Annotated in this window: 49 protein-coding genes and 4 pseudogenes (1 of these 53 only partly in view); 22 read left to right on the plus strand and 31 right to left on the minus strand. The window is 65.9% G+C overall.

The window, feature by feature from the left end; translation table 11 throughout:
• Both EAH89_RS25240 and mgtA read right to left on the minus strand, forming a co-directional pair.
• The coding region (locus EAH89_RS25240) for a transposase (protein ID WP_140886475.1) at positions 1-181 on the minus strand (181 nt) is incomplete at its 3' end.
• A gap of 227 nt (positions 182-408) precedes the next feature.
• Positions 409-2,943, minus strand: a complete 2,535-nt coding sequence (gene mgtA, locus EAH89_RS25245; protein ID WP_140886476.1) for a magnesium-translocating P-type ATPase — start codon at positions 2,941-2,943, stop codon at positions 409-411.
• Between the two features lie 428 nt (positions 2,944-3,371).
• Here mgtA and EAH89_RS25250 point away from each other — a divergent pair, with 428 nt between their 5' ends.
• Complete coding sequence (locus tag EAH89_RS25250) at positions 3,372-3,815, plus strand: CBS domain-containing protein (RefSeq protein WP_140886477.1); 444 nt, start codon at positions 3,372-3,374, stop codon at positions 3,813-3,815.
• Positions 3,816-3,929: 114 nt separating this feature from the next.
• Positions 3,930-4,874: a LysR family transcriptional regulator gene (locus EAH89_RS25255; protein ID WP_206667673.1), complete on the plus strand. Its 945-nt coding sequence runs from the start codon at positions 3,930-3,932 to the stop codon at positions 4,872-4,874.
• 79 nt (positions 4,875-4,953) lie between these two features.
• On the opposite strand, the gene EAH89_RS25260 is transcribed toward EAH89_RS25255, so the two are convergent.
• Positions 4,954-5,403, minus strand: coding sequence for an Ohr family peroxiredoxin (locus EAH89_RS25260; RefSeq protein ID WP_241667206.1), 450 nt, complete (start codon positions 5,401-5,403; stop codon positions 4,954-4,956).
• A complete protein-coding gene (locus EAH89_RS25265; RefSeq protein WP_140886478.1) occupies positions 5,400-5,870 on the minus strand; it encodes a carboxymuconolactone decarboxylase family protein in 471 nt (156 codons plus the stop codon). Before EAH89_RS25265 ends, EAH89_RS25260 begins: the two co-directional genes overlap by 4 nt.
• A 362-nt stretch (positions 5,871-6,232) precedes the next feature.
• Between EAH89_RS25265 and EAH89_RS25270 the strand changes: the two genes are divergently transcribed.
• Both EAH89_RS25270 and EAH89_RS25275 read left to right on the plus strand, forming a co-directional pair.
• Positions 6,233-7,177 (plus strand): HlyD family secretion protein, encoded by a 945-nt coding sequence (locus tag EAH89_RS25270; protein ID WP_206667674.1) that lies wholly within the window; start codon positions 6,233-6,235, stop codon positions 7,175-7,177.
• Positions 7,164-8,735, plus strand: a complete 1,572-nt coding sequence (locus EAH89_RS25275; RefSeq protein WP_206667675.1) for an MFS transporter — start codon at positions 7,164-7,166, stop codon at positions 8,733-8,735. The genes EAH89_RS25270 and EAH89_RS25275 overlap by 14 nt, the downstream gene beginning before the upstream one ends.
• Positions 8,736-9,432: 697 nt before the next feature.
• Here EAH89_RS25275 and EAH89_RS25280 read toward each other — a convergent pair.
• Positions 9,433-9,843 (minus strand): cupin domain-containing protein, encoded by a 411-nt coding sequence (locus EAH89_RS25280; protein ID WP_206667676.1) that lies wholly within the window; start codon positions 9,841-9,843, stop codon positions 9,433-9,435.
• A gap of 4 nt (positions 9,844-9,847) precedes the next feature.
• Positions 9,848-10,843 carry a catalase family peroxidase gene (locus EAH89_RS25285; RefSeq protein WP_206667677.1) on the minus strand — a complete coding sequence of 332 codons (996 nt, stop codon included), beginning with the start codon at positions 10,841-10,843 and terminating at the stop codon, positions 9,848-9,850.
• A 148-nt stretch (positions 10,844-10,991) separates the two neighbouring features.
• Here EAH89_RS25285 and EAH89_RS25290 point away from each other — a divergent pair, with 148 nt between their 5' ends.
• A complete protein-coding gene (locus EAH89_RS25290; RefSeq protein WP_140886482.1) occupies positions 10,992-11,885 on the plus strand; it encodes a helix-turn-helix domain-containing protein in 894 nt (297 codons plus the stop codon).
• 243 nt (positions 11,886-12,128) lie between these two features.
• Here the strand turns inward: EAH89_RS25290 and EAH89_RS25295 are convergent, their stop codons facing one another.
• The 4 genes and pseudogenes from EAH89_RS25295 to EAH89_RS25310 all read right to left on the minus strand — a co-directional run bounded on the left by EAH89_RS25295 (position 12,129) and on the right by EAH89_RS25310 (position 15,749).
• Positions 12,129-12,698 carry an NADPH-dependent FMN reductase gene (locus tag EAH89_RS25295; RefSeq protein WP_140886483.1) on the minus strand — a complete coding sequence of 190 codons (570 nt, stop codon included), beginning with the start codon at positions 12,696-12,698 and terminating at the stop codon, positions 12,129-12,131.
• A gap of 121 nt (positions 12,699-12,819) precedes the next feature.
• A complete protein-coding gene (locus EAH89_RS25300) occupies positions 12,820-13,104 on the minus strand; it encodes a YciI family protein (RefSeq protein WP_140886484.1) in 285 nt (94 codons plus the stop codon).
• A 263-nt stretch (positions 13,105-13,367) separates the two neighbouring features.
• Positions 13,368-13,994, minus strand: a complete 627-nt coding sequence (locus EAH89_RS25305; protein WP_140886485.1) for a hypothetical protein — start codon at positions 13,992-13,994, stop codon at positions 13,368-13,370.
• Positions 13,995-14,399: 405 nt separating this feature from the next.
• Positions 14,400-15,749 (minus strand): annotated as a pseudogene (locus tag EAH89_RS25310) (IS1380 family transposase).
• Between the two features lie 380 nt (positions 15,750-16,129).
• On the opposite strand from EAH89_RS25310, the gene EAH89_RS25315 reads away from it, so the two are divergent.
• A complete protein-coding gene (locus tag EAH89_RS25315; RefSeq protein ID WP_140886486.1) occupies positions 16,130-17,140 on the plus strand; it encodes a phospholipase D family protein in 1,011 nt (336 codons plus the stop codon).
• 12 nt (positions 17,141-17,152) lie between these two features.
• Here the strand turns inward: EAH89_RS25315 and EAH89_RS31530 are convergent, their stop codons facing one another.
• The 7 genes and pseudogenes from EAH89_RS31530 to EAH89_RS25350 form a co-directional block, all read right to left on the minus strand.
• A complete protein-coding gene (locus EAH89_RS31530; protein WP_161993751.1) occupies positions 17,153-17,752 on the minus strand; it encodes a transcriptional regulator in 600 nt (199 codons plus the stop codon).
• Positions 17,753-17,876: 124 nt separating this feature from the next.
• Positions 17,877-18,290: pseudogene (locus EAH89_RS25325) on the minus strand (sigma-70 family RNA polymerase sigma factor); the annotation flags it as partial.
• Positions 18,291-18,306: 16 nt separating this feature from the next.
• Positions 18,307-19,998: pseudogene (gene rpoD / locus EAH89_RS25330) on the minus strand (RNA polymerase sigma factor RpoD); the annotation flags it as partial.
• Positions 19,962-20,363 carry an RNA polymerase sigma factor region1.1 domain-containing protein gene (locus EAH89_RS25335; RefSeq protein ID WP_140886532.1) on the minus strand — a complete coding sequence of 134 codons (402 nt, stop codon included), beginning with the start codon at positions 20,361-20,363 and terminating at the stop codon, positions 19,962-19,964. The gene EAH89_RS25335 and the pseudogene rpoD, both read right to left, overlap by 37 nt.
• Before the next feature lie 154 nt (positions 20,364-20,517).
• A complete protein-coding gene (locus tag EAH89_RS25340; RefSeq protein WP_140886489.1) occupies positions 20,518-20,964 on the minus strand; it encodes a hypothetical protein in 447 nt (148 codons plus the stop codon).
• Positions 20,961-21,698 (minus strand): DUF7168 domain-containing protein, encoded by a 738-nt coding sequence (locus EAH89_RS25345; protein WP_241667207.1) that lies wholly within the window; start codon positions 21,696-21,698, stop codon positions 20,961-20,963. Before EAH89_RS25345 ends, EAH89_RS25340 begins: the two co-directional genes overlap by 4 nt.
• Positions 21,699-21,933: 235 nt before the next feature.
• Entirely contained in the window at positions 21,934-23,280 is a 1,347-nt protein-coding gene (locus EAH89_RS25350; RefSeq protein ID WP_161993752.1) for a PAS domain-containing protein, read from the minus strand.
• 567 nt (positions 23,281-23,847) lie between these two features.
• On the opposite strand from EAH89_RS25350, the gene EAH89_RS25355 reads away from it, so the two are divergent.
• On the plus strand, positions 23,848-24,516 hold the full coding sequence (locus EAH89_RS25355; RefSeq protein WP_140886491.1) for a hypothetical protein: 669 nt from the start codon (positions 23,848-23,850) through the stop codon (positions 24,514-24,516).
• On the opposite strand, the gene EAH89_RS25360 is transcribed toward EAH89_RS25355, so the two are convergent.
• Together EAH89_RS25360 and EAH89_RS25365 are read right to left on the minus strand one after the other, a co-directional pair.
• Positions 24,517-27,918 (minus strand): error-prone DNA polymerase, encoded by a 3,402-nt coding sequence (locus EAH89_RS25360; protein ID WP_277753893.1) that lies wholly within the window; start codon positions 27,916-27,918, stop codon positions 24,517-24,519. It lies immediately after the preceding gene.
• Positions 27,918-28,145 carry a hypothetical protein gene (locus tag EAH89_RS25365; protein WP_140886493.1) on the minus strand — a complete coding sequence of 76 codons (228 nt, stop codon included), beginning with the start codon at positions 28,143-28,145 and terminating at the stop codon, positions 27,918-27,920. The genes EAH89_RS25360 and EAH89_RS25365 overlap by 1 nt, the downstream gene beginning before the upstream one ends.
• 218 nt (positions 28,146-28,363) lie before the next feature.
• On the opposite strand from EAH89_RS25365, the gene EAH89_RS25370 reads away from it, so the two are divergent.
• Positions 28,364-28,633 carry a hypothetical protein gene (locus EAH89_RS25370; protein ID WP_140886494.1) on the plus strand — a complete coding sequence of 90 codons (270 nt, stop codon included), beginning with the start codon at positions 28,364-28,366 and terminating at the stop codon, positions 28,631-28,633.
• Positions 28,634-28,806: 173 nt separating this feature from the next.
• Here EAH89_RS25370 and EAH89_RS25375 read toward each other — a convergent pair whose 3' ends face one another.
• Positions 28,807-29,157 (minus strand): hypothetical protein, encoded by a 351-nt coding sequence (locus tag EAH89_RS25375; protein ID WP_140886495.1) that lies wholly within the window; start codon positions 29,155-29,157, stop codon positions 28,807-28,809.
• 289 nt (positions 29,158-29,446) lie between these two features.
• On the opposite strand from EAH89_RS25375, the gene EAH89_RS25380 reads away from it, so the two are divergent.
• Positions 29,447-29,710 carry a hypothetical protein gene (locus tag EAH89_RS25380; protein ID WP_140886496.1) on the plus strand — a complete coding sequence of 88 codons (264 nt, stop codon included), beginning with the start codon at positions 29,447-29,449 and terminating at the stop codon, positions 29,708-29,710.
• Positions 29,711-29,750: 40 nt separating this feature from the next.
• On the opposite strand, the gene EAH89_RS25385 is transcribed toward EAH89_RS25380, so the two are convergent.
• On the minus strand, positions 29,751-30,008 hold the full coding sequence (locus tag EAH89_RS25385; protein ID WP_140886497.1) for a hypothetical protein: 258 nt from the start codon (positions 30,006-30,008) through the stop codon (positions 29,751-29,753).
• 582 nt (positions 30,009-30,590) lie between these two features.
• Positions 30,591-30,707, minus strand: a pseudogene (locus EAH89_RS25390) (IS5/IS1182 family transposase); the annotation flags it as partial.
• Positions 30,708-30,760: 53 nt separating this feature from the next.
• Here EAH89_RS25390 and EAH89_RS25395 point away from each other — a divergent pair.
• The 5 genes from EAH89_RS25395 to EAH89_RS25415 all read left to right on the plus strand — a co-directional run bounded on the left by EAH89_RS25395 (position 30,761) and on the right by EAH89_RS25415 (position 35,691).
• A complete protein-coding gene (locus EAH89_RS25395) occupies positions 30,761-31,477 on the plus strand; it encodes an IS6 family transposase (protein ID WP_140886498.1) in 717 nt (238 codons plus the stop codon).
• 191 nt (positions 31,478-31,668) lie between these two features.
• Positions 31,669-32,616 (plus strand): IS1595 family transposase, encoded by a 948-nt coding sequence (locus EAH89_RS25400; RefSeq protein WP_140886499.1) that lies wholly within the window; start codon positions 31,669-31,671, stop codon positions 32,614-32,616.
• 69 nt (positions 32,617-32,685) lie between these two features.
• On the plus strand, positions 32,686-33,432 hold the full coding sequence (locus EAH89_RS25405; protein WP_140886500.1) for a glucosamine-6-phosphate deaminase: 747 nt from the start codon (positions 32,686-32,688) through the stop codon (positions 33,430-33,432).
• A complete protein-coding gene (locus EAH89_RS25410) occupies positions 33,429-34,499 on the plus strand; it encodes an N-acetylglucosamine-6-phosphate deacetylase (protein WP_241667208.1) in 1,071 nt (356 codons plus the stop codon). Before EAH89_RS25405 ends, EAH89_RS25410 begins: the two co-directional genes overlap by 4 nt.
• Positions 34,492-35,691, plus strand: a complete 1,200-nt coding sequence (locus tag EAH89_RS25415) for an extracellular solute-binding protein (RefSeq protein WP_140886501.1) — start codon at positions 34,492-34,494, stop codon at positions 35,689-35,691. The genes EAH89_RS25410 and EAH89_RS25415 overlap by 8 nt, the downstream gene beginning before the upstream one ends.
• A gap of 57 nt (positions 35,692-35,748) precedes the next feature.
• Here EAH89_RS25415 and EAH89_RS25420 read toward each other — a convergent pair whose 3' ends face one another.
• From EAH89_RS25420 to ligD, 5 genes are all read right to left on the minus strand, one after another.
• Entirely contained in the window at positions 35,749-36,714 is a 966-nt protein-coding gene (locus tag EAH89_RS25420) for an IS5 family transposase (RefSeq protein WP_140886502.1), read from the minus strand.
• Between the two features lie 406 nt (positions 36,715-37,120).
• Positions 37,121-37,705, minus strand: coding sequence for a DUF1989 domain-containing protein (locus EAH89_RS25425; protein ID WP_140886503.1), 585 nt, complete (start codon positions 37,703-37,705; stop codon positions 37,121-37,123).
• Positions 37,706-37,783: 78 nt separating this feature from the next.
• Positions 37,784-38,641 (minus strand): alpha/beta fold hydrolase, encoded by an 858-nt coding sequence (locus tag EAH89_RS25430; protein WP_140886504.1) that lies wholly within the window; start codon positions 38,639-38,641, stop codon positions 37,784-37,786.
• Positions 38,642-38,733: 92 nt separating this feature from the next.
• The gene (ku, locus tag EAH89_RS25435; protein WP_140886505.1) at positions 38,734-39,654 is read right to left on the minus strand and encodes a non-homologous end joining protein Ku; all 921 of its coding nucleotides are present in this window, start codon (positions 39,652-39,654) and stop codon (positions 38,734-38,736) included.
• Complete coding sequence (gene ligD / locus EAH89_RS25440) at positions 39,654-42,251, minus strand: DNA ligase D (protein ID WP_140886506.1); 2,598 nt, start codon at positions 42,249-42,251, stop codon at positions 39,654-39,656. The genes ku and ligD overlap by 1 nt, the downstream gene beginning before the upstream one ends.
• A gap of 194 nt (positions 42,252-42,445) precedes the next feature.
• Here ligD and EAH89_RS25445 point away from each other — a divergent pair, with 194 nt between their 5' ends.
• Positions 42,446-43,660: an FAD-dependent oxidoreductase gene (locus EAH89_RS25445; RefSeq protein WP_140886507.1), complete on the plus strand. Its 1,215-nt coding sequence runs from the start codon at positions 42,446-42,448 to the stop codon at positions 43,658-43,660.
• Between the two features lie 135 nt (positions 43,661-43,795).
• Here the strand turns inward: EAH89_RS25445 and EAH89_RS25450 are convergent, their stop codons facing one another.
• Positions 43,796-44,014, minus strand: a complete 219-nt coding sequence (locus tag EAH89_RS25450; protein WP_140886508.1) for a hypothetical protein — start codon at positions 44,012-44,014, stop codon at positions 43,796-43,798.
• Between the two features lie 702 nt (positions 44,015-44,716).
• Here EAH89_RS25450 and EAH89_RS25455 point away from each other — a divergent pair.
• Positions 44,717-45,184 carry a septal ring lytic transglycosylase RlpA family protein gene (locus EAH89_RS25455; protein ID WP_140886535.1) on the plus strand — a complete coding sequence of 156 codons (468 nt, stop codon included), beginning with the start codon at positions 44,717-44,719 and terminating at the stop codon, positions 45,182-45,184.
• A 194-nt stretch (positions 45,185-45,378) separates the two neighbouring features.
• Here the strand turns inward: EAH89_RS25455 and EAH89_RS25460 are convergent, their stop codons facing one another.
• Positions 45,379-45,738 (minus strand): hypothetical protein, encoded by a 360-nt coding sequence (locus EAH89_RS25460; protein WP_140886509.1) that lies wholly within the window; start codon positions 45,736-45,738, stop codon positions 45,379-45,381.
• Positions 45,739-46,020: 282 nt separating this feature from the next.
• Here EAH89_RS25460 and EAH89_RS25465 point away from each other — a divergent pair, with 282 nt between their 5' ends.
• Positions 46,021-47,046 carry an ion channel gene (locus tag EAH89_RS25465; protein ID WP_206667678.1) on the plus strand — a complete coding sequence of 342 codons (1,026 nt, stop codon included), beginning with the start codon at positions 46,021-46,023 and terminating at the stop codon, positions 47,044-47,046.
• A gap of 84 nt (positions 47,047-47,130) precedes the next feature.
• Here the strand turns inward: EAH89_RS25465 and EAH89_RS25470 are convergent, their stop codons facing one another.
• Positions 47,131-48,324 (minus strand): potassium channel family protein, encoded by a 1,194-nt coding sequence (locus EAH89_RS25470; RefSeq protein ID WP_140886511.1) that lies wholly within the window; start codon positions 48,322-48,324, stop codon positions 47,131-47,133.
• Positions 48,325-48,912: 588 nt separating this feature from the next.
• Between EAH89_RS25470 and EAH89_RS25475 the strand changes: the two genes are divergently transcribed.
• Positions 48,913-49,890: a sensor histidine kinase gene (locus tag EAH89_RS25475; RefSeq protein ID WP_206667679.1), complete on the plus strand. Its 978-nt coding sequence runs from the start codon at positions 48,913-48,915 to the stop codon at positions 49,888-49,890.
• A 16-nt stretch (positions 49,891-49,906) separates the two neighbouring features.
• Here EAH89_RS25475 and EAH89_RS25480 read toward each other — a convergent pair whose 3' ends face one another.
• Complete coding sequence (locus tag EAH89_RS25480) at positions 49,907-50,281, minus strand: response regulator (RefSeq protein ID WP_140886513.1); 375 nt, start codon at positions 50,279-50,281, stop codon at positions 49,907-49,909.
• Positions 50,282-50,649: 368 nt separating this feature from the next.
• Between EAH89_RS25480 and EAH89_RS25490 the strand changes: the two genes are divergently transcribed.
• The 4 genes from EAH89_RS25490 to EAH89_RS25505 form a co-directional block, all read left to right on the plus strand.
• Positions 50,650-52,194, plus strand: coding sequence for an ATPase domain-containing protein (locus tag EAH89_RS25490; protein WP_140886514.1), 1,545 nt, complete (start codon positions 50,650-50,652; stop codon positions 52,192-52,194).
• Between the two features lie 55 nt (positions 52,195-52,249).
• A complete protein-coding gene (locus tag EAH89_RS25495; protein ID WP_140886515.1) occupies positions 52,250-54,367 on the plus strand; it encodes a hybrid sensor histidine kinase/response regulator in 2,118 nt (705 codons plus the stop codon).
• A 339-nt stretch (positions 54,368-54,706) separates the two neighbouring features.
• Positions 54,707-56,227 (plus strand): PAS domain S-box protein, encoded by a 1,521-nt coding sequence (locus EAH89_RS25500; RefSeq protein ID WP_140886516.1) that lies wholly within the window; start codon positions 54,707-54,709, stop codon positions 56,225-56,227.
• A 238-nt stretch (positions 56,228-56,465) separates the two neighbouring features.
• Positions 56,466-57,075, plus strand: the 5' portion of a protein-coding gene (locus EAH89_RS25505; protein ID WP_140886517.1) for a Crp/Fnr family transcriptional regulator. Its footprint extends 164 nt past the window's final position; 610 of the gene's 774 nt are visible here — the first part of the coding sequence; its start codon is at positions 56,466-56,468; the stop codon falls past the right edge of the window.

Consider the following 57,075-nt stretch of genomic DNA (forward strand, 5'->3'; position numbering starts at 1 on the left):
CCTGCTGCGGGCAGACCTGCCAGCGGCGCGCCACCTCGGTGACCACCACGCCAGGCTGCAGCGTCTCCGAGACAATCCGCGCCTTGTCGTCGTCAGACCAAGTCCGCCGCCGGCCAGGTCCCGTCAGAACCTCAATCCGGCGGTACCCGCTACCCTTCGCGTCGTCCCTAACGTCGTCCATAGCGATAGCTCGAAGCCCTCCGCCCCAAGCCGATCCAGCACAATCAGAACCTACTCTGGAAGACGGGCCTCAAGGCTGCGCTTACGACTCAGTTCCGATCCATGCACCAAGGTCGCCTGCTGCGGGACGCACCACCTGAGCCGCAGGCTGCGCGAGAGCATCATTAAGTTGGGTTGGCTAGGCAGCCGCTCCTCGAGCGATCCACCTCCAGGTAGCAGGGGCATGTCTCATACCCGCTCCACACGACTCGCGAAGCGCTTCAGCACCTCGGCAAGGATGAGGTACCCAACCACTAACCCAGCGATGACGGCGAGGAGCGACCCCGGCAAGGGCGCGAAGCCGAGCAGCGGCGCCAGCGGCCCGAGTGCCAGTGCAAGGGCAAGAGCCAGAGCAGAGAGCGATGTCGCGACCAGCACCGGATGCGGCCTGGCCGCCCGCCATGCTGAACCTTGTGTGCGGATCAGGAAAATGACCAAGACCTGCGTCGCCATGCTTTCGACGAACCAAGCGGTGCGGAATGCCTCTGCGGTTACATCGAAGCCCCACAACAGGATGCCGAAGGTAGCAAGGTCGAAGACCGAGGAGAGCGGTCCCATCACTAACGTGAACCGCAGCACCGCGCCCATGTTCCAGCCATGGGGCGCGGCTACGTCCTCGCGGTCCACTGCATCGAAGGGGATACCCATCTCGGACAGGTCGTAGAGTAGGTTGTTCAGCAAGATTTGGGCAGGTAGCAGAGGCAGGAAAGGGATCATGAGCGAAGCAACCGCCATCGAGAACATGGTCCCGAAGTTCGACGAGGTGCCCATGCGGACATATTTCATGATGTTGGCGTAGGTGCGCCGTCCCTCCTCCACTCCCTCTGCAAGCACGCCGAGGTCGGGCGCGAGAAGGATAAGGTCCGCCGCTGCCTGCGCGACCTCGGTGGCACCATCCACCGAAAGGCCGGCATCGGCAGCGTGGATGGCGGGCGCGTCGTTTATGCCGTCACCAATGAAGCCGACGGTGTGCCCACGCTCCTTAAGCGCCAGGATAACGCGCCGTTTCTGGTCCGGCGAAACGCGGGCGTAGAGATCCACTTCTTCCACCCGCGCCACCAATCCGGAATGGTCGAGTGCCTCGATTTGCTCACCCGTCAGCAGCCCCTTACACGGGAGGCTGAGCGTCTGCACCAGATGCAGCAGAACGGGTGCCGCGTCGCCCGAAACGATCTTGACCCGCACTCCGAGGGCGCCGAGCCGCGCCACAGCCTCGGCAGCGGATTCCTTCGGAGGATCGAGGAAGGCGCAGAAGCCAGCGAAGACCAAGTCGCGTTCGCTTTCCGGCCCTTCGAGCACTTCCCCTTCGGCGACCGAGCGTGCGGCGACACCGAGCAGCCGCAGCCCCTCCGCACTGCGAGCATCGGCGCCGTTGAGCAGACTGGCTCGCAGCGCTGGTGTCATCGGCTGCACATGTCCGCTCGCATCTTCCGTAGCGGTGCAGGCGGCCAGCACCGCCTCGGGCGCACCCTTAACGACCATTAGCCGCTCCCCGTCTCCTGCGCATAGTACAGAGGAGCGCCGACGCTCGAAGCCGAAGGGCGCCTCACTCAGCAGCGTCCAGCCCGCAGTCAGAGGCGCTGCCTTGAGGATCGCGGCATCCAGCGCACTCGGCACGCCGCTCGCCAGTCCAGCATTCAGCGCAGCAAGGCCTAGCACGCGGGGCGAGGCGGTACCGTCCGGCCCAGTTGCGTCAGAGAGGGCGATGCGGGCTTCGGTCAGCGTGCCAGTCTTGTCGGTACAGAGCACGTCCATCGCGCCGAGGTCATGGATGGCTGCTAGTCGCTTCACGACCACGCGCTTGCGCGCCATCCGCATCGCACCACGCGAGAGGGTGACGGTAGTGACCATCGGCAGCAACTCGGGCGTCAGACCGACCGCGAGGGCAACTGCGAACAGGAAGCTTTCAAGGGGTGGCCGTTGGAAGCCAAGCTGGGCGAGCAGCACGAACAGTACAAGGAAGACAGTAAGCCGCAGGATCAACGAGCCAAGCCCATGCAGCCCCTTTTCAAAGGCGGTCGGTGGACGCCGCTGCGCGAGCGAGACTGCGACGCCTCCGAGGCGCGTCGCACGCCCTGTGGCAACCACGAGCATGGTGGCCGAACCTGTGACGATCGCGGTACCGGCGAAAAGCGCGTTGAAAGCCTCAGCCGGACCCGGCGCGTCACAGGCACCGAAGCGTTTGGACACCGGATAGGGCTCGCCGGTCAGCAGTGCCTCATTCGCCTGGGCACCGCGGCTCACCAGCAGGAGGCCGTCGGCCGGCACCAACGCGCCGGCGGCGAGTTCCACCACGTCGCCAGACACGAGCTCTTCTACTGGCACCGTCGCCACCTGGCCGTCGCGACGGACGGAAGCTTTTACGGCCACGCTTTCCCGCAGACGATCGGCTGCCAGCTCGGCGCGGTGCTCCTGCACAACGTCGAGGCCGACTGAGACGGCAACGATGCCAGTGATGATGACGAAGCCCGGCCAATCCCCGGTCATTCCCGAGACGAACGCTGCCACAAGCAGGATTGCCACCAGCGGCTCAATGAGGCGCCGGCCAATCTTTCTGGCGAACTGTAAACGAGGCTGGTCCGCGACGGTGTTGGGGCCATGCTCGGCAAGACGTCGCCCCGCTTCCACAGTTGGCAACCCTGTCAAGCTGCTGCCGAGCTGTGCAATGAGTGCATTCGGGGCAACCACCCAGAACCGCTCGTTTGGAACTGTTTTGACGGGCATGCGGTAGGTTAGCTGATGGCGGCGCGGAGCCAAACTGTATCGCGTAAATTTGGTTCAGCCGCTGGGGCAACATCGTGGGGGGGTACGCCATCCATAACCCTCTTCAGCCTCGTCGAACCCTGACCCGGCCAGCCTGCTCAGGCGATCCATACACCTCTCATGCGCTGCAGCAGATTCACGCAACGTTTCGGTCCATATTCTCTCATTCTTGCGAGCTGGGCAGCGTTCTTTACTGAGTGCGTCGACGCCTCCAGACGTTCTGTGCTGGGTCTCGATGAGGCGAACACATCTTCGCAGATCTGGCTGTAACTAACCTGCTTGCAGGGCGGCAGCGAAGTGCTACGGTCGTCCAGTCATAATCTCCGGTAGCGCGAATATCCTGTTCTTTGGGAGCAAGGAACAACCTTGCCTCAGCAAGGAGGATCGACATGGCCGCTTGCTCTCTAATTGACATTGCGCGTGATCGTCTCCTGACCATCGATGCCGCCGCGCCTTTAGAAGCAGCGGCCGCGATCATGTCTAAGCCAAATTCCGACCTGATTGTTGTGTGTGACGCTGACGGCAGCATGGTTGGCGTGCTCACGAAACGGGACATGTTCGCGCAGATCGCTCGTCGTGTTGAAGGCGGCCGCACTTCCAGGGTGGACACCATCATGAAGAGAGAGGTGGTTTCATGCGCCTCGCATGGATCAGTGTCAGAAATCTGGAAACTAATTGTAAGTAGAAATCTCCAACGCATTCCCATGATCGATCACAGCCAGAAGCCGATTGGCATCGTTTACGCTCGCGATGTTCTCCTCCGTATGCTTGACATCGTCGAAAACGAAGAAGCATTGCTCAGGGATTATGTAATGAACGTCGGATATCAGTGAACGTAGAGGTCAGGCTCTTCTTTATCGATAATGGCTACAGCATAGCACACTCCGTCATAACATTTTATTGGACGCTAACCCTTTTCAGAATTCGAAAATGGGCGCTGGTCTGCGGTGCTGCTCTTGGAGAAACCAATGCCTCTTCTACCCGATTTTGAAGCGTGGGCGATCTTCGCCAAAGTGGCCGAGAAAGGCTCTTTCAGCCACGCTGCCGACGAATTGGGTCTCGCCAAGACGACCGTATCCAAGGCCGTCACCCGGCTGGAAGAGCGGATGCGGACAACACTGCTGCACCGAACCACCCGTCAGCTTTCACTGACGGAGAGTGGCCGTATTTCACTCGAACGTGCCTCTCGCATCTTATTGGAAGGCACAGCTATCGAGGCGGAGATCCTGGAGGAGGCGGCAATCCCCCGCGGCCTCGTCCGTCTCGCGAGCACCACAGCGTTTGGAGTGGACCAGCTCGCAAGCATTCTCCCGACGTTCCTCTCCCGCTACCCGGAGATCGAGATCGATTTGTGCATGACCGACGGCAGGCTGGACATCATCGCTGAAGGGTTTGACTTGGCGCTGCGAATTGGTCCGGTTGCAGACTCGTCCCTGCGGATCAGCCGCTTGTTCTCCTTCCGCGTACCGGTGGTTGGCTCGCCGGCCTTTTTCGAGCGACATGGCCGACCGCAGCATCCGAGCGAGTTGGCACGAATGCCGGCGCTGATTTTCACCCACATTCTCGGCGCAGAGACCTGGCATTTCAGCCATGCCGAGCATGGCGCCTGCGCTGTGCACGTGAACGGCCGCTTCCGCATCAACAACGGCGTCGCTGCAATCCCGGCGCTCGTTGGGGGGATCGGGATGACAGCGCTGCCGGAAGCCTACGTTACGTGTGAAATGCAAGAGGGCCGGCTGGAGGAAGTGCTTGCTGACTGGGTGGTGGCGCCGGCCCCGCTGCATGTGCTGACGCCACCTGGTCGTGCCCGGCCAGCCCGGGTGCGCGTGCTGCTGGAATTCCTTAGGCAACATTTCGCCGCGCAACCTTGGGCTGTCGGGATCGAAGCCTGAGCCGGTCCTTCAGCGTGTATTCATGCCATTGTAAGCCAGGCGTTCATGTTTCTTGGACGCTTCACCGTTTGGTTTGTGATCAGGTGAGGGTGAGGCGAAGACCAGGATGGCTGCCGATGGCATGAGAGAAAGGGCAGATGATCCTGGCATGTTGGAGCAGTTCCTCTGCAGCCTGTTCTTCGACACCAGGCAGGTCGGCCAGAAGCGCCATCTCCAGGCCGAAGCCATCATCGTCTGCACGCCGGCCCAGACGAATGGTCGCGGTGACGTTGCTATCGATGGCAATGCCAATGCCGTGCTGCACTGCTACCAGTCGGATCGTCTCGAGGAAGCAGGCAGCATAGCCGAGAGCCAAGAGCTGTTCCGGATTGGTGCCCGGACCGTCAGTACCGCCAAGTTCCTTTGGGGTCGTCAGCGTTACCCGCATCCTACCATCGGGGGTTGCGGCTGCCCCCGTACGGCCTCCGATCGCCGTTGCTTGCGCTTCGTAGAGCAGTGTGAAAGGTGCCGCTGTACCGAGACGGGTCACGCGGCAGCCGCCACAGCCCGCCTCACTGCCTGAGGCGTTGCCCGGAAGGCAACGGCAAGTCTGTTGTAAGTGTTGATGAGGCCGATGGCGATCGTCAGCTCAGCAAGCGAGGTGGGATCGAAGGCGGCGGCCGCCGCGGCGTACTCGACATCGGGGATCGCAGTGTCAGCGACCCGCGTCACCGTCTCCGCCCATGCGAGGGCTGCGCGCTCTGTTGGGGTGAACAGCGCGCCGGCCTCGCGCCATACTGGGATCAGAGCCAGCATTTCGATGCCAACGCCACGCTTCAGCAGGTCCCGCGTATGCATGTCAATGCAATAGGCGCAGCCATTCACTTGGCTCACGCGAAGATAGATGAGATCAAGCAGCCGAGGATCGAGGCCGGCTTGCAGGACATGGCCATAGAGCTGACCGAGCGCCTTAACCCCAGCGGGTGCCGCGGCGGCGTAGTCCATACGTTGCGTCATGGCTTGGTTCCTTGCATCGCCGACCGGCATCGCCACCAGCGGCTTCAAAGGAGATAAAGCAGCGCTCACGTGCAGATTAGACCAACTGCGTCACCAGTGAGTGCTGAAGAAGGCGATAATCTTTCCAGAACCGCGCGACCTAACGTGGCATGGCCCGCCAACGGGTACTGGAGATCCTCCCAATGCTCGATGCCGCAATCCCCCTCCCCCCTGGTCCCGAGACACTGCGGGGCAGACCTGCCTCAGAAGGCCGTGCCCGGCGCCGACTGGCGGTTCCGATTGTTGGCGTGCTGACCATCTCAGCCCTGGTCGGCCTAGCCTCATCGCGCTGGGACACTTGGCGTAGTGAGGCCAGCCAACAGGTGACCGACAATGCCGTGGTACGTGCTGAGACAACACGGTTGAGCGCGCGCGTTGCGGGCAACGTGGCTCACGTGCTCGTTGCAGATTTCCAACGTGTCCGTGCGGGCGACCTGCTGGTTGAGATTGCGCCGGAGGATTACGAGGCGCAGACCGCCCAGGCAGAAGCCAGCGTCGCCGCCGCTCGAGCAGCGCTGGACAACCTCGGTAATCAGATTGCCCTACAGAACGCCACCATCGCTCAGGCTGAGGCGCAGCAGGAAGCGGCGGTGGCCCGGCAGCATCAGTCAGCGCTCGAGTTCCAACGTCAACAAGCCCTCGTTGCTTCAAGCTTTGGTACGAGACAGAAGCTGGAGGCGGCGACTGCTGACCAAGAATCGGCTTCGGCCGCGCTGCACGCCAGCGAGGCATTGGTCCAAGCGCAGCGCCGTCAGGTCAATGTGCTGGAAGGCCAGCGGCTCCAGCGGGAGGCAGAGCTGCAGGCTGCACGGGCCGCTTTTCAAGCTGCCCAGCTACGGCTCGGCTATACCCGCATAGTGGCGCCGATCGACGGCGTGGTGGGCGAACGCGGGGTGCAGCCGGGCGACTACGTTACGATTGGTACCAACCTGATCGCCGTCGTTCCACTGCCCAATGTACATGTGATCGCTAACTACAAGGAGACCCAGCTCACCCATGTTGCGCCCGGCCAATCAGTCGAGATGACAGTCGATATGTTCCCGGGTGCCCAGCTGCATGGTCACGTGGAGAGGCTCTCCCCCGCCAGCGGCGCACAGTTCGCGCTACTGCCTGCCGACAATGCCAGCGGTAACTTCACCAAGGTGGTGCAACGCATCCCAGTTCGCATCGCCTTCGAGCCGGGCCAACCGTTGCTCGATCAACTGCGGCCGGGCATGTCGGTGGTCACACGCATAAATGTCAGGGAGCCGGCCGATGCCGGCCGCTGAGCGCCCGCCCGTACCTGCTTTCGGTGTCGCAGCGGTGCTGCTCGGCTGCTTCATTGCTGGCTTCCATACGCGGTTGTTCGGTGTTGGCCTGCCCGACCTGCGCGGAGCCATGGGACTGGAGCCCGATCAGGGTGCTTGGCTTTCCACTATAGCGCTGGCACCGCAGATTCTGGTCGCGCCGGCTATCACCTGGTTGGTAACGGTGTTTGGCCTGCGCCGGGTGCTGGTGGGTCCGGCCCTACTCTATGCACTGCTTTCACTTCTGATCCCAGTGGTCCGGGATTATCCGACCTTGCTGGTGCTGCACGCGCTGCATGGCGCGCTGCTCGGTGTCTTCGTGCCCGCGGCGCTGATGGTGATCTTTCGCGGCATGCCGCAGCGGCTCTGGACCGCGGGCATCGCGATCTATGTCTTCCGAGCCGGCTTCACGCTCAATGCTGGGATCGGGCTTGCTGGATTTCATGCCGCGCTGCTCGGCTGGCAGTGGATCTACTGGCAGGACGTGCTGTTGGCTCCAGTGATGGCTTGGCTCGCTTGGCGGGGTGCGCCGCGAGTGGCTGTCGACCGCACCTTGCTGGCGCGGGCAGACTGGGGCGGCATGCTGCTCTTCGGTGGCGGGCTGACCATGCTCTATGTCGCGCTTGATCAGGGTAACCGGCTCGACTGGATGGCGTCCGGCACTATCATCGGCTTGCTGGCTGGTGGTGCAGCCCTGCTCGCAGGCTTCGCTCTCAATGAGGTCTTGGTTGCCAATCCTTGGGCGAGCTTGCGCGTTATTGCTTCCCGCAACATTGGCTTGATGCTGGTGACGGGCTTCTGCTTTAGCCTACTCAGCATGTCGAATGGGCTGCTGGTACCGAACTTTCTTATGGTGGTGCAGCACCTGCGGCCGGAACAAGCCGGCTGGCCGCTTTTTCTCGGTAGCGCGCTGCCGATGATTGCACTGGTGCCGTTGGCAGTGCTCGCAGTGCGTCATTTCGATGCTCGTTTGGTCCTCATGTCAGGTCTCATGGGCTTTGCCATCGCCGCTTGGCTCGCCTCCGGCCTGACACGCGACTGGGCAGGACCCGATTTTTTGCTCGTGGCCTTCCTTCAGGCTTTTGGGCAGAGCTTCACCTTCCTGGCGCTGATCCTCTACGGCCTCGGCAACAGTAATCCCACTCAAGCAACCGCCTTTGTTGCCTATATCCAGGTTGTGCGTTTGCTTGGCGTCGAGTTCGGGCAGAGTCTGCTTGGCACCTTCCTCCGGATGCGCGAGCAAGTGCAGTCATATCAACTCGGTTTGAACCTTGCCGCAGGCGGTCGTTTGGCGGCCGATGCGCTGGCACGGTTGGGAGTGCATTTCTACGCGGATGGAGCCTTGACGGCGCCGGCACGGGCGCTCGCCACTCTTGCGGCGACGGTGCAGCGTGAGGCCTTCACGCTGGCGCATATCGACGCATTCCGCCTCAGCTTCTGGGTTGCGGTCGGTACAGTAGCCCTGGTCGCTTTCATGGGCGCTTCGCCACCCGGCCCTTTCACACCCTGGCTCGCCAAAAAAACTGGTCACATCAGCTGAGTGCTTACCCCTTTCCGTTAGACGATTGCTCTTTCTCTGGCGAGCCGCGACATGCGAAGAGGCCAGCGCTGCTCAAGCTCGCGGTGGAGATGGTAGTTCGCCGGTGTCCGTGTGGCGCACGGCCCAGGCACTCGCTCCACGATCCGCAGTCATAGCGGCGGATCATGTTTGTGGTGGCACCGGCCCAAGGATCACGAAGCGCTCGCAATCGATGTAGCGCTGCTAGACGCGCCAGTGGCGATGGTGCTCAGCGTCAACGGCCCAGTCCTGCTCAGCCCTTGCAATTCTTGTGTGACACATCGAATCACTTCAACATGGTCCAGATTGTTATCAGTGAGACCAGCGCCACGCCGTGCTCGATCAGAACCACCTGGATCTCGGCCAGGATGATCCAATTTCGTCTAGCTGTCAGCTCGCAGAGGAACGCCTCCCGCACGGACAGCAGCGGCTTGCGGTCACCCTCCGATCCTGGTTAGGGCCGTGCTACCGGTCTGGCGGACCCGCCGCACCAGCTTGATCACCGCCAAGGCATTAACGGCGAAGCTTGCCGCCGCCTTCCGTGCCGAGGCACCCTCCTCAACCGTCCGGACCAAGTGCTTGCGCAGGTTGTGCGACTGCGGCGCCGTCACAACCAGCCTCGCTGTTCCATCCACAGCGTCGAATCAGAGCCGACATGTCTGCGCAAGACTGAAGTGCCCTAGTTCTGCGCGGCCGGATCATCGTTCTTGAGCGTGTCGCTATCGTTTGCGACAAACACAACCAAGAGCCGTGCAATCTCGCTGGTGCTGACGTTTTCTGTCAGCACGTGATGGTCACCAGGCTTCTCGGTCCAACTTTCCCCGGTCCGGTAGACACGAGACGGCTCACCTTCAATTTGACTGCGGATCTCGCCAGCCAGAACGTATGCGTAGAGAAACGCACTGCCGTGCCGATGCGGATTAGACCGGGCGCTTGGCGGAAATACGACGTGTACAGCTGTCAGCGTCTTACCTGGAATGCTTGGGATAGCCTGCTGCAGCAGCGGCTCGAGGCTTTCCGATGGCGCCGAACGGGCAGGTCCAGCGCTGGGCGCAACGCTTGCTGCGAGCAACGCCGCCGCGGCGGCCACCCGCCTACTGACGTTCATGGAAGGACAACGGATAAGCGGCGTTGCGGATGGTGACCATTGGGTCGGCGATGCCGATGCCCTCCGGCAGGTTGCCGGGCAGGAACAGTAGCCCACGATCCGTATCGGGTACGTTCGCCGCCAAGCGGTCGATGGTAATAACGCCCAGGTTCACCAGTCTCCGATTTTCTGGCCAAGCCACCGAAGGGTTGTCAACAGCGTCGCTGAGCTCGCTGAGTTGGGCATACCAGGTGAAGCGGATCGGTTGCGCCCTGACCCGCGGACCAATTTCGTCGATGAGGTAGGTTGCGGAGCGCGCCTTCAGCGCATTGGGCGCCAAGTAGTGCTCGCCGGCCTCAGGCACGAAGCGATAGCGGACCGACTGGCTATGGCCCGCCGCATCGGTGAAGATGAAGGCGTTGACGCCGAAGTAGGCAGCGGTGGCGAAGCTCTCCGGTGGTGGCTTTTGCGTGGTGAAGAATGCCAGGGCACGCGGGTGATCAGCGAAGAAGCGGTCGAGCGGCGTCGGCTTGCCGACATCCGGGCCACTCCGCGCCAAAGCCTGTAGCAGCGAGCTGAATTCTGCCGCAGTCGCTGCCGGGAAGCCGTTGAAGCTGTGCGCCACGATGTCGTAGGGCGCCCCACCCGGGAGATGGAATTTTACCGCAAAGCCACGTGGGTTAGCGTCGTTACTGGTGTCAGGAATATCGGGCAGGCCGGTGAAATCAGAGAAGCGGACGGTGACCGGCACGCCTACTCTGAACAATGGGGCAGCGGACAGCCTGGCCCCATCGGCACTCGGCTGGAAACTTCCCTCCAGGATAATGCCCTTGGCGTGCACGGCGCGTGCGTGATGGTCACCAAATGCTGCGTGAAAATCTTGCACGAGCTGGGCTGGAAGGGCGGATGGCATCGTATCGGCCACAGCGGAACCTCCAGTCGGGAGCAACTCGACGATCGTGGCGACAAGGATTGTGGCCATCGTCGCTGTTTTGGTGTGCATCCTTGCCTCCTAGCCACGTCATCATCGGCGAGGTGACGGTGACCATCTCAAAGTTTGGTACTGAGTTCTATTCCCAAATTGCTGTTCTTGATGCCAAGCCGCATTTCATCTCTATGATAATGAGCTATGGACCCCGAGGTGCTGTGACATGGACCTGAAAGCAGACGGTGCGCGCAAATATGGTTCTGGCGGCGTTCTCACATCCTCCCGAACCTTAACATGGCGAGGTTTAGCTGCTGATCTTCGTCATCACCCTGCCGGTGAACTGCCGCCCTTCAAACCGCAGCATCTGGAAATCGGAATTGCCGTCAGCTGCCATCCGGAAGCAGTAGTTTCACGCAAGGGAAATGGCCTCCCCCAGCGGACGCGGGTGGAGCCCGGAATTGTCTGGCTGTGTCCAGCCGGCGTGCTTGAGGAGGACATTCGGATCTCTGAATGGCATGATGTGCTTCATCTCTATTTACCGATCGAGCGGCTCGCGCAGAACGCCGAACTGCGAAACGGGGCCGGTATTCGCCCGGATTCAATACGATATCTTGCTGGCCTGCACGACGAACTAATTCGGCAGGTCGGCTGGGCCGTGCTGGCTGAGATGCGAGCGCCTACCGCTGCAGGGCAGATGCGGGTCGAGAGCATGGCCTTGGCACTGACAGCACGGATCGCCGAGCGCTACGTGAGCGGCATTCCAGCGTCAGGACCGGTTCGTGCCAGTAGATTATTGGATGAGAGGCGGCTACATCGGGTGCTTGAATACATGGCTGAGCATCTGGAAGACGAGATTGGCCTGAACGAACTGGCCGCTATCGCTTATCTCAGCCCGTTCCACTTCAACCGAATGTTCACCAAATACATGGGTGTACCACCGCATCGCTATCTCGGACGCTTGCGGCTTGAGCGGGCAAAAACACTCTTGGCCACAGGCCGGCTATCCTTGGCAGAGATCGCGGTGACCTGCTGCTTCTCATCACAGTCGAATTTCTCCCGCGCGTTCCGGCGCGCGGCCGGCATAAGTCCACTCCGCTACCGACGTGAAGCGACGTAAGCGCCCTTGTGCGCGACCCGCCTGTAACGTCCTTCTCACGTCGATTCTATCAGCTCTCGCGCCGAACTTTACGGCACGAAGTCAGAGTTGTGGCTGCACATCGGCGAGCGTAGCGAGCACGTTCTATGTCAGGACTTTGGGGCCACGCCCCATCTCGTTTGGAGGAGGAGTGGCTACTCAGCGGGTCGGGGTAGCCGGACATCGTCCTGCCCGCTCGCTTCATACGAGAACGTCGTCAGCTCATCATGGAGCTCGCATCGGCTTCAGGGCACCTGACCACCGTATCAGTTCGCCGAGCATGGTCGTGGCGCTTTTCTCCACGAGCTCATTGGGCCGGAACGTGCCTGCATCGTCCATGAACGTCGCGAAATTCGGAACGGCGACACCCTCGGGGATAGGCATAATCTTCAGTGTCGTGAGAAGGAGTTTCACGGCCTGCGCCGCGCGCAATCCGCCCGATACCCCTCCGTAGCTTACAAGCCCGGCGGGCTTGTAGGTCCACTCCGCCACGAGGTAGCTCAGTGCGTTTACGAGCGAGGGGGGAGGGAAGTAGTTGTACTCCGGCATGACGAAGGCGTAGGCGTCGGCCTTTGCGACGCTCGCACTCCAGCGTTTCGTGTGCTCGTGCTGGTACCGTCGGGTGAGCGGGTGTTCCGGCTCGTCGTAGACCGGCAAGTCAAATTCAGCGAGATCCACCAGCACCGGGTCGAAGTCGCCGTGCTGTCGGGCAAAGTCCTCAAACCAGCGTGCGACGGCAAGGCCCTTGCGGCCGGGACGGGTGCTTGCGACGACAACGTGGAGCGTGTGTGCCAAGGTATGTCTCCCCTTAAAGGTGGTAGAACTGGCCCATATCAGGGTCACCCGAAAACAACATTTTTTATCCTAATTCCATCATGAGGGAGTTGTTCCGTTGCAAAGGATACCGTCGGCGGCCTTAGTGTAAAAAGCCTACTTCAATGGCGAACTCTAACGCTTCTGCCCGATCGTAAAGTTTTCCCTCGTAGAGTGGACTTGATTGAAGAAAACTTTCGGCTCTCTCGACAGAATCTGCCTCAAGCAATCCAAGGAAACCACGCTTACGGCCGGTGGCGTCACGCAAATAACCCGCAATCCGCAACCCTGCCCCCGACGGCCCAAGGTGTTCGTTAAACGCAGCTGCCATCTCTGGAGGTGCGTCCGCAATGCCAGCACGGAAAAAACCAATCACTGCGAAGATCATGAAAATCTCCTGTAGCGCTCACCACCGCAGGATACTGCCCCGGCGCTGCCGCGAATTTTCTTAGGGTGAGCGGCGACGAGGCAGGAAGTCTCAGGGTAGACAGGCGCTTGGGGTTAGCGTGCCGGCGCAAGAAGGGCGGCGTCAATCACTGCTCTTTGTACATCATCCTCAAGCCAGCATAGTATGACGCGTCGTCCGGCGCATGACAGCATCTCTGGCACAATCAGTGACAGGTCTCTGAATGCCATGTCACCGTGGGCACCTCATTTGCTGAAGGTGGCCCAGAGTGCTGCCGCAGCCGCTGCAACGGGCGCGCAAGCCTCGACGATAGATCGGTACGCCTCCATCCCCGCCTTCAGACGTTCTGGATTACGCAGCAGATCGCGGATAGCGGTCACGTCAATCTGCATATCCTCCGTCTGGCGCGAGGTCCTCGCCAAGTGTTTTTGCCACCATTGAACTGAGATGCTGCCCGTGAGATGGCCTAAGGTGATCGCCATACCGGTCTGGACCCGTTCGACGGGCGACAGCGCCCCTACTAAGTGTATGCCAAGCAAGCCGTCGATGCTGGTCACAACGGCGACTGCGAGGGTCGCGAAGGCCAGGGCGACTAGGATCTGCGCCGGCAAACGTGGTCCGCCGCTACGTTCAAACTGCACGCCGAAGGGCAGCGCGACCGCCAGAGTTATGGCGCGGTAGGCCGCAACAGCAGGGAGTGGCGGCAGGCTAGCCAGCAGCAGGTGCATGACAACCAGAACAAAAAGGCCGATGAACAGGTGTTCAGTCAACGCTTTATACGAAAAGCTAGACTGGTACGGCAAGGAGGCGACGACAGGCTGGGCGTTTTGCAACGGCGTGATTGGAGCCTCGCGTAAGCGGGCGAGTTCCATCTCTGCCTCCGCCAGCTTCAATGTTAGCGCTACGTGCGAGGCAACGAGGTCACGTATCGGCGTGAGCACTCCACGACAGTGTAGACACACACTTGCTTGTGGTGAGATCTCGCCGCAGCAGAACAAGCAGCGCGTGGGATCAGTGTCCAGCCGGGGTGGTATGACGTCTGTCATAATTACTTCATCTCAAGCTACGCTAACATCATGAGCAGTCGCAAGTGTCATGGGCCTAGCCCGGTAAATTCATCATGCGATGGGCCGGGCAGATCTGGTCATGGCTCAGTTCACCTGATGGTTGTGGGGGCGCAGCGAGGCACGTCGGCAACACGTGCCGGCGCCGGGGTGCGGATTACGAGGCTTGGGATTGCGGTGAAGGGTTTGGCCGGGGCGACACCGCCCCGTGGTTCAGATGACCAAGCGGGGCAAGCGTTCGAGCACGAGGCGCAGGATGGCTTGGTCAGGACAGGCGCTGGGCAGATGGACCATCACCTTGGTCTTCCAGGTGACGATGCGGGCGGCGAGCTTGAGCAGGCGCAGGCGGAGCGTGTCGAACTGGGCGACGCGCCAGGACAAGCGGGGCGGCATCAGGCGGCGCAGCGATCACATGAGCCAGTAGGCGCCAGTGTGCAGCATCAGGCTCAACTGGTTGGCGGTGCCGCGGTGGCATGAGGTGCGGTCGGCGGCCAGGTGGGTCTTCCAGGACTTGATGTGGTTCTCTGCTTGGCCGCGGCGGCAGTAGAGATCCTCGTAGAGCGTGCGGGCGATACCTCCGGCAAGGTTGGTGATGACGAAGCGGCTGTCGGTGCCCAGCGCGCTGGCCTCGACGCGGGCGATGATGCGCTCGACCCGGCTCCAGCTGGCGGCGCCGTCGAGGAACTCCTTGTAGCGCCGCAGCTTGTCCGCACCGGCGGTCGCGGCCTGCCGGGCGGCAGTGCTGCGCTCGAGGGTCTCGACATGGCGGCGCAGCGTGGTGGTCGAGGCGACGCCCAGAATGAAGTCGAGCCACTCGGTACGGCAGAAATCCAGCACCTCGGGCGCGCAGTAGTGGCTGTCGGCGCGGAGCAGGATCTCGACGCGGGGCCAATGGTCGCGGATGGTGCGGACCAGACGGCGGAGGAAGGCGCGGACTTCCCGCCCGGTGGGCCGGCGCGCCGGGCGCAGCAGAGCAGCGACGGGGCGGCCCTCGCCGTCGAACACGACGATCGGCTGGAAGCCGTACTCATCGTAGTAGGCGTTGAACAGCCGCAGCTGCTGGCTGCCATGGACGGCATCGAAGGTGTCATCGATGTCGAGGGTGATGCGGCGTGGCACCTGGCGGAAGCTGGCGCAGTAGAGCCCGACCATGGCCTGGCCCATGCGCAGCAGGTCACGCGGCCGGGGCAGGTTCTCCAGGCGTGAGATGGTTGGCTGCGAACACAGCGCGGCGCCATCCGGCAGCCGACCGAGGGCGAGCTTGAAGGCCGGATCGTGCCGCAGGCTGTGGGCGTCGTTGCCGTCCTCGTAGCCGGCGGCGATCATCAGCATCCGAAAGCGCAGGATGTTGGCGATGCCATGCACGAGACGCCCCGCCGCTCGAGGATCAGCCACGCAAGCGGCCAGGCGATCGGCGATGCCGAGGCGGACTTCGATCTCGCACAGCGCCAGCACGCCGCCGTCTGACGAGAGTTTCCCGCCGTCGAAGCGGGCGATGATGGGCTTGCCGGCCACCGGTGACAGGCCGGGCAGCGCAGGGGTAACTTCAACCTTGGCGGGCATGGGCTCCGAAGTCAGCTGGGTTCAGGTGTCGCAACCGAATCCTATGGCTGAACAATGGTTTGTACCATGTCCGCCAGCCCTGATGAATAATCCAGGCTAGCTGAGCCAACCCCGCTTCCTCACCGAGGAGGCACGCAGAGCCCCATGACCTCACCCGAGGTCATGGGGCTTTTCGCGCTTTCGGAGCTCGGAGGAGCGGGTCAAGGGAGCCGGTTGCCTCTACCTACCGCATGGGCTCTTCTCGGGCGTGCAGCGTTGATAACTAGGTTTTCGACGGTCCGCCAGAACTTCAACGGCGCATGGCGAAAGAAGGAAGTGCTCAGCTGGCGCTGCCACGAACCTGAAACCCGAAGTGAACCAGAAGGCGTGGAGAGATCAACATGATCCTGACCGGAGATGCGCTGCATAAGGCCATCAAGCGCATCCTGGAGGGTGGATCACAGGACTGCGCCGTTGCGTTCTGGGGCGCCGGATCAAGGTCTCTATTGGGAAGTCCTGCGACAGCCCGCATTCGGGTCGTGTGTAATCTGATGAGCGGAGCCACAAACCCCAACGAAATCGAGCGGATGATGTCGCAAGGGATCGACGTCCGACAGTGTGATCGCCTGCATGCCAAGCTCTACGTTAGCGACAAGGAAGCTGTGGTCACTTCGGCCAACGCCTCAACGAACGGCTTGGGTCTTCAGGCCGGGGAGCAGGCGCACTGGATCGAGGCCGGCGTCGTCGTGGAGGCGAAAGAGGCGCAGGCTTGGTTCAATCATCTTTGGGAGGCAGATAGCCGGCCAATCGAAAGGCCGGACGACATCGATACCGCCAGACGCTTGTTCACCAAGCGGCAGCGGCGTCGTCCAACCAGATCGTTTGACGCCTTCGATCCTGATGCAGACGATGTGCCCTTGTTCCATTGGACCTGCGATGCTGCTTCGAGCTTGGACGAAGCGGCAACAAGCGGGGTCGATGGAGATCCGAAGAAGATCAGGCGACGCCTTGAAGACGGCCTGGAAGTCACCGGCCCTGAAGATCGTGCGATCCCGAAGTGTACCTGGGCCTTGAGCTATTCAGCGGGCCAGGGGAAGCCCCGGAAGAATTCACGGATATGGTGGACATGCTTTGGCGGGCCTGACGCGATCGTCGAGCATGTCAAAGTACGTGAGGATGGAACGAAAGTGGACGTGATGATGACGGCTGAGGATGCGCCTCCCGAACCGTTCAAGCTGGACACCCGCGTAAGGAGTGCTGTGCTCGAAGTGCTCTCGCAGGATACATACCTGGACATCTCTGTCGAAGGTTGGGGGAAAGGATCATTCTACACGGCGACGCAGGTCGCCTTGATGCGCAAAGCATGGAGCGAGGTGCAGAAGGTTTATGCAGGGATGGCTGCGAAGGACTGAAGACTGTTGTGATCATGCCATGCGTGGCTTTGAAGCCTCACTTACCTCCCTCGCCACGTGGTCTTGCAGGTAGCGCCATGTCCACCAGAGACCCTCGGCATCAGGGCCAGCGCGATGACGGATGCGACGCCGGTTCGCCTCCGCATCGGTAGCTTCTGCAACGAGGCGGGTCGACAAGCTGGCGATCTCCTGACGTTGCGCCTCCAAGAGGGTGCCTTGTCCGACGATGAGGCTGATCAGCGGCTGGCAGGCGTGCCCGAACGCCTGCTGCACGTCATGCAGGACGCCCCTTCTTTTCAGGCCGGCTTCCAGGAGAAGCCGGTGCAGCCAAACTTGGTCCCATGCCGGGGCATCTGAGAAGAGCGGCACCTCATGAGACAGGAGAGCGCGTACCATGTCGTGCGCCACCTCCGTTGCCGGACGTCCTTGGAGGAATAGCCGGTCGCGGGTGATGCCGTGCATCGCTTCGGAGGCAGCGGACCATTCATTCCAAGTCCTGGCAGGATGGATGAGGTGTGACGTCGTCTGCTCGTCGGCGGTGCACCAGCCGACCTCGATTGGGTAGGAGCTACCGCTAAGGCTGGACGCTTCGAAGTCGACGAAAGCTAACATCCGCTACCCCACTTGGCTGCGCCTCACTCCTGGCCTGCACTGTGCAAGACCCACAAGGCCCCAGGACCTCACCCGAGGTCCTGGGGCTTTTCCCGTTTTCGGGGCTTCGCTCCCTGGTTTCTGCCTATCCGTCATCGAGGAAGCTGCGGAGCCGCTTGCACCGGGTGGGATGCTTGAGTTTGCGCAGCGCCTTGGCCTCGATCTGGCGGATGCGCTCGCGGGTGACGTTGAACTGCTGGCCGACCTCCTCGAGCGTGTGGTCGGAGTTCATGCCGATGCCAAAGCGCATCCGCAGCACCCGCTCCTCGCGCGGCGTCAGCCCGGAGAGCGCCTTGGCGGCGGCGTCGCGCAGGCCCGACCGCACCGCGACGTCGAGCGGCATGACCGCGTTCTCGTCCTCGAGGAAGTCACCGAGGTGGGCGCCCTCCTCGTCGCCGACCGGCGTCTCGAGCGAGATCGGCTCGCGCGCGATCTTCTGCGCCTTGACCACCCGCTCGAGCGGCAGGCCCATCTTCGCCGCGAGCTCGGCCGGCGTCGGCTNTCATGCCGATGCCAAAGCGCATCCGCAGCACCCGCTCCTCGCGCGGCGTCAGCCCGGAGAGCGCCTTGGCGGCGGCGTCGCGCAGGCCCGACCGCACCGCGACGTCGAGCGGCATGACCGCGTTCTCGTCCTCGAGGAAGTCACCGAGGTGGGCGCCCTCCTCGTCGCCGACCGGCGTCTCGAGCGAGATCGGCTCGCGCGCGATCTTCTGCGCCTTGACCACCCGCTCGAGCGGCAGGCCCATCTTCGCCGCGAGCTCGGCCGGCGTCGGCTCCCGCCCGAGCTCGTGCACCATCTGTCGCGCGGTGCGGTTCAGCTTGTTCACCGTCTCGGTCATGTGCACCGGCACGCGGATGGTCCGCGCCTGGTCGGCGATGGAGCGCGTGACCGCCTGGCGGATCCACCAGGTGGCGTAGGTCGAGAACTTGAAGCCGCGCCGGTACTCGAACTTGTCGACCGCCTTCATCAGCCCGATGTTGCCCTCCTGCACGAGGTCGAGCAGCTGCAGGCCGCGGTTGGTGTACTTCTTGGCAATCGAGATCACGAGGCGGAGGTTGGCCTCGATCATCTCCTTCTTGGCCCGGTTCATGGCGCGCTCGCCCTCGGCGACCACCGCCTGCACCCGGCGGAACTCGTCGAGCGGCAGCCCCGCTTCCCCGGCGATGGCAAGGACGGCCGCACGCGCCTCCTCCATCTCGGCAGCGTGGCGGGTGGCGAGCGCCATCCAGCCCCGGCCCTTGCGCGCGGCAAGGCCCGCCACCCAGTCCGGTGCGGCCGCGGAGGCGCGGTAGACCGCGAGGAAGTCGTCCCGCCTCACCCCGGCCGCCTCGGCGATGCGGAGTAGCCGCCCCTCGGCGCCGGTCAGGCGCTTGTTGAGCTCGCGCAGGCGCTCCACCAGCTCAGCGATGCGGTCCGCGTGCAGGTGGACGCCGCCCACCAGCGCCACCAGCTCGCCGCGCAGCCGGGCGAACCTCTCCTCGTCGGCGGCGCCGAGCCCCGCGCCGTCGGCGTAGGCGGCCATGCGCCGCGCCTGCAGCCCGCGCAGCGCCTGCCACGCGCCCTCGATCGCCTCGAAGGCCGCCATGGCCTCGGGCCGGACCTGTTCCTCGAGTACCGAGGGCGTGGCCATCGTGACCGCCTCGGCCCCCTCCCCCGCCTCCTCGTCCTCCGGCCCGCCCGCCTCCTCGGTGGGCCCCTCCCCCGCCCCAGCCGTCGCCTCGAGGTCGAGCACGTCCCGCAGCAGCAGGCGCTCCTCCCGCACCGCCCGGTACCAGCCGAGGATCGCGTCCAGCACCAGCGGCGCCTCGCAGAGCCCCTCGATCATCAGGCCGCGCCCGGCCTCGATGCGCTTGGCGAGGGCCACCTCGCCCTCGCGCGAGAGGAGCGTCACCGCGCCCATCTCGCGCAGGTACAGGCGGACCGGGTCGGCGCTGCGCCCGGCGTCCTCCGCGACGTTGCCGGCGCTCTCCTCGTCCGCCTCGGCTCCGGCCCGCGCGCCCTCGGCGGCCGTCTCCTCCTCCGCCTCGGCGTCGTCCTCGGCGACCTCGACGCCCAGCGCCGCGAGCACGCCGAGCGCGTCCTCGATGCGGTCGGACGAGAGCGTCTCGGACGGCAGCGCGACCGCGACCTCGGCGTGCGTGACGTGGCCGCGCCGCTGCGCCAGCCGGGTCAGGGTCCGCAGCGCCCCGCCCTCCGCCTCGGGCAGCGACGANGGCGGACCGGGTCGGCGCTGCGCCCGGCGTCCTCCGCGACGTTGCCGGCGCTCTCCTCGTCCGCCTCGGCTCCGGCCCGCGCGCCCTCGGCGGCCGTCTCCTCCTCCGCCTCGGCGTCGTCCTCGGCGACCTCGACGCCCAGCGCCGCGAGCACGCCGAGCGCGTCCTCGATGCGGTCGGACGAGAGCGTCTCGGACGGCAGCGCGACCGCGACCTCGGCGTGCGTGACGTGGCCGCGCCGCTGCGCCAGCCGGGTCAGGGTCCGCAGCGCCCCGCCCTCCGCCTCGGGCAGCGACGASAGCAGCGCCTCCTCCCGCTCGTCCAGCACCCGCTCGCCGTCGGGGTCCACCRCCGCCATGCCCGCTCCTGCTCCGCACCCACCCCGCCGGACGCCCTACCCCCTGCCCGGCACGCGCCACGGGGGGCGTGGAACCCGACGCCCAGAGAGGATCCGTAACACACGAGGCGGTCAGGCTGTACCGCCACAGGGCCACCGGGCGAGTGTCAGGCGCTCACGGGGCGGGAGCGTCGAGGAACACCGGGCGAGCCGCGAGGTCGACCGCGATCCGCGCCACCTGCAAGGAGGGCAGCAGGCTCGCCGCCGGCAGGCGCAGGTAGCGCTCGAGCAGTTGCAGGTAGAGGCCCATGAAGCGCGGCCCGTGCCCGTCCGTCCCGCCCTCAGCCGTGCTGGTCATGCAGTGGGCAAGCTCGTGCAGCAGGACCCAGGACGGCAGCGCCTCGGGCAGGCGCAGCCGCAGCCGGGTGGCGTCCGCCTGCCGGGCGCTCGCCTGACATGGCAGCCGCTCCACCTTGGGTGGCCAGCGCAGACCCATCTCGGCCCAGATCGCGTCCACCATCGCCTGGGCGGCGGCAAAGGAGATGAGGTCCGGCGCGTGGGGCGCCACCACCCGGTCCTCCCAGGCATAGACCCGCCCGCGCTGGCGATCGCGCCCGCTCATCCCTCCAGCCGGTCCCGCGGAGCGCCGCCCACCGGGCGCTGCAGGTTGACTCGCTCGCCCGCGGCAAAACCGTGCTCGTAGGCACCGTCCAGGCGGATGCTGGCACCCCGCGGCGCCACAAGCCGCACGGCCGCCGCGCGGAAGGCCTCCTCCACTATGCCGTGCTTGACGAGGACCAGCGCCGTGCCGGTCGGGCGCTGCGCCGCCACCTCCGCCTCGCGGGCGGCGTGCAGCGCCTCCAGGCGCTCGGCCAGGCGCCCGGCCATGCCGTGGGCGAAGCTGGTAGAGGCCTGCCGCAGGCGAGTGCCCCGCAGAGCCGGGTGCCCCGCCCGGAAGCCCAGCACCTCCTGGCGGATGCCGCGGTCGATCACCGCGAAGAGGTAGACCGCCATGGCGGTGTCCGGCTCGAAGCCGAAGAACACGTAGCGCGGCCGATCCTCGTCGCGGGCGAGCCAGACCTTGCAGTCGCAGAAGCGGGCGATGGCGGGCACGCAGCTGTCGATCGGCCGGCGCTGGCGGCCGGGCAGCGGCACCTCGGCCTGCACGCAGGGCTCGGCCCGGAGGTCCACCTCGGCCATGCTGAGCGCGTAGCGCTCGAGCAGGCGCCCCACCATCTCGGCCGCGGCCAGCGCCTCGGCCTCGGTGCAGCCGTTCGAGACGGTCTTCTCGGACAGCGCGCGGATGCGCGCCTTGACGCGCGTGAGTTCGGTCGTCTGGCTCAGGGGTGAGGGCACCGACAAGTGGGGCAGGAAGGCGCCAGCTTAGCACCGTGCGCCCGCTCCGGCATCTCGGGATGACCCGCGACGCACCCACGTCTCACGCCGACTTCCGGTAGCTTTGCGCCCGTTGTGGACGGCGACAGCTACGTTCCCACGCCTCCAAACCGGACGTCAGCTCATTGGCCATCACGGCCTGTGCAACCTCGTAACGGTTCCTTGTGATCGCCTCGAGCGCCGCACCCCGCCTTACCTAGGGCTCCAGCGGCAGATCTATCTCGCAGGTGAGACCGGACCTCGGCCACGTCAGTGACAGCGCCCCGCCGAGTTGTGACCGCACCGTGCCGTCCAGTACCCGCGCCCCGAAGCCCCGCCGTTCGGGAGGCCCTTCAACGGGCGGCCCACCCTCCTCCGCCCAGCGCAGCCGCAGCCGCCCGGTTTGCCCACCTTCCACGCTCCAGGTGACCGCAATGCGACCGGTCGGGTTCGATAGCGCGCCGTGCTTGAGCGCGTTCGTGGTCAACTCGTGGATCGCCATCGCGAAGGGTTGGGCCGACCCAGGCGGGAGGGCGACCGCCGGTCCTTCCACCTCGACCCGCCCATCGTGGCGGTCGAGCAGTCCGTCCAGTTCGCCGCGGAGTAGCGTCAGGAGGTCGGCGCTCGACCACTGGTCATCCGCGAGGAGCGTCTGTGCCCTAGCGATGGCAGCCACCCTTCCCTCGATCGCCCGCATGTAGGACGGCAGGTCTGGGGCACGGGTCAACCGCAGTGCCGCCTGCACGACCGAGAGGGCATTCTTGGCTCGGTGGTCGACCTCGCGCGACAGCAGCGCTTGGCGCTCCGCGGCCCGGTGACGCTCGGTTACGTCGCGTAGGAGCACGGCGACGCGCCTTGGCTCAAGCCGGTAGACAATCACCTCGATCCAACGGCTGGCCGGGGCGAAGTAGCGCTCCACTTGAACGGGCTCGCCGGTCTCGGCGACCCGCCCGAACAGCGGCACCCAGTAGTCCGTCTCCGCCCGTGGGAACACCTCCGTCGCGCGCCGGCCGACAACCGCCTCCCGCGGAAAGCCGGATTGTCGCTCCCAGGCGGCGTTGACGTCGACGTAAACGAAGTCCACCGCTTGCCCGTCGGGGTCGAGGACCATCTCGTTAATCTCGAAGCCCTCGCCCATTCGCTCGAAGACCTCCCGCCAGCGCCCCTCGCTGCTCTGCCGTGCCGCTTCCGCCCGCACCCGTGTTGTGGTCTCCACCCCGAGGTTGAGCACGCCGCAAATGCGTCCTTCCTCGTCGCGCACCGGGCTGAACGTGTAGTCGAACCAGGCCTCCTCTGGCTCCTGTCCGCCGCCCCGAAGGATGACGTAGCGCGCGCCCTCGACCGTCACCGCCTCACCAGCCAACGCCCGGGCGAGCTGTGGAGCGAGGGCGTCCCTCGCCTCTTCCCAGACTTGGAGGAGGGGACGGCCAAGCGCTTCCGGCTTGCTCCCGAGCACCCGCCGATAGGCATCGTTGTAGGCAGCGATGGTGAACTCCGGCCCCCACAGAAGGGTGGCCGGGAAGGGGATCGCGAGCACGAGCGAGGCGGCGGTCTTGAGGCTCACCGGCCATTCCTCGGGTGGGCCGAGGGGGGTTGCGGACCAAATAGGGGCGGCCAGGCTTGGCTCCGCCTGGCTTCCTTCTGTCAGAACAGGCAAGGGGGCCTCAGCGTCCAAGGGGGTACGCTCGGCGTAGCCTCACGTCTCCTAAGCCGGCGCGGATCTGGCCCGGCAGTGCCCTGTGCCGTCCGTTCTTTTTAGAAGCGGTCCGGGTGGCGCGATCGGTCTCGTCGGCGTGAAGGTTGTGGCTAACTGCGGCGCCCCCCTCAACCGATGCCGCGGCCTCGGAGGCGACAGCGACGTTGCAGGCCCTGTGATTGCGCGGCATGGCCTACTTGGCTTGTGCAAGTCGCCCGGTGTCAATCTCCGTCCTTTGCCGCACTTCCCCGTCGAAGTCCCGCAGCCCATGGCGCACCTGAACGCCGCGGGGGACCGATCGCGAGTGGTCGGCGAGCGCCAAACGAGTGTCCGCTTGCCATGCCGTTTCGCCTGCAAACTGCCCTTCCGCTATCGGCCAAGAGCCGCGCTGGGCCATCCTGTCGACCGGGTAGGTCCATGCGCTATGCTGCCGGAATGACGAACAAGGCCGACGTGGTCCCGAGGGCACGCCTCCCCTGGGACCTGCACCCCGCGCTGACGGAGGAGCGCATCACCGCCTGTGCCCGCCTGCTCGCCCGCGGGCGCACCGACGCGCTCGCCATGGCCGATAGCTGGGCGGGCGACGACGCCTGGTCGATCGGCTGCCGCGCCTACTCCTTCAGCCGCAACCGGCTCCGCCGTGCCGCCGAGGCGGGCCGCTACCCATGGCTCGGCGTGCTCGACGAGACGCACCACTTCGTCTTCCTCATCGACGGCGTGCCGGTGCGCTTCTTCCGGGGCGATGCCGAGGAGCCGAGCAAGCGCACGCTCCGCCAGCAGGAAAGCGAGGCGCAGCAACTCGCCCTGGCGCTTGGCGGGAACGACGCGGCCGAGGGGCTGATGTTCCGCCTCGCCGTGGAGACCGGTGAGGAGGGCGAGGTGACGCGCGTGGTGTTCCTCGCACTCCGGGGCGAGGAGGGGCGGGTCGTGTGTTTCTGGCCCGTGCCGGGCGTCGTCGACGCGCCGGCCGCCGAGCCTCAGCCGCGCGGGGCACGAGCAGGGCGGAACGACGTTCCTTCCATGCAGCTCCCCCTGCCGGCTACCGCGTCGACGTCTCGTCAACGCCGTGCAGCCGAGGTGGAGCGGCTTGCCGCCCTGCGCTGATCAACCGGGGCGATTGGTGCACAGTGGAGAGGAAGGCGTTACTGGAAGTCCCTGGACCTCGGTAGGACAGGGCGGCGGCTTCCCGGCTCCGGCCGCCTGACCTCGTCGTCCCCCCCCAAGCGCGCGCTCCGCCCACTCGCCTCCCGGCTCTCCCTGGCTGAGGCGGTCGAGCAGGTCGGAGCGGTCGAGCAGGCGCGCCACGACGAGGTGGTTGATCGGCACCTCCACGTGCTCGCTGACGCGCTCGACCCTGCCCTCGGCCACGAGGAGGCGGGCGCTCAGCAGCGCCGGTCGGTCGCGCTCGGCGATGGCGGCGAAGACCACGAGGTTGCCCGTGCCGAACTCGTCCTCGACCGTCAGGAAGACCACGCCCTTCGACGTGCCCGGCCTCTGGCGCATGAGGACGATGCCGGGCAGGCGGATCCTGGCGCCCGGCCTGAGGTTACCAAGCTGGCGGGTGTCGCCCAGCCCGAGGCGGTCGAGGGTGGGGCGGAGGATCGCCATGGGGTGCCGCCCGAGCGTCAGGCTGGTAGCGCGGTAGTCGTCCACCGCCTCCTCGCCCTCCCCTTGCTGGGGCAGGGCGGCCTCGGGCTCTGCCATCAGGGGCGCGCTGGCCGCCATCGCCGCCGCGGCGGTGTCCCGCGCCACCGCAAAGAGCGGCAGCTGCTGCGGCCCGCTCGCGGCCACCGCCGCGTCCCACACCGCCCGCCGCCGCACGGTCCCCGTGGGCCCGAAGGCGTTCGCGGCGGCCAGCGCCTCCAGCGTCCGTCGGCCCACCCCGGCGCGGATGGCGGCGTCCTCCACCGAGGCGAAGGGCGCGCCGTTGCGGGCTCGCCGGGCCCGCAGCAGCGCCTGCGCCTCCGCCTCGGGCAGGCCGGTGACCAGGCGCAGCCCCAGCCGGAGCGCCAGCCCGCCGCGGCTCTCCCGCTCGGGCTCGAGCGTGCTGTTCCAGTCCGACGCGTTCACGTCCACCGGGCGGACCAGCACCCCGTGCTCCCGGGCGTCCCGCACCAGCTGGGCGGGCGCGTAGAAGCCCATCGGCTGGCTGTTCAGCAGCGCGCAGGTGAACACGGCCGGGTGGTGCCGCTTGAGCCAGGAGGAGGCGTAGACGAGGTGGGCGAAGGAGGCGGCGTGGCTCTCGGGAAAGCCGTAGGAGCCGAAGCCCTCGATCTGGGCAAAGATCTGTTCCGCAAAGGCCGCCTCGTACCCCCGCCGGACCATGCCCTCGACCAGGCGCTCGCGGTAGCGGGCCACGCCGCCGGTCAGCTTGAAGGTCGCCATGGCGCGGCGCAGCTGGTCGGCCTCGTCGGGGGTGAAGCCGGCGGCGACGATCGCCACCCGCATGACCTGCTCCTGGAAGAGCGGCACGCCGAGCGTCTTGCCGAGCACCCGCTCGAGCTCGTCGGCCGGGCCGTGCTCGGGGGAGGGCGAGGGAAAGCTGACGGGCTCCTCGCCGGCCTTGCGGCGGAGGTAGGGGTGGACGAGGTCGCCGGCGATGGGACCGGGCCGGACGATCGCCACCTCCACCACGAGGTCGTAGAACGTCGCGGGTCGGAGGCGAGGGAGCATGTTCATCTGCGCCCGGCTCTCGACCTGGAACACGCCGACGCTGTCGGCCCGGCGGAGCATGGCGTAGGTCTCGGCGCACTCGCGCGGCAGGCTGGCGAGGTCGTGGTCCGGCCCGCCGTGGCGCCGCAGCAGGTCGAAGCTCCGCCGCAGGCAGGAGAGCATGCCGAGCGCCAGCACATCGACCTTGAGGATGCCGAGCGCGTCGATGTCGTCCTTGTCCCACTCGAGCACCGTCCGTCCCTCCATGGCGGCGTTGCCGACCACCGCCAGCTCGGTGAGCGCGCCGCGGGTGATGACGAAGCCGCCCACGTGGGTGGCGGTGTGCCGGGGAAAGTCGAGGATCTCCTCGGCCAGCTCCATGGTGGTGGCGAGCCGCGGGTCAGAGAGGTCCAGCCCCTCGCCCTGGGCGAGGTCGGCGAGCGACCCCTCCCCTCCCCCGCCCCAGCTCGCCCTGGCCAGCCGGGCGGTGACGTCCTCGGACAGGCCCATCGCCTTGCCGACCTCGCGGAGGGCACTCTTGGGCCGGTAGCGGATCACCGTGCCGCAGATCGCGGCGCGCTCGCGGCCGTAGCGCTCGTAGAGGTGCTGGATGACCTCCTCGCGGCGCTCGTGCTCGAAGTCGATGTCGATGTCGGGCGGCTCGCCGCGCGACGCCGAGACGAAGCGCTCGAAGAGGAGGTCGTGCTTGCCCGGGTCCACCGCCGTGATGCCGAGAGCGTAGCAGACGGCCGAGTTGGCGGCCGACCCCCTCCCCTGGCAGAGGATGCCGCGCTCGCGGGCGAAGCGGACGATCGCCTCCACCGTCAGGAAGTAGGGCGCGTAGCCGAGCTCGCCGATCAGCCGCAGCTCGTGGGCGATGCGCCCCTCGATCTCGGCCGGCACCACGGTCCAGCGCTCGGCCAATGTCGCCGCCACCCTCGCCTCGAGCGTCTCCTGGGCCGTGCGGCCGGGGTCCACCACCTCGTCCGGGTACTCGTAGCGAAGCCCCTCCAGCGAGAAGCCCCGCGTCGCCTCCAGCACGCGCAGGGTGTTGGCCACCGCCTCCGGGTGGCGGGCGAAGCGCAGCGCCACCTCGGCCAGGCTCTTGGGCCGGCGCTCCGCGTTGAGCTCGGCCGCCGCCCCGATGGCGTCCACCGTGGTGCCGAGCCGGATGGCGGTGAGCACGTCGGCCAGGCGCCGGCGGGAGGCCACGTGGTAGCGGACGTCGCCCACCGCGAGCAGCCACCCGCCCGCCGAGGCAGCGACGACCGCCAGCCGGTCCAGGCGGCGCTGGTCGTCGCCGCGGAGGGTGTGCGAGGCCGCCACCATCATGGGGAGGGCCAAGCGTCCCCGGAGGAGCTGTGCCTCCCGGCGGAAGCGCTCCTCGAAGCCTGCCGCGCCGCCCTCGCGAGCCTCCTCAGGAGGGACGGCGGCCAGCACCCAGCCCGCGGCGGCCGCCAGCAGGTCGTCTCGGCCGATGCGGCAGGCCTCCTTGGGCGAGGCCATGCGGGCGCGGGACAGCAGGGCCGTCAGGCGCCCGTAGGAGGCCCGGCAGGTCGGCCACACGAGGTACTCGGCGCCGTCCTCCAGGCGAAGCCGGCACCCCACCGCAAACGGGATCCCCGCCTCCTTGGCCGCGACGTGCCCGCGCACCACGCCGGCCAGGGTGTTGGTGTCGCAGAGCCCCAGCCCGGAGTACCCAAGCGCCTTGGCCGTGGCGGCGAGCTCCCAGGGGTGGGAGGCACCATCCAGGAAGGAGAAGTTCGACCGCGCCGCGAGCTCGGCAAAGGGCTGGACAGGCGGGCGCGGCTGCTCCCGGCCTCCTGGAACAGCCCGGCCCATGGCCTGCGCCATCAGGTGGAGTGCGGCGGGCGCGGCGGCTTCTTGACCACCACCATGTTGGCCCGCTCGAGGTGGGCCGCGAGCTGCTCGGCCAGCACGGCGGCCGCGACCTCCCAGGCGGCGCCGCGCCGGGGCTTGCCGCGCTCGTCGTGCCGCAGCGCGTAGGCCAGCACCTCGGCCACCTCCTCGCCGGTGGCGGGCACCAGCGGCAAGGGCGTGCCGCCCTCCAGGTCAGCCACGGGGCACCTGGGCCGACGGGGCATATCGGCGAGAACGGGCGAATCGAGCAGGGCGCGGCATCGGCGAAGGGTGCAGCGCCAAACGGAACAAAGCAAGAACTTGCACGCACGTAGAGACCCCGTGACCTCCTGGGACGGCACATCTCCGTTTGGGATCGTTGCCGCGAGGCGAGGGACCAGCACTGGGCAAAGGAGGTCGGACTTGGCACGGTCACAGCATGCCCACATCCAAGAGCCCAATCGCGCCACCGCTCGCCGGCGACGTTCACCCGGGACGCCGCTTCTCGCTCTGTGGCGAGGCGCTCGCGCCGGCCTTGATCGCGATGCAGGCGCAGGCGGTCGAGGCGGGTTGGCACCCGCGGGAGGTGGCCGTGGCGGTGATGACCTGGGCTGTCACGCAAGCGACCGCGATCGACGGAGCGGAAGCTGTAAGCGAGGCGCTCATGCTTTCGCTGGATGTCGCCCGCCTGCAGGAGTCGAAAGCGTGAGGACGTCGGCTATTACTGCGGGAGGCGATTCGAAGCTGTCGTTTGATCGTTGGTCCGCTGATCAGGCACGAGCAAGGATGTCGGGCATATCAGGAACGGTGAGGGTGTTGTGGACGTCGCAGCGGATCCGCGTCTCGGCGTCCTGATGCGCAGTGTCGTTGGCTGTCAAGCGCTCACACAGCCGCTTGGGACGTGACACGGCCGTCGATGTTGCGCCGCGCGCTCGGCTTCGCGGCGGACGTGCTGACCAACGAGGACACGGTGCTGCGCTGACGCCGACGGGTCGGAGAGCCACCAGCGACGGCCTCGGCGAGTTGCTCGCGGGTGGGCACGGGCGGGCGCACGGGAGCTTGGGCCGCTGGGACCACGAGCGACAGTTCCATGAGGCCGGCGGCGTTGCCGAGGATGGCGGCGGACTGCGCGTCGCCCCTATCGGCCGCGTAGTCGGACAGGCACTGCAGGGTGGCCAGGACCGAGCGCAGTTCGCTCTGGAAGCGGCGGTCGGAGGTCAGGCGCAGCGACATGGATGGGGCACTCGGGCCAGGGGTTGAGGTGGGCTCTTCAGAGCACTGAAGGTGTATGCAATCTCCTTAACGGATCGTATCGAAGCAAGGCTTCCTCAACACGTTGGTTGCAGGGTTCCACATCGTCGCAGCGACGCTGTGCGAGGGTACTCAGCCAAGGCGCTGAATCAGCAAGGAATGGCCTTTTCGTGAGGTGCGTCAGGTTTTGTGGCCTCACGTGACCGTGAGCCTGAGATGTGCGAGGTCTGGTGACAGTTACCGGAACACACCCGACGCGGAGGCGTCCCGCTTGGCTCACACCCTGTCCACTCTTCACCAGCAACTCCAGCAGGCGCTTCTCACGAGCCTGGAGATCCACCTCGACGGCTTGGACGATCCGGCCGCACGGCGCGCGGCCCTCGACGAGGCCTGCGGGCGCCTGAGTAAGCACCTCACTGCTCCCCTCCTCTCCTTGCGCTCCTCCGGTAGCGTGCCCTGGAAGCACCCCGCTCTCATCGGCGCCGCTCTCCACGCCGCTGCCCAACAGCTCCGCGGACAACTCGCCGACGCATGACCGGCCCAGCGTGTGAGCCTCCTTCAGTGTGGAAGTGTTATCAGCGCAACCCTGGCTCCTCGTCCTTGATCCCGTCGCGAGAGGAGGGTTCTTCAGGAGTTGCCTCAGAGGTCATCCGCGCTACGAGTTCGGCCGTGGCATAGGCGATCTCGACCCAAGCAAGAGCCTCCGTTTTCCGGCCCTCCTCGAGCAACGCGTGCATTCGCCGGATGCAGTGGTCGATCGCTTGGCTGCCGTGATCCCGCACGAGCGACGATGCGGTGTCCTCCCAAATAGAGCCGTTCGGCGGAGCGTTCATCCCCATGCCCTCCAGACCTGATCCAGCTCTACGGAGCACCTCGGCTCTTGGACGCAGGTGAGAGCGTATGTTTGCTGGGTGACCCGGTCTCCGGGAGAGGGACTGGTCCGGATAGGCTTCCAACCAGGACCCCGCGAAAACCGGTCTCATGCCTTCGAGGTTGTTGCTGAACTGCTGAGAAAGCCGGGCCCCCATCGGCGCCGACCAGGACCCCGACGCCTGACCTAATCTGCAAGCGAGTCCAACAGGTTGTGAGTTATCTAAGGCGCGGTCCCGTTTAGGTACTGAAAGACATTGAGATGATCGTCATGGAGGACGACCGCCGACGGTGCGCCCGCAATCCCAAAGTACGGGCCACCATCGACGCGACGATGGTCGTCCTGCGGGCTCAGTTCTCCAGCCTTCGGCGACATGGAGGGAACTGCGCGCGGCGCGCTCAAAATGGTTCACCTTGTCGCCTGCATCCGTCGTCTCCTGGGCATCCTCAACGCCCTCGTCTCGACCAGCACGCCATGGCAAACCGCTTGATCAACAAGACGGTCGCTCAGGTTACGCCATCTGGCCGGTCGAAATGGGGGGCGCTCCATTCAGCACCTCGCGCACGTCCACCTTGCGAGGTCTGCCGCCATGCTTCGCCGGCCGAATCAGCGGCGCCACCAGCACCCATTCCGCATCCGTCAGGTCAGACGGCACCGTCAAGTTGGCTGCCCCCCAGCTTGCCCGAGCAGTCCGCCACCGGGTAGTCGGGTGGGATGACCGCTTCGGCCGCCTGCCCCAGCTTCGCCGGGTATCGCTTTCCAGCGGAAATCATCAGCCAAGCGGTTTGGCTCTATTTCCGCTTCCCGCTCAGCTTGCGAATGGTGGAGGAAATGCTGGCTTTCCGTGGCATCGTGGTCAGCCACGAGACGCTGCGGCAATGGGGCCGTAAGTTCGGCCAGGCTTTCGCTAACGGGGTTCGCCGCCGACTTCCATGCGCCGGTGACAAGTGGCACGTGGATGAGGTCGTCCTCAAGATCAACGGTGTGACGCAGTGGCTTTGGCGTGCCGTCGACCAGGCCGGGATGGTACTCGACGTGCTGGTGCAGAGCCGAAGGGATAAGCAAGCTGCCAAGCGGCTACTGCGAAAGCTGCTGAAGCGGCAAATGCGAGCACCGCGTGTCATGATCACCGACAAGCTGGCAAGCTACGGCGCCGCCAAGAAGGAGGTGATGCCTTCGGTCGAGCACCGGCAGCACAAAGGGCTGAACAACCGTGCGGAGAACTCGCATCAGCCGACACGACGACGGGAACGGCAGATGAAGCGCTTCAAGTCAGGGGGCCAAGCACAGCGCTTCCTCTCCGCTCACGACGGGATCAACAACCTCTTTCATTTTCGCCGCGACCACGTCACCGCCAGCGAGTACCGCGCCGCAAGGGCGCTGGCGTTCGAGGTGTGGTCCGACATCAGCGGGGTCACCGCGCGAACTTGATTGCCTTGCTCCCGCTGTCGATCAGTCAGCCCTCGTCGCCTTCAGGTAGGCAAGTTGACGGTGCCCTTGGTCGAGCAAGGGGCCAACCTGCGACCCGTCAGCGGCATCATGGTTCCTGATTACGCGGCTTCCTCAGCCGGCCACGTCACGGTACGAATCAAGAACATCGAGGTGATTGCAAAGGGATAGCTGTGGCCCGCAACTCAGTGCAGTTCCAGAAGGGGCTCAGCGGACCCGAGTTCGAGCAGCAGTACGGCAGTGAGGAAGCATGCCGCGAGGCACTGTTCCGCTGGCGCTGGCTAGAAGGCTTCGAGTGCCCGATCTGCGGCGAGCAACGCCATAGCGCAATCAGGTCGCGCCAGCTGTTTCAGTGTAGCGCCTGCCGACGGCAGACCTCGCTGACGGCCGGCACCATCTTCGCCGCCACCAAGGTGGCGCTGCGGACTTGGTTCCGGGCCATCCATCACGTGACCCAGACGAAGCAGGGGATCTCCAGCATCGAGTTGGCCCGCCGCCTCGGCGTGACCCAGAGCACGGCCTGGACCATCAAGCACAAGCTCGGGCAGGTGATGCTGGAGCGTGACGCCGAGAAGCTGCTGGCCGGTCGCATCGAGCTCGATGACGCCTATCTCGGCGGCGAGCGCTCGGGCGGCAAGCGTGGCCGTGGCTCGCCTGGCAAGACGCCCTTCCTGGCCGCCGTCGAGACCACGCCGGAGGGCAAGCCGGTACGGCTGAAGCTGCACCGGGTGACGAGCTTCTGCAGCCGCGCCGTCGAGGGCTTTGCCAAGCGCAGCCTGCATCCCACCTGCGAGGTGGTCAGCGACGGCCTCGGCTGCTTCGCTGCCGACAGCAAGGCCGGGTGCCAGCACACGGTCATCAAGACCGGCTCGGGCGCGCGGGCTGCTCGCACACCGGCTTTCAAGTGGGTCAAAACCGCGCTCGGCAACATCAAGGCCGCGATCACCGGCACCTACCGCTCGATCGCGCCCAAGCACGTGCCGCGCTATCTCGCCGAGTTCGAGTACCGCTTCAACCGCCGCTACGATCTCGCTGCCATGCTGCCGCGCCTCGCCACAGCCGCTGCACAGACCCCGCCGATGCCGTATCGCATGCTCAAGTTGGCTGATGTTTCCGCGTAATCAGGAAAATAATTTGCCAAGGTAGAACGGCTCTGATCTGCTGCGACGAGGGGTGGGATCTGGCGGCACATGTTCGATCTGAGGATCTGTCCTGACAAGGGAGCGCTCGGCCAGGCCGCCGCAACGGCGGGGGCCGAGACGATCCGCGCGGCGCTGCAAACGCGGGGTGAGGCGACGATCGTCGTGGCCACCGGCGCCAGCCAGTTCGAGATGCTGCAGGCGCTGACCGCCATGCCAAACATCGCCTGGGACCGGGTGACGGCCTTCCACCTGGACGAGTATGTCGGCCTGCCGGTGACGCATCCTGCCAGCTTCCGTGGCTACCTGCGGCAGCGCTTCCTAGCGCCGCTCGGCGGCCGGCCGACGCTGGTGGAGGTGGATGGCGAGGCGGCCGACCCGGCAGCCGAGGCCGCGCGCCTGTCGTCGCTGATCGATGGCCGAACCGTGGATGTCTGCTTCGCCGGCTTCGGCGAGAACTGTCACCTCGCCTTCAACGATCCCCCGGCCGACTTCGACGCGCCCTCCGCATACATCGTCGTGGAGCTGGACGAGGCCTGCCGCCGGCAGCAGCTCGGCGAAGGTTGGTTTCCCAGCCTGGAGGCGGTGCCGCGTCATGCCATCAGCATGAGCATCCCGCGCATCATGCAATCGGCGCTGGTGGTTCTGTCGGTGCCCGACGCGCGCAAGGCCGCCGCGGTGCGCGACGCGGTGCAGGGCCCGGTCACGCCGCTGCACCCCGGCTCCATCCTGCAGCGCCATCCGAAGGCGCTGCTGTTCGTCGACCCGTCGGCCGCGTCGCTGCTGCGACAGCCGTGAGCGAAGCGCTGCTCTCGCCCGGGCTAGTGGACCTGCAGGTCAACGGCTTCGCCGGCGTCGACTTCAACGACGCGGCGGTGACGGTGGCGGCGCTGGACCGGGCGCTGGAGGCGATGCTGGCCACCGGCGTCACCTGTTGCCTGCCCACCGTCATCACGGCGCCCGAGCCGGTGCTGCGCGCCCGGTTGGAGGCATTGGACGCCGCCGTAGCCGGCAGCCGGCTGGGGCCGCTGATGTGCCCGGGCTTCCACCTCGAAGGCCCCTTCCTGAATCCGGCCGAGGGCTATGCCGGTTGCCACCCGCCCGAAGCAATGGGCACGCCAGACCCCGCGCTGCCGGCCCGGCTGGAAGCCGGATTGTCACGGCCCATCCTGCTGCTGACGCTCGCGCCGGAGCGGCCAAACGCCCTGGCCTGCATCCGCGCCGCGCGCGCCGAGGCGCGGCTGGTAGCGATCGGCCACAGCGCCGCGGACTTCGCCGAAGTCGCGGCCGCCGCCGAGGCGGGCGCCACGCTGTCCACCCATCTCGGCAACGGCCTGCCGCAGAGCCTGCCGAAGCTGGCCAACCCGATCTTCGCGCAGCTGGCCGAGGACCAGCTCTGCGCCGGCTTCATCGCCGATGGCATCCACCTGCCGCCGGCGGCGCTGCGGGTCATGCTGCGCGCCAAAGGCCAGGGCCGCGCCTTCCTGGTCACCGACGCGACGTCCGCCGCCGCAGCGCCGCCCGGCCGCTATCCCTTCGCCGGCATGGTGGTGGAACGCGGCGCCGACGGCACGGTGCGCCAGGATGGCGGCCGCACGCTTGCGGGGTCCTCGCTCTGCCTCGATGCCGCGCTGCGCAACTTGGTGGCCTGGGGCGCCGCGACTCCGCACGAGACGCTGCGGCTGGCCGGCGAGATCCCGGCCGCACTGCTGGCCCCGGTGCTGGCGGCGCGCGGCATCACTCTTGCGCCAAGCGAGGCCAAGTGGTCGCCTTCGCTACGCCTGCGGCGCATCCGCCTCGGCTCCGCCGAGCGGCGCTTCCCCGACCCATCCGACCATGAACCGGAGATCAGCCAAGATGCGTGACCTTCCCCTGCCGCGCCGGGCCATCGTCGGTGGGCTCACCGCCGCCACGGTCCTGGGCGGGACGCTGCGGCCTGTCCGCGCGGCGCTGCCGCCGATGCCGCGCTCACCCGTTGCCATCAGTGTCATGGACGTGTCCGGCGCCTTGGCGCTGCACCAGCGTGCCTTCGACGATTATCGCGCCGCTAAGCGGGATGTGGTTTCGCGCATCACCTTCGTAAAGGCGCCGGCGCCGGAACTGGCGGCCAAGATCAAGGCACAGCAGGATGCCGGGCGGTCCGACCTGGACTTGGTGCTGACCGGCAGCGACGGCCTGGCCAGCGGCCTGGCGCTGAACCTGTGGCAGCATATTCTGCCCGAATATGACGAGAAGTTTCCGAGCCTGGAAGCCAGCTACCAGCCGGCGGCGCTGAACCTGCACCGCGAGCAGGGCGGGGGCTTCGGCGTGGTGTGCTCCTACTACCCGTCCGGGCCGCTGCTGGAATACATGCCCGCCCGCGTGGCCGAGGTGCCGCGGACGGCCGAGGACCTGCTGGCCTGGGCGAAAGCCCACCCAGGCAAGTTCATGTATGCGCGGCCGAGCAATTCCGGCCCAGGCCGTACCTTTATGATGGGCCTACCCTACCTGCTGGGCGACCGTGACCCGAAGGACCCGGTGGGCGGCTGGGACAAGACCTGGGCCTACCTGCAGGAACTCGGCCAGTACATCGAGAGCTATCCGAGCGGCACCGGCGTCACGATGCGCGAGCTGGGTGACGGCTCGCGGGACATGATCGTCTCCACTACCGGCTGGGACATCAACCCCCGCGCGCTCGGCATCGTGCCCAAGGAGGCGAAGGTGGCAGTCCTGCAGGGCCACCACTGGGTGTCCGACGCCAACTACATGGTGGTGCCGAAGGGCCTGTCGCAGGACCGGCTGGCGGTGGTGCTGGACATGATGGCCTTCGTGCTGCAGCCGAAGATGCAGGCCTATGCCTATGACGAGGGCTACCTCTACCCCGGCCCGGCGGTGAAGGACGTGGGACTGGATCTGGCGCCGCCTGAGAGCCGCCGGGTAATCGAGGAATTTGGCCGGCCGGAATACGCCGCGATGATTGCCGACCATCCGATCGAACTGCCGCTGAAGCCCGACCAGATGGTGCTGGCGTTCCGTCGCTGGGACGAGCTGGTGGGGTCCCGCGTGGCGCGGCGCTGAGGGACTGCGTTGCACGGACCAGCCTGCAAGCGCAGTGAGGCGCGGAGGCATCCGGGATCATGGGACGCGGACATACTCCGGGCGTCCAAGCTTAAGCATGCGGTTCAGCACACCTACAGCGATGGTCACCTCCGTCGCACGGCGCCCGCTGGTGCGCGAACGCAGCGCGCCGCCAATAACGCGTTTGAACCTGCTCATGTCCGCTTCGACAAGAGCGCGCCAGTTGTAGCCAGACACCTTCTGCCAGCCCATGCGTCCGCGCTCGGCGATGGCCCGGAGGTGATGGTCGCGCTGGGTGGGCGCCGTCTCGGCCGTGGCGCTCGGTACGGCACCCGATCGTGGCGGCACGATTACCACAGCATCGGGGTGCCGCGCAGCGACCTCACCATAGACGCCGTCCTGGTCGTAGGCGCCGTCGGCGGTGAACGAGGCGATTGGGTCCGCAACCTGGTCGAGCAAGGGACCGACCTGCGAGGCGTCATCGACGTCGTTCGTCGTCAGGGTGGACGCGACGATCCGCCCGGTGTCGGCATCCACGCCGATGTGCAGCTTGCGCCACGATCGGCGCGTCCTGCTCCCGTGCTTCTCGACCAGCCACTCGCCTGGGCCACATAGCCGCAGCCCTGTGCTGTCCACCAGCAGGTGTATGGGGCGCGTGCCAGCGCGAGCCTGCGGCACCTCCAGCGTCTCGGCCCGGCGGCTGAGGGTGCTGTGGTCCGGCACGGGCAGGTCGAGACCGAGCAGAGCAATGATCGAGCCAATCAGGCCTTCGGTCTGGCGCAAGGCCAGGCGAAACACGGCCCGAAGTGTCAGGGCCGTGGAGATGGCCAACTCCGAATAGCGGGGTTGGCCGCCCTGCGTGGTCCGGGGCTCGGCCTTCCAGGCCGCAATCGCCGCCTCCGTGAACCAGACGGTTAGACTGCCGCGCGCGCGGAGTGCGGCATCGTACGCCGCCCAATTCGTCGCCCGGAACCTTGGCTTCGGAATACGGTGACGGCAGTCGGCATTCGCCTTGAAGGGCAAGCTGGGCTCTCCGGAAGGATGACAGGCCGTCGGCCCTCAGGAACCTAAGCCAACCAGCCCGCTAGGCCGATCCGTGCAACACAGTCACAACAGGCTTGAACTGGACGATGACGGCGTCGAAGGACGAATATGAGCCATACGGGGTTTAAGAGCTTCGCCTCAACGGCGCGCATCTGTCGCGCCTATGACGAACTCCGCGGTCACCTTCGCCCTCGCGTACGTCACAACCAACATGTTCCCGCCAACCGCATGCGCTTGCTTCATCTCCGTCGTGCGGCCACCGTGCTCGCCATTCTCTCGGTAGGGTATGGCAGACAACCTCAGACGGCACGCGACGGCATTTCTGGCGCAAGAGCTGACAGAGCCCTGAGCCACGTCTGACAGGTTGCGGTTAGGCACTCAGGGATCAGGTAATCTGAACCTGGACTGGCGTTGGATTGTAGCCGTTGCAGGGATTGTTGACCTGAGGACAGTTGGAGATCACGGCCAGCGCATCCATTTCTGCCCGCAGCGCGACCACACAGCCCGGCGGCGAGACACCTTCTGCAATTGCCGCGCTGCCAGAAGGCAGTACCGGCACGCGCATGAAGAAGTTGACGTTCGGCACGATGTCGCGCCGCCCTAGCCCGTGCTGAGCAAGGGCGTGCAGGAAGTTCTCGCGGCAGCCAGGACAGTTCTCCACGCCGTAGAGCATGCGATTGGATGGCGCGCTGCAGCAGCCCCCGATCGTATCGTGACCACCGAACTGGTCTTCGGTGATGGTGAAGATCGGCCGCGCTATATCCGAGTAGAGCACATGCCCGGCCGTCAAGAAGATAGTCCCGGCAGCCTTCATCGTGTTCGGTGCGTGGTAGCGCTCCTCGGGATCCGCGGCATTGTAGCAAAGAAAGTCGACAGCCTGCTGTCCATGCAGGTCGATGATGCGCAGGGTATGGCCACGAGGCACGATGCCAGACCAGGGTGCTCCGGCAGGGACAAGTTCATCCAGCATTGGTTTCCGCCCCTTCTGGTCGCCATGATCCGGAAATCTACGGCACTACCAAGCACCATGTGCAAGCCTTGCATGCATTCAGTGGCGCCGAATGAAGTCCAGTGCAGCCTTGTTGAACCCATCTGGCTGCTCCATGGGCACGGAATGGCCGGCATCAGCAATCGAGAACCACTCGGCCTGGGGCATGTGGCGGACCCAACGCTGCATGAGAGCCGGCGGTGCCAGAAGGTCGGCGCTGGCACTGATGACAAGCAGCGGAGTGTGGATTGCTTCGACCTTGGCGAAGGTATTGGGCGTGCGCAGCGGCTGCGGACGCGCGTTCTTCTGTCGCGCCTTCTCCTCCGCTTCAAGCCATGCCGCCGTCCGCTCAGGATGAGCGGCCCGGAAGGATGGGCCGATCTCAATGAAGCTTTCAGGTAGTTGGCGAAAGCCCGGGACATCCAAGTTACGGCTCAGTTGCTGCATCTCTGGTTCGGAGAAAGAGCCTGTGCTCGCGGCAACGACCAAGCTGCGTAGCGTCTGTGGGCGCCAACCTGCATAGTCCAACGCGACGAAGCCACCTCCGGCAACGCCGATCAGGTGAAAGCTGGGCAGGCGGAGGTGGTCCACCAGCATGGCGAGATCCTCGGCGACACTGCCCGGCTGCGGTCCTGTCGACGGATCGGCGATGCTGTTGCCCCAGCCACGACGGTCGAAGGCGATGACGCGGTAGCCTGCGGTGGAGAGAGCGTCGAACTGATCAGCCCAACTCGCACTGGTGCCCGTGTTGGCATGCAGGAGCACAGCGGGCGTCCCATCCCCACCAGTGTCGCGCACAAAGAGGCGGACCCCAGGAAGCGCGACTGTGATCCCGTCCGGCACCGCCGCACGCGCGGGTAATGTCGACAACCCGACGCCCGCGGTAACAAGGGTCAGAAAGGAACGTCGGGGCAGCATGCGTATCTTCCTCAGGCCGTTTTGCAAGCCGCAGGTTTGGTCAAGCACGCAGAAGGGTAATCGGCACGGCCGATCCGTGGCCTGTTCCAATTTCAGGCCCGCTTGCGGGTAGCCGCAGGCGCTCCTTTGCTCTTGCCACCCGCAGCTTCCTTGGCTGCTTTTGATGCCTTTGACTTGGATGAGGATCGAGTGGGTGCCTTCTTGGCCGGCGCTCGTTTGCCCTCGTCCGTGCTCTGACCAAGACTGCGCTTCAGGGCGGCCATGAGGTCGATGACGTTGTCCCGGCGCTCCTCGGGCTCGGGCTCCGGCGCTTCTTCCTCGCCCCGCAGCTTGGCCTCGATCACCTCGCGCAGGCGAGCCTCGTAGCGGTCTTCCATATCGCCGGGGTCGTACTTGCCGGTCTGGCGATCGACGAGCTGAGTGGCCAGCCGGACCATCTCCTGGTCGGGCTTGCTGCCGGGCACGCTGGCGAAGAGCTCCTTCGGGTCTTCGAGGTCGCGCTCCTCGTGGAGCGTGTGCAGCACCAGCCCGCGGTCCATGGGCACGATGGCGATGGCCCGCTCCCTGCGCGCGAGCACGAGGCGCGAAAGTGCCATGCGGCCGCTCTTGGCAATGGCGTCCCGCAGCACGACGTAGACGTCCTGCCCGGCCTGACCATCCGGCACGAGGTAGTAGCTCGCGTCGAAGTAGATCGGGTCGATGGCGTCGGCTGCTACGAACTTGTCGACCGTCAGTACCTCGGAGGTGTCGATCTTCGCCCGCTCGAAGTCGGCATCGTCGAGGATGACGTAGGTGTCCTTCTTGAACTCGTAGCCCTTCACGAGCTCGCCGCGCTCTACCGGCTTGTCGGTGCCCGCGTCCACGGTGACCATCCGCACGCGGTTCTGCGTCTTGGGGTTGATCAGGTGAAAGCTCAGGTCGCCCGAAGTCTTGTGGGCCGTGTAGAGGGCCACCGGGCAGGAGACGAGGGCGAGGCGGAGGTGTCCCCGCCAGATCGGGTGCTTCTGGGCCATCAGTGCGTTTCCTCGGGAATAGACTGCCGCAGGGTCCCGTAGCCCTGCCAGGGATTGGCCTTCAGCCGCTTGAGGCGGTCGGGCACGGTCGCGAGGGTGAAAGCCAGCGGGTCGAGCTTGGCCGTGACCTCGCGCCAGGACAGCGGCGTGGCCACAGGGGCGCCAGGGCGGGCACGGGGCGAGTAGCTGGCTACCGCCGTGGCGCCGGGGCCGTTGCGCAGCCAGTCCACGAGGATGCGCCCGCGGCGCTTGGCCTTCGGCACCGTCGAGACGAAGCGCTCGGGCATGTCCGCTTCCATGGTCGCGGCGAAGTGGCGGCAGAAGGCCCGAACGGCGAGCCAGCCAGAGGCGTGCTGGATGGATGCGACGACGTGGAGGCCCTTGCCGCCCGTGGTCCGGCAGAAGCTCTCCAGCCCTGCCTTCTTCAGCCGGGCACGGACTTCCTTGGCGGCCTCCACCACATCGGGGAACGGCACCCTTTCGCCAGGATCCAGGTCGAAGACGATGTGGTCGGGATGCGCGATGTCGCGCTCGGGCGAGCCCCAGACATGCAGCTCGATGGCCGACATCTGGGCGCAGGCGACCAGCCCCTCCTCGATATCGAGGGCCAAGTAGGGGCCCTCGGCCGCCACTCTGTCCCGGATGGAGGGTGGCATGCCTTTGCTGCCGTGCTTTTGGAAGAAGCGCTCCCCCTCGATGCCCTCGGGGCAACGGAGTAGGGCTAGCGGGCGACCGGCAATGCCAGGCAAGGCCACCGCGGCGACGGTACGCCAGTAGTCAGCCAGTTGGACCTTTGTCACGCCGGGCCAGAGTTCCCGCTCGGCATGGGTGATCTGGACTGCGCCGACCCGCTGGCTGCCGCGCTTCGGCGCGGTGGCGTGCACGATGGTTGCTTTCACCTGCCCACGAGGCTGGAAGACCTGCGGCTCGACCTCGGAGGGCGGCACGTCGCGCACCACCTCGTCCGCCTCCTTGTCCTGCCGAAGGCCGAGGTAGGTCGCGTGGCGGATGCGGCCAAAACCGGTCCAGCCGATGAACTGTGCCTCTGCCACGAGCTCGGGGCGCACCCATCGGATCGCGGGGTCGGGCGGCTCACCAGCAAAGAGTAGGCCCTCCGGAGGGGTACTCGGCATGGCGCTTAGCCTGCGGGTGAGGGAGCGAAGCTCGGCCTCCGAGAAGCCGGTGCCCACACCGCCAACGTAGTGGAGCTTCCGCTGCTCGTCGTAGAAGCCGAGGTGGAGCGAGCCGAGGCCCGTCCGACTGCCAGCCGGCGGTGTCCAGCCGAGCACGACGAACTCCTCACGCCCCTGGCACTTCACCTTCACCCAGTCACGGGTGCGCGCGGCGCGATAGGGCGAGTTCGCCTGCTTGCAAATGATCCCCTCGAGGCCGAGGGCGCAGGCCTGCTTTCGAACCCGGGCGCTCTCGCCTTCCAGATGGTCGCTGTACCGGAGCGCCCCGCCCCAGTCGGAGAGCGGCTTCAGGGCCGCCTTGCGGTCCACCAGGCGGCAGCCGCGCAGGTCCCAGCCTTCCAGGTGCAGGAGGTCGAAGGCATGAAGGAACAGGGCCTTCCTGCTTCCGCCGTTGGCGAGCGCTGACTGCAGGGCGGGAAAGGAGGAGAGCCCGTCCTCGCGCAGGGCGACCAGTTCACCGTCCATCAGCAGGGTCTTGGGCTTCAGGGAGGCGACCGCGCGGGCGACGTCCGGAAGCTTGGTCGTCCAATCCTGGCCGTTGCGGGTGATCAGACGGACCTGCCGGCCTTCCTTCCAAGCGAGAAGGCGGTAGCCGTCGAACTTGACCTCGCTGATCCACTCGTTGCCCTCAGGCGGCTCCCCGACCAAGGTCGCCAACTCCGGCTTTTGGCTCTCGGGCAGAAGGCCACGCACTGCCCCGGGGTAGGGAGCATCGCCGGCGGGCTCTGCGCTCGGGGCTGCCGCGGGCTTCTCTGCCACCGGTGTACCGGGCGTCGAGGTGGGTGCTGCGGCCGTCTTCCGACGCGTCTTCGCCTTATTGGTTGTGGCGGGCGCGATTTGGGGCCCTGGTTCCAGCTCCAGCGTCTCGGCGTCCGCGCCCTGCCGCTCCTCGGCGTCATGCTCCTTGATCAGGAGCCAGTTCTCCGCCCGCTCGCCATCACGCTGACGTAGGCGAACGAGGACGAACCCGCCCTTGAGCCGCGTCCCATTCAGCCGGAGCTTGAGCTCGCCTTTCTCAAGGTCCTCGACAGGGTTGCCGAGGGGTGTCCATTCCCCAGCGTCCCAAATCTCGACGGTGCCGGCGCCGTAGTTCCCCTCGGCAATCGTGCCCTCGAAGGTCACGTACTCGAGGGGGTGGTCCTCCACCCGCACGGCCAGGCGCTTGTCCGCGGGATCGAGGGAGGGCCCCTTTGGCACGGCCCAGCTCCAGAGGACACCGCCATGCTCCAGGCGGAAGTCCCAGTGAAGGCGCCGGGCCGCATGCTTCTGGACCACGAACTTCAGTGCTGCCTTTGGGAAGGGCGTGGTGCTCTGCGGTGCCGGCTCACTGGTGCGGGCGAAGTCGCGCTTGGCCCGGTAGGTCCGGATCGAGGTGTCGCGAGCAGCGGCGGATCGGGCTGGCATGGCGTCTGGAGAACGTGGTTCTGCGCCAGTCAGTTGCAGCGGTGGAAGGACACCCGCTCCCCATTGGGATACCGAGCCCGCAGGGAAGGAGGCGTTAGCCGCAGGTTCGTAAAAATGAGGGGAGAGAAGGACTTGAAGGAGGATGCTGACGGGCGCGGGCGCCCAAGTCTACGGTGTGCGAGGGAGGCCGAACCATGCGGTATGACCTGATTGTGGTGGGTGGCGGAATCGCGGGGGCGGCGCTTGCCCAAACGCTCGCTACTGCCGGAGCGAAGGTCCTCGTCCTAGAGCGCGAGACCACGTTCCGCGACCGTGTGCGCGGAGAGCAGCTGCACTGTTGGGGCGCCGCCGAGGCCCGCCTCCTAGGACTCCACGAACTGCTCCGCACCGAGGTCGGGTACGAGGTACGCCTATGGTCGTCCCGCGTCGCCGGGATCCCGGCGGCGGCGCCACGCGATCTCGTGGAGACCTCGTCACACCGCCTCCCCGTGCTCAACTTTCACCATCCGGAGATGCAGACTGTGATGCTACACGCCGCCGAGGCCGCCGGGGCCGAGGTTCTGCGTGGACCTGTGGTGCTCGGTGTCACACCTGGTGAACGCCCGACAGTGCGCGCGAGGGTGCCGGGTGGGGAAGAGCAGGACTACGAGGCGCGGCTGATTGTCGGGGCAGACGGCCGCAACTCCGCCTGCCGAGGTTGGGCTGGCTTCGAGGTCCGCCGCGATCCCGAGCGCATGATTGTGGCCGGAGCGCTGATACACGGCTTCGGGGCGCCTGCGGACCGGATCAGCTCCATCATGGACCCGGCGGGCGGCTGCCTGTCCTTCAACGCCCCGCTTAGCGATGGGCGCTTCCGCAGCTATTTTGCATGGTTCGATGCGGGTAACGGTGACGGCCGCCGCCGTACCGCTGGGCCACGCAGCCTTGAAGCTTTTGCGGAGAGCAGCATCGCTGCTGGTGCCCCGTCAGACTGGTTCGCGTCCGCCGAACTGATCGGCCCTCTCGCCTCCTTTGAGGGAACCGACAACTGGGTGCCGCACCCCTACCGCAACGGGGTCGCGCTGATCGGTGACGCTGCCGCATCCAACGACCCGTCCTTCGGTGCGGGCCTTTCGCTCGCGTTGGGCGACGTGCGTTCACTCCGAGACCAATTGCTGGCGAATGGGGACTGGGAAGCAGCGGGTCACGAATATGCCGCTGAGCACGACCGCCGCTACGAGGCCGTCCACCGCATCACCGACTGGATCAGGACCCTCTTCCTCGATCCTAGACCTGAGGCTGCGGCGATCCGGACACGGGCCCTGCCGCGCATCGCCGCGGACCCGAGCCGCCGCGTGGATTACGTTGGTCTCGGTCCCTTGGCCCCGAGCGATGATGCCGCGCGGCGCCGCTTCTTTGGCGAGGACTAAAAGTGCGTCCTGCGGTTCCAAACGAGACGGATTCTTCAGAGTGTGGGAGAGAAGCGCACTGCTCGCTCTGTTTTCCGAGGTCTGCCCACAGGATCATCTGGTGCACCAAGGGCACGGAGCGGCAGTGTGGGGTCGTTAGCGACCGAGCCGGCAGTGTAACTCGGCGCTGGTAAGGCGCTCACCGCGTCGCACGGCAGCAACGATCTCGCGGGTCAGAGCAGGTAAGTCGTCGATGAATTCAGAGAGCGGCGGCGGCACGTTGAAGGTGCGGCGGTACACCTTGACCGCCTCCTCCAGCGGGGCCGGAGCGGATGCCGGCATGCCGTCCCAGGTAGCGCCATCCTTGTCCCACATGTGACCCCCTATGCAGCGGTCTGAGGGGCTAGGCCGAGCCTGGCCATGGTAGACTTGAAGATGCAGCAATGAAGCGCATCATTCCCTTACGAAATCGTATATTTTACCGTGATGGTTGAAGCTGGCGTTGAGTGAAGTGGCTGTGCGCTGGCTGAACCCGTTATGCTCATGCAGGTTGTCAGGCTTACTCCCTGGCTTGTCCAAATTGAGCCGCTAAAAAGGCTGTATTGTGCTCGCCGTGGTTGATCCGTTGGTCGCCGATGAAGGCCTGTCTGCGTTCTGAAGAACGTCGTCTATCTAAGACCCTGCCAAGCGGGAGTGGCGACTGCGACGTAAAACAACCCATAGACGATTAAAGAGCGGTCATTGTGCCGGCAGCAACGCGCTTGCAGCAGCTAAACAAGCAGCGTGCTGATGACGCAAAGAGGCATCGGCTCAATCCGTTGGAAGGAGTTCTTGTTCAACGGCTAGAACGTCGAGGGCTACAGCGGCGTCGGCAAAGCTAATCGGCGGACAGAGGGTGGTGCCCTCGTCGTCGACCACAGCAACGCAATTCTGCTTGCGCACCGGGGCTGCTGTGACTTCCAGCGGCGTGGTGAGTTGTTTCCTGATCCGCAGCGCAACTGACACGCCTGACCGAGCAGCGACAGCTCAACCTTTAGGAGCCGCGCCGCCTCGAAAGGCTAGAACCGTGAGGTGATGATGGCACCGGCAGCAGCCTTTATAACTCTCCTCGCACTCCTCGGGGCTGCACCAGCGGTTGCGCAGCCGACCACCTCCCTCGATCTCCCCGGCCAAGCTCGACGCGGACAGACAACGGTCTTCGCGGCTAGTTCCGCAGGCCGCAGGATGGCCGATGGCGGCCGGATCGAATTGAACTCGGATACCGCGGCGAGCAACATGCTTCCGCTTGGCACGACGGCCCGAGTTCGGAATCTTCGCAACGGTCGAGTGGCCATGGTGCGCGTGCGCGATCGGCTGCCGGCATCGGGCAACCGCATCATCAGCGTCACCCCGAAGGTCGCCCGGTTTCTCGGCATGGGTCCCGCTGGGAGGACCGAAGTCGAGGTCGCGCCGCTCGCCATTCCTCAGCGCGACGGCAGCGTTCGCCTTGGTTCCGGGACAGCCCTTCGCGGCCGACGAGCCTACGTGACCGACGCGGCGCGCTGACCGGCAACGTGTCCGGGTTGTACGTCAGCAGCCTTTGGGTGGGCGGAGCGTATTGTTGGTCGCAGCACGGCCCCGCAGCTCGCCGCTGTATCGGCTGCCTGCGTCCCACTCCGGCTCATAAAGGGCCAATTTGGGACACCTCCGTCAACCGGGTTCGGGTGACAGGGAGCGCGCCCAACCTCAGCCAGGACCTCTTACCGCCTGCCATTCACGACCAGCCCGAACACGAAGCCGACTGTTCGGGCAATCAGGAGGGACGGCAGCGGATGCCGACTGACAACGGCAACGGCTGCACCTCCCGCCTGCCCGGCTCGGCCCAGGGCCTCCGCCGTGCCAGTCCGGGCCCGTTCCGCAACGCTGCCATGGACGGCCGTGTCCGTTCCGTCCGAAGTGATAAAACCAGTAGCGCCCGCCTTCTGGACAGGGTCTGAAGCCGGGAAGGTGTCCTCCACCCCCTTGTCGACCTTTGCCTCGTGGGTGGCGCCCGGCTTCAGATCGGAAACCCAGTGTCCCGTTTCCTCATCGCGCTTCTGATCCGTCCTGTCCTTGTCCATGGTCCCCGCCTCCGATGATGGTTGCCGACCCTGCACCAGCCCCATAAGGGTGCTTCAGTTCAGCGGAGAGGAAGTGCAGCAAGACGGAAGAGAGTTGCATGACCGGCTTGGCAGCCTTCCAGTTTTTTACGTCCCTTCCCTGCCCCGCGCAGCGACTGACTTTCAACAAGCTGCCGGGCGGCCCTAGACTGCCAGTCAAAGGCTCTACGTACCGGGTAGGATGCTTTGGCTGAAGGCAGTTCGCGATTTGGCCGGAGCGTTGTGCGGGACCTGCGCAACCGCTTGCGCTTCGCCCTGGCGGGACTGGTGCTGCTCATCGGGCTGCATGTGCTGGCCATGATGGCGCTGGAAGGCCTGGGCCTCGGCTCTGCCGTCTGGCTCACCTTCACCACCATCACCACGACAGGGTATGGCGACTACGCCCCGAAGACGGTCGCGGGTCGGGCGGCGACGATTGGCCTGATCTATCTCAGCGGCATCTTCCTGTTAACCCAGGCCGCCAGTGCCTTTTTCGGTCTGCGCGTGCTCAGACGCCAACGGATGCGCCGGGGCGAGTGGAGATGGAACATGCGGGATCACGTCGTGATCGTGAACGCACCGGCTGACCAGCCGGCGGAGTACCTCAGGCGGCTGCTGGACCAGTTGCACCGCTCCCATGCCGGTACGGAGGCGATCCAGGCGCTGGTGATCACTGAAACCTTCCCAGACGGCATGCCGCCGATGCTGGAGGACGATCCGTTGATCGTACAGGTGCGCGGACGCTTCGACGACCCTGCAGCCCTCAAGGCCGCAAACGTGGCCGAGGCCCGCGTCGTAGTGGTGCTGGCCGAGGAAGAAGCGGAGCGCCTCTCCGACAGCCGCGCGTTCGATATCATCCACCGCCTACGCGAGGATGGTGTGCGTGCCCGCATCATCGCGGAATGCGTGGATGACCGGAACCGCGAACGGCTCAAGAAGGCTGGCGCTGACGCCGTGGTCCGGCCACTGCGTGGCTACCCCGAGATGATCGTGCGCGCCATCGTCGCGCCCGGCACGGAACGCATCATCGAGCGTCTCTTTGGTAGCGAAGGCGACGAATGCCTCCGCTTCGCGGTGCGGGTGGAGGGGATCACCTGGTCCCGCCTCGTGTCGGTCATACTGGAGGCAAACTTCGGCACGCCGATCGCCTACATGGAGGCGGAGGGACACCTGCATACCAATCCCGCGCCCCACAAAACCCTGGTGGCGACGGCTCTGTTCGTGTTGGTGGACGATGCGCAGCGGCCAACTGCGGCGGCGATTCAGAAAACGTTGGATCAGATAACCTAACGGGGTGCTGATAGTGACGAGGCGACGGCATTGGGAGTGGCGGCGGCGTAGGGTCAAAGAGCTCGAGTAGGTGGGCTGACCCCGTCACCGACGCCGCATTCGTGCCCGCAGTCGCTCAGCTAGTTTTCCGTCCCGGCTAGCCGGAACGTCGTTCTCGCTCCTGTCGGTCAGCTGTTCGATCAGCCGGCTCGCGATGAGACCCCGATGCCCGCCTTCCCAGTGGTCGGCCGCATCGTCGGTCGCGATCCAACCCGGCAGGGTCAGCAGCAAGGTAGACGCGAGCCCGTCAAGCAGTGGCTCGTAGGTCGCACGAAGAGCGGCGAGCGTCTCCTCGGCGTCGGGCCGCGCGTTCCATTTCAGCCCGGCCTCTCTCAGACGGAATTCCAGCTGAAGATATGCCTCGCGCGGCAGGCGGTCACCTCCGTCATAGCGGGAGGGGCGCACCTGGAGGGAGCGGGCCATCTCGACCATGACCTGACGGGCCATGGTAAAGGTCATGCGGGCCTGTAGCGGCTTCAGCTCATCGACGCCGACCAAGATGAGCGCACAGGTATCCATCACCGCTGCCGTGGCAGCGAGCCAGGACTGGTTGTCGTGCTGTGAGCGGTAGTAGACCAGCATTGGGTAGGAGAGATGGCTCTCCAGCAGCTCGGAAGCCCAGACCTCCCACTCGCGAAGCAACTCATCCAGCTTCTCCAGGCCACCTCCTGTGGCATGTCGGCAAAGCATCGTGCAGGCGGTCGGCGGAGAGCCGGCGCGGCCGTCGAGCTGGATGACATGGGCCTCCCGCCGGGCAAAGAGCTGGTAGAGCACCGGCAGGTAGCCGATCACCACGGCGATGAAGCCGATCCCTGTGCCGGCCTCGACGACGCTCACGATACGGGCCGCTGCCGTATGCGGGACCACGTCCCCGTAGCCAAGCGTGAAGAAGGTGACCCCGCTCATGTAGATCTGCTCTGGCAAGGCTGATCTCGGGGGGGGACCTGCCTGCAAAGCCCACTCGAGCAGCCCGAAGCCTGCGATCAAAGCCGTGCCCCAAACCGCGAACAGCACCACCATCGACAGGGCGCCGAAGACTCCGAGGAAACGCTCCCGCCGCGCACCGGCTGGGAGGCGCCGTGCCATGGCGGACCACGCAGCCCAGCTCAGGCCGAAATAGAAGCGGCTCAGGCGGAGGTGCCGATGGACCCGCCGGGGAAGAAGCATGACCTCAAAGGCGTCCTGCAGCACGAGGCACAGCAGAAGGACGGCTGCAAGGGTAGAGATCAGCGAGGTCATGCCCCTTCAACGCCGGAGTACGCCTCTAGGCGCTGCGCTGATGATCAGACCCGCCAGCGTAGTGGAGGCTAAGGTGCCATGCTGCCGGCCGGCCATAATGAGCCTGCGAGAAGCTCCTCTATGCGGCTCGCCAGGGCTTTAAGGGCGAAGGGGCCTTCTGCGGCCATCTCTGCCCTGGCAAGGGAGCGATGCGATCGGCAACCGCTGTCCTGGCTCAATCACCAGAACCCGCGGCAATCCCAGCACAAGGATCGTCTTTAGCGGGCATCCACGCACGACAAATGTCTAACGTCGTGCCTGGAGAGCGGCGGAGGGGTGGTTGCCGCAGTTGCCCGCAACGGCCGAGTCCGGCAGACGAGCGGACACTGCTGGATCAGACGATGGTTCGCATGGTGCCCTGCCTGCGTTCCCTTGCTTTCCGAAGGTGGGTAATTCTGCTGGGTATGGAGAAGGCTAGGTGTCCCGGCACTGGTTTCGTCCTGCCGAGAGAGCCGGCCTCGGTTTGTGGCATGCTGAGCAAACTGTCCTGCCGCCTCAGCCGCATTCGGAGGGTTCAGCACATTGTCTTGGCAAGGATCGAGCGCCCTGGTGTGGGACGCCGAGCGCCTGCGTATCGCGGCCGACGCTGCCGGGATCGCCCTGTGGTCGTGGAACGTGGACACCGACGAGATCGCCCTCGACGAGCGCGCCCATGAGTTGTGGGGCATGCGGAGAGGCGGGCCGGTCACCTTCGAAGAGATGTCTAGCCGCATCCACCCGGCGGATCTGGAGCGGGTCAAGAAGGCGTTCCAGGCCACCCGCGCCATGACCGGAGCCTACGAGATCGACTTCCGGATCCTGCACGGCGACGCGGTCCGCTGGATTTCCGCCCGTGGCCAGGGAGGCGACATCGGCATTGTCGGCCGGATCATGTTCGGGGTCTTCCTCGACGTGACCGAGCGTAAGCAGGCGGAGGAAACCCGGGAGATGGCGGCCGGGGAGATGAGCCACCGGGTCAAGAACCTGTTCTCCATCGCCTCTGCCCTGACCGCGGTTTCGGCGCGCTCGACGGCGACCACCACCGAGATGGCCCGTGACCTCACCCAGCGGCTGACCTCGCTGGGCCGTGCGCACGAACTCGTCCGTCCCGTCCCAGGCCAGGTTGAGAACAAGGCGGCATCGTTGGGTGACCTGCTCTCCATCCTGCTGGCGCCCTACAGCGGTGACACGCCCGGCAGCTCGCGTATCCAGGTCAACGTACCGGAGGTGCGCGTCGGGGGTACCGCGATTACCACCCTGGCCCTGGTGGTCCACGAGCTGGCGACCAATTCGATCAAGTACGGCGCCCTCTCGGTGGCTGGCGGCGCGCTGGACGTGAAGTGCAGCACCCATGAGGACGAGGTAGTGGTGGTGTGGACCGAACGGGGCGGGCCGCCTGTCACGGCTCCCAACGGCACCACGGGCTACGGGAGCAAGCTGGTCTCGCGAAGCATGTCCGGGCAGCTGGGCGGTGCCATCTCGTTCGACTGGCCTGCCAGCGGCATGGTTGCCACGCTGCGGATGAGCCGGGCTCGGCTAGGGGTCTAGGTTCGCGAGGATAGGGCTACAGCCTGCCTGTCAGGCGCCTCAAGGTGTCGGCAACGACGGCGAGGTCGTAGGGCTTGCTCATGAGGACGGCGGGTGGGTCGAGGTTACGGAGGCGGCTCACAAGGTTTTCCGCATAGCCGGACACCACGAGCACGGGGATCTCCGGGCACCGGCGCCGGGCCTGCTCCGCCGGGGCGATACCGTCGAGCGCTCCCGGCATCTGCACGTCGGTGAACAACACGTCGAAGCCGTCAGGCCCATCCAGTAAGCGGACAGCCTCCTCGCCGTTCCAGACCTCGACTGCCTCGAAGCCGTTCTCCTGGAGGAACTCCTTCATGATCAGCCGGATGAGGTCCTCGTCCTCGACAAACAGAACGCGTACCGAAGCCATTGTTCTGTTCACCGGCTTGCGGGATCAGTAGGTCCTGTGCGGTAAGGTGTAACAACGTTGGGAAACCCGTGTTGCCGGGCTCATCAGCTTGGTGAGGAATGGTGCGACACGATCCCGCGATAGTCCTCTTGCCACATTTGACGAACAGTGATGGACCGCCCCTGAAGTAGCTCCGCCGCGTCGCCACTCGCTACGAGAAGACCGTAAGGAACTACCTCGCCGTCGTCACCCTTGCCGCCACCGTCCCGTGGCTCAGGTCAGTGTCCTCAAAACCTGGAGCAGGTAGGATTGTTCGGGCATAGCTCAAACGCTCTACTCTCTTGTGTCGGGCCGGACGGGTCGTGCAGCATTCAGGCCAGGAAAAACATATGGCAGATCCAAACAGCGACAGTGAAACCGCTTTGGACGACCCACCGCGCCTCTCCACCGGAAACGAAGGGCTCGACCACATCCTGGGCGGCGGCCTGGATGGCGACCGGCTCTACCTTCTCGAAGGTCGGCCGGGCACCGGCAAGACAACGCTGGCCCTGCAGTTCCTGATGGAAGGTGTCCGCCAGGGCGAAACAACCCTGTACGTTTCTCTTTCAGAGACCGAACGCGAACTTCGCCTCGTTGCCCGGCGGCACGGCTGGTCCTTGAATGGGGTCTCCCTATTCGAGCTTGTTCCGGCCGAGGCGGCTATTGACCCGGGGCGCGAGCTGACGGTCTTTCATCCCTCCGAGGTGGAGCTCGGGGAAACCACCCGGCTGATTTTCGAGCGCGTGGCTGCGTTAAACCCAGCGCGCGTGGTCTTCGACAGCCTGTCCGAGCTGCGCCTCCTCGCGCAAAGCCCTCTTCGCTATCGGCGGCAGATCCTCGCCCTCAAGCACTTCTTCACCGACCGCCGCTGCACCGTCCTGGTCCTGGACGACCTCAGCTCGCAGCAGGACGACCTGCAACTTCACTCCATTGTCCATGGCGTCATCCTGCTCGAGCAGATGGCGATCGACTACGGCGCCGAGCGCCGGCGCATGCGCGTGGTCAAGATGCGCGGCATCTCCTACCGCGGCGGCTTCCACGACTTCGCCATCAAGACCGGAGGCATCGAGATCTACCCACGCTTGGTCGCGGCCGAGCACCATCGCCCGACCGAGGGCAGCGAGTTCGCGGGCAGCGGCGACGCCGCGCTGGACGTCATGCTGGGCGGCGGGCTGGAGCGCGGGACGAATGCCCTGCTCCTGGGCGCCGCGGGCGTCGGCAAATCCTCGCTGGCGCTGACCTATGCCGTCGCGGCGGCCGGCCGGGGCGAGAAGGCCGTTCTCTTCGCCTTCGACGAGGGGAGGGGCACGATGCAGGCCCGGGCGAGGACGCTTGGCCTGCCTCTGGACGCGGCTGTGGAGGTCGGGCTCCTCCGCATTCAGCAGATCGATCCCGCCGAGCTCTCGCCCGGCGAGTTCGCTAGCATTGTCCGGCGTTCCGTGGAGGCGGACGGAGCGCAGGTCGTGGTGATCGACAGCCTAAACGGCTACCTCAGCGCCATGCCTGATGAGCGCTTCCTCATCCTGCAAATGCACGAGCTGCTGAACTACCTCGGGCAGATGGGCGCGCTCACCATCCTCGTGCTCGCCCAACACGGCCTGGTGGGCCCCATGCAGAGCCCGGTCGACCTCAGCTATCTCAGCGACGCCGTCCTGCTGCTGCGCTACTTCGAGTTCGAGGGCGAGGTGCGGCGCGCTCTGTCGGTGGTCAAGAAGCGGAGCGGCCGTCACGAGCACACGATCCGCGAGTTCCGCCTGAGTGGATCGGGCATCTCGGTTGGGCCACCGCTGAAGGGCTTCAGTGGCATCCTGTCGGGAACGCCCCACTACGGCGGAGCCAGCTTGCCGCTCCTGGGTGGCGGTGGAGACGAGGGACGCGGTGCCTACAACCGCTGACCCGCCTGGACCGCGGGTCCTTGTTCTTGCCCCACGGGGGCGCGACGGCCCGGCCGTGGCCGAGCAGATCGGGCGGGCCGGGCTCCGGGCCCGTGTCTGCGGTGATGTGGCCGAGCTCCTGGCGGAACTCGACCGAGAAGCTGACGCGGCTCTGATTGCCGAGGAGGCGCTCCTGGGCGGATCGGCAGAGGCACTCGGAAGGTGGGTGTCGGGCCAGCCCGCCTGGTCGGACATGCCCTTCGTGCTCCTAACCAACCACGATCAGCGCCTGGCACTGGCACGAGAGGGGCTGTTGCGTTGCCTGGGCAACGTCTCGCTGCTCGAGCGCCCCCTACAGGCCATCACCCTGACCAGCGCCGCCCTCGCGGCCGTCCGTGCGCGGCGGCGTCAGTACGAGGTCCGCGCCCACCTCGAGGAACGGGAGAGGACCGCCCTCGACCTGCAGGACCTCGTCGCGGCCCGGACGAGAGAACTTGAGGCGGCGAACCGCGTCCTGGAAGCGGAGGGTGCTCTCCGCGAGAGCGAGGCTCGGCTGCGGCTGGCGACAGAAGCGGCCGAGGTCGGCTTCTGGGACGTGGACCTGGTGGAGGACACCATGGTCTGGCCACCCCGGGTGAAAGGGATGTTCGGCATCCCCGCCGATGTTCCGGTGACCATGAGGGATTTCTACGAAGGTCTGCACCCAGACGACCGGGAAGCCACGGCGGCAGCCTTCGCAGCGGCCTGCGATCCCAATCAGCGCGCCTTGTACGACGTCGAGTACCGCACGGTCGGCAAGGAGGATGGTGCCATCCGCTGGGTCGCGGCGAAAGGCCGCAGCCTCTTTGATGAAGAAGGCTGCCCGGTACGGGTGATCGGCACCGCCATCGACATCACGGCCCGGAAGATGGCCGAGGCGGCGCTGGCGAGGAGTGAGGCGGAGCTGAGGAGTCTTAACGAGCTCCTGGAGGCCAGGGTCCGGGAGGAGGTGGCCGCCCGCGAGGAGGCGCAGGCTCGCCTAGCTCAGGCGCAGCGGATGGAGGCGCTGGGCCAATTGGCCGGCGGGGTGGCGCACGACTTCAACAACGTGCTTCAGGCCGTGAGCGGTGGTGCCCGGTTGATCGAGGGGCGGAGTACCGAGCCGGAACGGGTGCGACGCCTCGCCCACATGATCGCCGAGGCGGCGCGACGGGGTGCCTCCATCACACGCCGTCTCCTCGCCTTCTCTCGACGCGCCGACCTGCAGGCCGAGCCGGTGGACGTTGCGATGCTGCTCGAGGACATGCGCGAGATCCTGTCGCATACGCTCGGCGCCGGCATCCAAGTGCGGGTACAAACCGCTCCGGCGCTGCCACCCCTGCTCGCAGACAAGGGGCAGCTCGAAACAGTCCTCGTCAACCTGGCTGCCAACGCCCGTGATGCCATGGATGGCGCTGGGGCGATCACGCTGTCGGGGATCCTGGAGCAGTCGAAGCGGGGCGAGGGCGGGGCGGCCTACCCAGCCACCCTGAAGGCCGGATCCTATGTGAAGCTCTCCGTGTCCGATACGGGAATGGGGATGGACACGGCGACCCTCGCCCGGGTGGCCGAGCCGTTCTTCACCACCAAGCCGCTCGGCAAGGGAACCGGGCTGGGGCTCGCGATGGCGCGCGGCTTTGCCGAGCAGAGCAGCGGTGCACTTGCAATCGAGAGTTCGCCCGGCAGGGGCACGACCATCCGGCTGTGGTTTCCGGTCGCGTCGGCTGATGCCATCGCAGGTCACCACCCGGCCGGTCTCGGCAGCATCCTTCAGCCCGAGAGCCGCGCCCGCGTGCTGCTCGTGGACGATGAGGCACTGGTGCGCGAGATCACGACGGAGGGCCTGGAGGCCGCCGGATACGCCGTGCTGTCGGTTGGTAATGCGACTGAGGCCATTGAGCTACTTGATGCCGGCGAAGCGGTGAGCCTGCTTATCTCGGATTTGTCGATGCCAGGGATGGACGGCATCGCCCTCATCCGCGAGGCGCAAAAGCGGCGGCCGGGGCTGCGCGCCATCCTGCTCACCGGCTTTGCAACCGATGCGGCGGAACTTGCCGTCAGCGGAGCCATCCAAGGAGCTTTCACCCTCCTGAGGAAGCCGGTTGAGCCAAGCGTCCTCGCCGAGCGTGCCCTGGTGTTGCTTGATGGTGCTCCAGACATGGAAGGACCTGGGTAACCATCGCCGAAGTCCCCTGTGACGCTTTGTTCGAGCCGAACTCCGGGCGGAGCTGTGGCGGAAGTATTTCGATGCCGGCCTGACCCCTCTTCAAGCGATTGAGCAGAACCGCGTCGATGAGGAAGTCTGACACCACCTTGGCAAAGGGCTAGCCACGACAGTCCAGCAGAAGACCAGGGTGCAGCAGGTAGGTCACAGACCTGAGTGCGGAGGCAATGTTGGGGTTTGTTTACGCAGCCAGCCAGGCAGCCCGGCGTTGCCTGAACTGTAAAGGCGCCTGACAAGCGTTAAGGCGTCGCTTCCTTCCCACCAGGATGGGAATTTCTGCCGGGATCCGCGATGTCCGACTTTGCTGGGATGCTAAAACGACAAAAGATCCTTGGCGATTTTGGAGAGTTCGCCCTCCGTTCCGAAGACCTTGACCAGGTTCTCCACGAAGCCTGCCGTCTGATTAGTGAAGCGCTCGGAACCGACCGTGCCAAGATCCTGGAGATCCTCCCCGCTGAACGGCAGCTCTTCGTCAGGGCAGGTGTGGGTTGGGATGCCGGCATCGTCGGCGAACTGCGCATCTCCATGGAAGAGCATTCCTCGGAGAGCTTCGCGATCAATTCCGGCGGGCCCGTAATCACCCAGGACATGAGCCGGGAAGACCGCTTCGAGGTGCCCTCGTTCATGCGGGATGCGGGGGTAGTTGCCCTTGTGAACGTTCCGATCTTCCTACCCGGACAGCACGCTTTCGGCCTCCTGCAGGTGGACGACATCCGACCGCGCGAGTTCGGGGAGCATGACATCTCCTTCCTGCGCACCTACTCCGCCATCCTCGGCCCGTTGATCAACCGGCTGCTCGTGGTCGGTACCCTGCGCTCCTCGGAGGAGCGTTTCCGCCTCACCGTAGCGGCAGCGCTCGATTACGCGATCTTCACCACGGACGCGATGGACCGGATCACCGACTGGCTGCCCGGGGCACAGGCTGTGTTTGGCTGGACGGCGGAGGAGGCGGTGGGCCAGCCCGCTGCGCTGATCTTCACCCCCGAGGATCGCGAGAACAACGTTCCAGAATGGGAGGTGGAAACGGCCCGCCGGGAGGGCGTAGCCCCGAATGTGCGCTGGCACCTGCGCAAGGACGGTGTGCGGGTGTTCATTGAGGGGAGCACCACGGCGCTTCGCGGCGACGATGGCCGGATACAGGGTTACATCAAGATCGGTCAGGACGTGACAGCCCGGAAGGCGGACGAGGAGCGGCAGACCCTACTGATGCGTGAGGTGGATCACCGGGCTAAGAACGCCCTCTCGGTGGTCAACGCGGCGCTGCGGCTGACGCGCGCTCCCGATCTGCCGAGCTATGTCAAGGCGATCGAAGGGCGGATCGATGCATTGGTCAGGGCGCAAACGTTGCTCGCCGACGACCGCTGGGACGGGGCCGACCTTCTGACCCTGTTACGGGGTGAGCTCGCCACGTTCCTCGACGTTGAGGCTGGGGATGAAGCACAGGTCGAAGCAGTTGGGCCGTCGGTGAGGCTTCCGGCGGGGGCAGCCCAGCCCTTGGGGATGGCAATTCACGAACTTGCTACCAATGCGATGAAGTACGGCGGCCTCTCGACCCCTGCTGGCCGTGTCGCAATTCACTGGACGAAGGAGGGCTGGCCAACCGAGATGCTTCGGCTTTGCTGGTTGGAAAGCGGTGGGCCACCGGTTGAAGGACCGCCGGAGAAGCGCGGCTTCGGCACGCGGGTGCTGGACGGGACGGTGCGGGGTCAACTCAGGGGGGCGGTTTCGCTCGCCTGGCATGCCTCGGGGCTGGTTTGCCAAATCGAGGTGCCGCTCAGCCCGGGACCGCAGAGGTGCTCTGTGGGGCGCTGACCGCTGTTTGGGGAAAAGCCCGTCTGGCAGTTACCGTCGCTGCCGCACGACACATCCGTCCTGCTGCCGCTCCTCATCCTGGCGGATGCCTTGCTTATGCCCGGGAAGGGCGAGTTTTGGCGGCCCAACCTATGTTGGCAGGTTCTTCCGCCGGGAAGGCCTACAGTGCGCGCTAGGGCATTCCGTTTCGAAGTGCCCGGGGCATAGATCAGTTCTGCTCCTTTTGGAGCAGCGCCCCATGCAGCAGCATACCCGTCAGCACGGCCCATCGTACGGCGACCGCCCGCCCGAGCGGCACCGCCTCGTCCGCAAGCTGCAAGGCATCGCGGACGTGACGTCCGAGGAGCGGCAGGCGTTGCTGGATCTTCCCATGACCGTCCGGAGCTATGCCAGGGGCGAGGACCTTGTCCGGGAGGGCGACGTCCCTAACGAGTGCTGCCTGATCCTGGAGGGCTTCACTTTCCGCTATAAGCTCCTGCCCGACGGGCGGCGGCAGATCATGGCGTTCCACACGCCGGGCGACATACCCGACCTGCAGAGCCTCCACATCGGGGTCATGGATCACTCTATCGGCGCGATGATGCCGACCCAGGCGGCGTTCATCCCGCACAAGAGCATGCGCGATCTGACGCATGCCTACCCTGGGTTACTGCATGCGTTCTGGCGCGATACCCTGATCGACGGGGCCATCTCCCGGGAGTGGCTTATCGGGGTTGGCCGGCGGGACGCCCATGAGCGCATCGCCCACCTCATCTGCGAGATGCTGCGACGCCTTAAAGCCGTGGATCTCGCCCCGAATGACACCTTCAAGATACCTGCGACCCAAGCCGACGTCGCGGACGCGCTCG

Source organism: Muricoccus nepalensis, from assembly GCF_006438825.1.
Classification (GTDB): Bacteria; Pseudomonadota; Alphaproteobacteria; order Acetobacterales; family Acetobacteraceae; genus Roseomonas; species Roseomonas nepalensis.

Excerpts from the sequence above, each read along its gene's own strand:
- ligD (WP_140886506.1), bottom strand. The coding sequence starts at position 42,251 with ATGCCAGCCCGATCCGCCGCTGCTCGCGACACCTCGATCCGGACCTAC.
- EAH89_RS25430 (WP_140886504.1), bottom strand. The coding sequence starts at position 38,641 with ATGCTGCCCCGACGTTCCTTTCTGACCCTTGTTACCGCGGGCGTCGGG.
- EAH89_RS25395 (WP_140886498.1), top strand. The coding sequence starts at position 30,761 with ATGACCGCTTCGGCCGCCTGCCCCAGCTTCGCCGGGTATCGCTTTCCA.
- EAH89_RS25375 (WP_140886495.1), bottom strand. The coding sequence starts at position 29,157 with ATGTCGCTGCGCCTGACCTCCGACCGCCGCTTCCAGAGCGAACTGCGC.
- EAH89_RS25265 (WP_140886478.1), bottom strand. The coding sequence starts at position 5,870 with ATGACGCAACGTATGGACTACGCCGCCGCGGCACCCGCTGGGGTTAAG.
- EAH89_RS25450 (WP_140886508.1), bottom strand. The coding sequence starts at position 44,014 with ATGTGGGACAAGGATGGCGCTACCTGGGACGGCATGCCGGCATCCGCT.
- EAH89_RS25250 (WP_140886477.1), top strand. The coding sequence starts at position 3,372 with ATGGCCGCTTGCTCTCTAATTGACATTGCGCGTGATCGTCTCCTGACC.
- EAH89_RS25360 (WP_277753893.1), bottom strand. The coding sequence starts at position 27,918 with ATGGCGCAGGCCATGGGCCGGGCTGTTCCAGGAGGCCGGGAGCAGCCG.
- EAH89_RS25460 (WP_140886509.1), bottom strand. The coding sequence starts at position 45,738 with ATGGACAAGGACAGGACGGATCAGAAGCGCGATGAGGAAACGGGACAC.
- ku (WP_140886505.1), bottom strand. The coding sequence starts at position 39,654 with ATGGCCCAGAAGCACCCGATCTGGCGGGGACACCTCCGCCTCGCCCTC.
- EAH89_RS25470 (WP_140886511.1), bottom strand. The coding sequence starts at position 48,324 with ATGACCTCGCTGATCTCTACCCTTGCAGCCGTCCTTCTGCTGTGCCTC.
- EAH89_RS25445 (WP_140886507.1), top strand. The coding sequence starts at position 42,446 with ATGCGGTATGACCTGATTGTGGTGGGTGGCGGAATCGCGGGGGCGGCG.
- EAH89_RS25290 (WP_140886482.1), top strand. The coding sequence starts at position 10,992 with ATGGACCTGAAAGCAGACGGTGCGCGCAAATATGGTTCTGGCGGCGTT.
- EAH89_RS25455 (WP_140886535.1), top strand. The coding sequence starts at position 44,717 with ATGGCACCGGCAGCAGCCTTTATAACTCTCCTCGCACTCCTCGGGGCT.
- EAH89_RS25305 (WP_140886485.1), bottom strand. The coding sequence starts at position 13,994 with ATGGAACTCGCCCGCTTACGCGAGGCTCCAATCACGCCGTTGCAAAAC.
- mgtA (WP_140886476.1), bottom strand. The coding sequence starts at position 2,943 with ATGCCCGTCAAAACAGTTCCAAACGAGCGGTTCTGGGTGGTTGCCCCG.
- EAH89_RS25275 (WP_206667675.1), top strand. The coding sequence starts at position 7,164 with ATGCCGGCCGCTGAGCGCCCGCCCGTACCTGCTTTCGGTGTCGCAGCG.
- EAH89_RS25300 (WP_140886484.1), bottom strand. The coding sequence starts at position 13,104 with ATGATCTTCGCAGTGATTGGTTTTTTCCGTGCTGGCATTGCGGACGCA.
- EAH89_RS25480 (WP_140886513.1), bottom strand. The coding sequence starts at position 50,281 with ATGGCTTCGGTACGCGTTCTGTTTGTCGAGGACGAGGACCTCATCCGG.
- EAH89_RS25415 (WP_140886501.1), top strand. The coding sequence starts at position 34,492 with ATGCGTGACCTTCCCCTGCCGCGCCGGGCCATCGTCGGTGGGCTCACC.
- EAH89_RS25340 (WP_140886489.1), bottom strand. The coding sequence starts at position 20,964 with ATGAGCGGGCGCGATCGCCAGCGCGGGCGGGTCTATGCCTGGGAGGAC.
- EAH89_RS25490 (WP_140886514.1), top strand. The coding sequence starts at position 50,650 with ATGGCAGATCCAAACAGCGACAGTGAAACCGCTTTGGACGACCCACCG.
- EAH89_RS25385 (WP_140886497.1), bottom strand. The coding sequence starts at position 30,008 with ATGAACGCTCCGCCGAACGGCTCTATTTGGGAGGACACCGCATCGTCG.
- EAH89_RS25285 (WP_206667677.1), bottom strand. The coding sequence starts at position 10,843 with ATGCACACCAAAACAGCGACGATGGCCACAATCCTTGTCGCCACGATC.
- EAH89_RS25500 (WP_140886516.1), top strand. The coding sequence starts at position 54,707 with ATGTCCGACTTTGCTGGGATGCTAAAACGACAAAAGATCCTTGGCGAT.
- EAH89_RS25425 (WP_140886503.1), bottom strand. The coding sequence starts at position 37,705 with ATGCTGGATGAACTTGTCCCTGCCGGAGCACCCTGGTCTGGCATCGTG.
- EAH89_RS25355 (WP_140886491.1), top strand. The coding sequence starts at position 23,848 with ATGACGAACAAGGCCGACGTGGTCCCGAGGGCACGCCTCCCCTGGGAC.
- EAH89_RS31530 (WP_161993751.1), bottom strand. The coding sequence starts at position 17,752 with ATGTTAGCTTTCGTCGACTTCGAAGCGTCCAGCCTTAGCGGTAGCTCC.
- EAH89_RS25405 (WP_140886500.1), top strand. The coding sequence starts at position 32,686 with ATGTTCGATCTGAGGATCTGTCCTGACAAGGGAGCGCTCGGCCAGGCC.
- EAH89_RS25370 (WP_140886494.1), top strand. The coding sequence starts at position 28,364 with ATGCCCACATCCAAGAGCCCAATCGCGCCACCGCTCGCCGGCGACGTT.
- EAH89_RS25315 (WP_140886486.1), top strand. The coding sequence starts at position 16,130 with ATGATCCTGACCGGAGATGCGCTGCATAAGGCCATCAAGCGCATCCTG.